The organism is Campylobacter concisus, from assembly GCF_902460675.1.
Classification (GTDB): Bacteria; Campylobacterota; Campylobacteria; order Campylobacterales; family Campylobacteraceae; genus Campylobacter_A; species Campylobacter_A concisus_AJ.
The window spans coordinates 1493918-1551081 of sequence record NZ_CABPUQ010000001.1; the positions used below are offsets into that span (position 1 = coordinate 1493918).

Below are 57164 nucleotides of genomic sequence, written 5' to 3' on the forward strand. Positions count from 1 at the left end.
AAAGATAACGATATTTTTAGGTAAAATTTCAGCCGCGACCTCATCCCAGTGATCAGGATGCGTGTGCGTAACGATGATCGCATCGACGCCCTTATACACCTCTTTTGCATCCATAGGAAGTTCTATCAAAGGATTTCTAAGGTGTGAGTTTAGCGTCCCCTCAAAGCCAGGATATTTACCCTTTGGTGCAAGATACGGGTCGAGCAAAAAGTTCACTCCCGCATAGTTTATCTTTGCGGTAGCGTTTCTGATATGCTGAAAGCTGTCTTGTGCGTTTGCCACGCCAAAGCCCAAAAATAGAGCGACTAAAAATAAAATTTTGTTTATTTTCATTATTTCTCCTTGTAAAATTTACTAACTCAAAATACCAAAAAAAGCTAAGAATATATTTAAAAGAGTTAAATTTAAAGAATAGATTTTGTTCTTTAAATTTAATGACCTTTTCGCATTTTAAAACTAAATTTTATAAAATAACAACAAAATTTATAAAGAAAATTTCTATGAAAAAGATAGTTTTACTAATATTTTTAACACTAAATTTAATAGCCTTAACAACAAATCCAAAGATCAAAATCCCTCAAGCAAATAGCTGCAATATCGAGGATAACTGCATTGATTTTAGCCGCAAATACAGCGATGATGAGTATAAAAGGCTATTTGGAGTTTATAAAAGTGAGTGCGAGGTTAAAAATTTAGACGCATGCATCTATCTGGCTGAGTTTTACAAAAGCGGACTTGGCGTAAAAAAAGACGTGACAAAATCACTAGAAATTCTTAACAAAGCTTGCGATGAAAATAATAAATTTGCCTGTCACAACCTTGGTGTTGAGTATCAAGAGATGAAAGATCACAAAATGGCTTTAGAAGCTTTTAAAAAAGGCTGCGATCTAGCTTTTATACAAAGCTGTTTTAACGTCGCAGTTTTATATAATAACGGTAGTGGCGTGAAAAGGGACTACAAAAAGGCTGCTAAAATTTACAAAGAAGTTTGCGAGCAAAATTTCTATGAAGGATGCTACAATCTAGCAGTTTTATACCACAACACGCCTGGCGTAAAGCGTGACTACAAAGAAGCGATAAAGCTTTACAAAAAGGCTTGTGATAGCGACTTTAGCATCTCTTGCTACAACCTAGCGAGCTTATATCAAGAGCAAAAAGAGTATGAAAAGGCTAGCAAGCTCTATTTTAAAGCTTGTAAGCTTGACTTTGCCGATGCTTGCAATAACCTAGCCAGCCTTTACGACGACGCACTTGGCGTAGAAAAAGACGATGAAGTGGCGTTTAGATATTACAACAAAGCGTGCAGGCTAGATAGCGCAAGTGGGTGCAAACATCTTGCATACTTTTACTATCATGGCATAGGGACAAAAAAGGATAAAAAGCTGTCAAAAAAAGAGCTTAACAAAGCTTGCAAACTAGGCCTTAAAGAGGCTTGTGAGATAGTTAGAGATTTTCACTAAAGAGCGTTTATGAAAAATTTGATTTTGTTTTTATCTCTCTTTTTGCTTCTAAATGCAGAAAATTTAGACGAGATGTGTCAAAGTGAGGACGATATAAGAGCAAATTTAACGAGCTGTTACAAGGCTGCTACAAAAATTTATAACTCTTCAAGCGATGATAAAGAGTTTAAAAAGCTACAAAAGATATTTTTAGTAGCTTGCGAAAATGATATGAAAGAGGGTTGCTATAGCGCTGCGCTCAACTACCAAAATAGCTACAATGACGTTAGTAACGAGCTTAATCAAACTATCATATTAAATAGATATGCTAGATTTCTTAACTACGCGCTTTTGGGTGGCGGTAAAAAAGAGGATAAAACGACTGCCAAAAGCTACTTTCAAAGATCATGCGAGCTAGGCTTTAAAAAGGGCTGCGATATGAGAAATTTATTAGAGAAGCTTGGGTATTAAATTTGATATTTACTATAAATTTAAAGCTTTTTATCTAAACTTATTTAAATTTTTAAAAAGGTAGGCAATGAAAAAGACTTTCTTATTTTTAACCTCTGCGGTGCTTTTGTGGGGCGCAAATTTAGACCAAAAAGCGCTTGAGACAAAGTGCGAAAAGGCTGATGCCACAAGCTGCTACGAGCTTGGTAATAAATTTCAAGAGAGCAAAAACTACCAAAAAGCGGGCGAGTTTTACAAAAAAGCTTGCGAGCTAAAACACGCAAGTGCTTGCAGTAGCGTGGGCGTACTCTACGACATGGACTACATAAAAGATGTAAATAACAAAAATGCAGCCAAATTTTACCAAAAGGGCTGCGAGCTAAACGACGGCTTTGGCTGCGCAAGGCTCGGCTTTGTCTATACGCTAGATAAAAACTATAAAAAGTCAAAAGAGCTCTTTTTAAGGGCATGCGAGCTAAAAGATGGCGACGGATACTACGGCCTTGGACTTTTATACTATGACGGAAATGGCGTAAAGCAAGACGCCAAAAAGGCAAAAGAGCTCTTTGAAAAGAGCTGCGATCTATACGCTCCAGCAGGCTGCAATAGCCTTGGCATGATGCTTCAAAGTGGAAAATATGTAGAAAAAGATCAAAAAAGAGCTAGCAAACTCTTTATAAAAGCTTGCGAAATGGGCTTTGGGGATGGTTGTCACAACCTTGGGGTTATTTATTATGAAACAGAAGGAGATAAAAATTTAGCTAAAAAGCACTTTGGCAAGTCCTGCGAGCTAGGCAACGACGAAGACTGCCAAATTTACAATGCATTATAAATTTAATGCACCTGACTTTTTGGACCCTTACCCTTTGGGGTCCTGTCCGAAAAGTAAAAAACATCAAGCGTAAAAGCAACGAGTATAAGTCCAACAATAGCCAAAGTCGCGTCCATACTACCTACCTTTTAAGTCCATTTACTATCTCTAACATCGAATCACTCGTAGTTATCGCCTTTGAGTTTGCCTCGTATGCGCGCTGACCTGTGATAAGGTCAGTCATCTCTTCAACAAGCTGCACGTTACTCATCTCAACAAAGCCTTGTCTAATGGTGCCAAGTCCGTCAAGGCCAGCCACACCTACCACCACGTCGCCGCTAGCGCTTGTTTGGAGGTAGTTATTATCACCCATCGAGTGAAGACCGGCTGGGTTTATAAAATTTGCTAGCTCGATCTGACCTATCTGAGCCATATCGGTTTCGCCAGCTTGCAAAACTGAGACGGTGCCATCTGTGCCTATTGAAATTTGCGTCGCATTTGCAGGAACAGTGATCTGCGGGATGAGCTGATAGCCGTCGCTATTTACGATCGTGCCGTTTGCGTCAAGCTTAAATGCGCCGTTTCTAGTATAAGCCGTCGTGCCATCAGGAAGTTGAATTTGAAAAAAGCCGTTGCCAGCTATGACCATATCTAGGTTGTTGCTAGTCTCTTTAAAATAGCCCTGAGAGAAAATTTTATTTATTGCTGTTGGGCGCACGCCAAGACCTACTTCGATGCCTGTCGGGCTTGTAGTAGTCTGGCTTGTCGCCGTGCCTGCGTACTCCATGACTTGATACATAAGATCGGCAAATTCAGCCCTATTTTTCTTATATCCATAGGTATTTACGTTTGCAATGTTGTGCGAGGTTACGTCTATCTGCGTCTGCTCGGCGATCATGCCAGTGGCCGCAGTGTAAAGTGATCTCATCATAGTTTTATCCTTTTATTAAGCTTTTAGGGCTAGTTTTTGAACAGCATCTTGGTTAAGGTCAGTCATGTGGCTTGTCATAACCTTTTGATACATATCAACTAAGCGTTGGGTTTCTATTAGACCCACCATTTCTAAGACTGGATTTACATTTGACATCTGAGCGTAGCCTTGCATTACGCTATCAGCCTCGTCAAGCTCGGTTATGTCGTCAAAATTTCTCGTTTCAAAGAGATTGTCTCCGACCTTTTTTAGATCTCTTATCTCTCTTGGCTGAGCGATGTAAAATTTAGAAAATTGATTGTTATTTGAGTATAAATTTCCATTTTTATCAGAGGTTAAGACCTCGCCTTGTGGCACTTGGATGCCTCTTTGACCAGGATTTTGCGCCTCATAGCCACTTGGTAACACCCTATAACCCTCTTTTGTGACGATATATCCGTCCGCGTCAAGACTAAAAGAGCCATTTTTGCTTAGTTTTACGCCATTTGAAGTATCAACTAAGAAAAATGCGTCCTCTCTTTTTATCGCAAAGTCAAGCGTGTTTGAGCTGTATTTAAAGCCACCAGCGCTAAAGTCGGTGTATTCTTCGCTCACTTGTGGCACGCGATCAAGCGTTCTGTTTAGAAATTTAGCTCCGTCTTTTGTGTGATTTTTAAGCGGAAGCTCATCTTGCGTCTCTTTAAAAATTCTCGCAAAGTCGCCGATGACTACGTCGTTTCGTTTGTAGCCGATCGTATTTACATTTGCAAGGTTGTTTGAGATGACATTTAGTCTGTTAAACTGCGTTACCATGCCAGCAGTGGCTTGATAATAACCATTTTGCATAAATTTTCCTAATCAAAATTTGATTTTTATAGCTACTAAGCAATCATCGTTCCAACTTTCTTTTTATAGACATTTAAAAAATTTTGGGTATAATCCACTTTCTTTTAACCAATACTTAAATCACAATCACACGATTTGAAAGGAATTTTATGAGCGCCGCAAAAGACTCTTTTTCTCAGATAGAAGAGCTTTTTGTTGAAAATGCAAAAGGCTTTTTGACATATGAAAAATTAGTAAAATTATTAGACAAAGCTCCGACGGCTACGATAGTAAAGAAGATAGAACAACTCGCAAAAACAAACAAAGTCCAGCTCATCACATCTGCTGAAGCTGCAAAACTTAGAAATTTAGCCGATGCTAAAAAACGTCAAGAAAATGCTCAAAAAAGTGACCAAGATATCGACGAGGACCTCGATCTTTCAGGTGAGAGCGACCTTTTAGAGTGGTCAAGATCAGATAGTCCAGTAAGGATGTATCTAAGAGAGATGGGTCAGATCGCGCTTCTTACAAAAGAAGAAGAGGTCGAGATCAGCAAGAGGATCGAGCTTGGCGAAGATATCATCATCGACGCATTTTGTTCGGTGCCGTTTTTGATCGATTTTATACTTGATTATAAAGAGCCGCTTATCAACAGAGAGCGCCGCGTAAAAGAGCTTTTTAAAAGCTTTGAAGACGAGAGCGAAAATGAAAATGAAGATGGCGAAGAGGATATAGACGAAGAGGATGAGGAGAACGAAGAGAACGAAACTCCTAAGAAATCAGCCAAAAACGACAAGCGTGCAGAAAAAGTTATAGAGAGCTTCAAAGCCCTTGAAAAGGCTAAAAAAGAGTGGCTAAAGACTGCAAATAAGCAAGATAAAGTTGAAAGCGATGACACAGCTTCAAAGATGACGCTTGCGTTTAAAAAGAAAATTTTAAAAGAGAAGCTGATGGATCTTGGCCCAACAAGCAAGCTAATCAGCGAGATCGTAAAATCAATGGAGACAGCGCTAAAAAGCGACGATGAATTTGATAGAGAGCTAAAACGCTTGGAGTATCGCTTGCCAATGTTTAGTGACGAGCTAAAGAAAAATCACAAAAGCATCTTAAAAGATATCATCAAACTTAGCAAAGAAGAGATCGCAGCTCGCGTGCCAGAGGCTACGATGGTCTCAACCTACGTCGAGATCAAAAAGCTTTTTACAACAAAAGAGGCGAGCAAACAAGGCTTTGACCTTGAGCCAGCAAGACTAAAAGAGATTTTAGAGCAGATCAAACGCGGAAAGAAAATTTCAGACGAAGCAAAAGCTAGAATGGCTAAGTCAAACCTCCGTCTAGTCGTAAGTATCGCAAAACGCTATACAAACAGGGGCTTGCCGTTTCTTGACCTCATCCAAGAGGGCAACATCGGCCTTATGAAGGCGGTTGATAAATTTGAATATAGAAAAGGCTATAAATTTTCAACCTACGCCACATGGTGGATCCGCCAGGCTATCTCGCGTGCGATCGCCGATCAGGCAAGGACGATCAGGATACCTATCCACATGATAGAGACGATCAATCGTATCAACAAAATCAACCGCAAATACCTCCAAGAAGAGGGAAAAGAGCCTGATGTAAGCGTCATCGCAAAAGAGGTCGGACTAAGCGTTGATAAGGTAAAACAGGTGATCAAGATAACAAAAGAGCCTATCAGCCTTGAAGCTCCTATCGCAAACGAAGAGGACGGTAAATTTGGAGATTTTGTTGAAGACAAAACTTCGCTATCACCGATAGATCAAATTTTAAAAAGTGACCTTAGAGAGCAGATCGACGATGTGCTTTCGCAGCTAAATGAGCGCGAAAAGGCGGTTATTTCGATGAGATTTGGCTTGCTTGAAGATGAGAGCGACCGCACGCTTGAAGAGATCGGCAAGGCACTAAACGTCACTCGTGAGCGCGTCCGCCAGATAGAAAGCTCGGCTATTAAAAAACTAAAACACCCAAAAGTTGGTAGAAAACTTAAAAACTACATCGAGGGCTAACAAGCCCTACCCTTTTGGGCATCTGCACCCAAATTCTTTAAATTTCTAAAATCAAATTTATATACTAGCCTATAATTATGTTATTTTTACATTCAAAGCACCAAAAAAGAAAAGCAAAAAATTTAATGCTTTTGTATGCTTTGCCCTGCCTTGGTGTATATACACTTGTTTAGACAGCTTTTATTTGGAAAATTTATTAGCATCTATACCAAAAATTATTTTAAACATTACATACAACTCTCATCTTAAAGCATAATTAACTCAACCTTCGCTTTGAGGGTACACTTGCTATAAAAGTTATTTCTTTAAAGGTACACTTGCTACAAAATTTCAATCAAATTCCAAAAACAATAACCAAAGAAGCATAAAATTTTAATTTACAAATATGTTTTATAAGTTAAAAAAGTAGAAATAAAAAAGAGTTTTACCGGCCAAAGACCGGTAAAAATTTATTCGCCTAGAAGTTTATCTAGTTTTGCAGCCAAGCTCGTAGTATCGTGAGCTTTAGCCAAAGAGGCAGCATGTAGCTTTAAATTTGCTTGTAAATTTTCTTCCAAGCTTTTTGCGATGTCGCTACTATCAAGGTTTTCTACGCTATTAGCGTTTGCTACGCTTCTAGCAGCTAAAGCGTTCATACCTTTAAATACAGCATTTTGTGTCGAGCCGATCTCTGAGCGAAGTGAATTTATATTTTTCAAAATTTCACCTGAATTTGAGCCGTCCTCTTTCACGTCTAAAAGAGCATTTGTGCTTAAATTTACATTTCTTGTGCCTTCGCCTGTGAAAAAGCCAAGCTCGGCGTCAAAAACGTTTTTACCGTTAAATTTGGCTTCTTTTACGCTGTCGCTCATCGCATTTTTAAGCGCATTTATCTCGCCTTTTATGCCATTTTGCTCGTTAGCTGAAAGAGCTGGGTTTGAAAGCTTGCTTGATAGCTCACCGATCTTATCAGCGCTCTCGCTTAAATTTAAAAGCGTTGAGTCGGCGATCTGAAGCATACCGATCATATCGTTTGCATTTGCCATGCCCTCGTTTAGGACATTTGTTTGCGAAAGTAAGCTCTCTGCGATTTGCAAATTTGCACCTGATGCTTTGATCTCGCTATTTGCAGAGATGGCGTTTAGCACCTTTTTCTCGCTATTTTTAGCTTGATCTAAATAATAGTTTCCTGAAGCCTGGTTTGCAGTATAAGTTCCTAACTTCATATCAACTCCTTTTTTAGTAGTTTCGTGATGGATTTTACTATAAATTTCATAAAAAGTTGCAAAAATATTTCTTAAAACAAAAAATATTATAAAAAGAATTTAGAAAAAAGCCATTTTTCCTAAATTCTTTGCCCTTTTTAGTCTTCTAATCTCACGGCAATTGATCTTTTATGAGCTGTTAGTCCTTCGGCTTCGGCTAGCTGCATGCATGGTTTGCCAAGGTGCATGATGCCTTTTCTGCTAACCGAGATGATAGAGCTTCGCTTCATGAAATTTTCAACTCCAAGCGGCGAGTAAAATCTCGCACTTCCGCCAGTTGGCAAGGTGTGGTTTGGTCCAGCTAAATAATCGCCCATCGCTTCAGGCGTGAAGTGCCCAAAAAATATCGCACCAGCGTGTTTCACCTCGTCCATATAGCTCAAAGCATCGTTTGTAGCGATCTCTAGGTGCTCCACAGCAAGCTCGTTCATCAGTTTAAAGCACTCCTGCAAATCTTTTGCGACGATGATAGCGGCTTTATTTCTCATGCTAGCACTTGCAATTGGTTCGCGTTTTAGAGTTTTTAGCTCGTCCTCTATGTGCCTTTGCACTGCCCTTGCAAAGGCCTCCACTGGTGTTATCAAAAAGGCACTTGCGATCTCGTCGTGCTCGGCTTGTGAGAGTAGATCGATCGCTATATGGCGAGGATCCGCGCTATCATCAGCGATCACGCCTATTTCGCTTGGACCTGCGATCATATCGATATTTACGTCGCCATAAACTAGCTTTTTAGCAGTCGCTACGTAGATGTTGCCAGGTCCTGTGATGACATCGACCTTTGGCACGGTTGCTGTGCCATACGCCATCGCTGCGATCGCGCTTGCACCGCCTATTTTAAAGGCTGTTTTGATGCCACATAGATGCATCGCAGCAAGAAGTAGAGGATTTACCTTGCCACCTGGTGCTGGGGTGCAAACTACGATCTCTTTTACGCCAGCAACGATTGCTGGGATAGCATTCATGAGAAGTGAGCTAGGATATGCCGCCTTGCCGCCTGGGATATAAAGGCCAGCGCGATCAACTGGGGTGTATTTTGCACCAAGTAAGATGTCGTGCTCGTCCTTATAGGTCCAGTCGCTTGGTTTTGTGCGCTCATGATAGCTTTTTATCCTGTCGTGAGCTAAATTTAGAGCCACTCTTAAGGCGTTATCTAGCGAGTTGTAGGCCGCTTCCATCTCTTTTACGTCGATTATTATGTCGTTTTTGCCTGTGACATTAAATTTATCAAATTTGCTTATCTGAGCAAAAAGCGCACTATCACCATCTTTTCTTATCTCGTCTATGATGCTTGTAACCACTGGCATCACGGCACTCATATCATTGTCGCTTCGCCTAACAAGCTGTGAAAATTTACTCTCAAAGTCAGCGTCACTGCTGTGTAAAAACTTCATTTGTGATCCTTTATTTTTAGTTTTCTCTCATATCTTTGCTTTTGTGTAATGTTACCTAAAATTCCGCCCTGGTGGATATATAAAATTTCGCTCCCAAGCTTATCTAAATTTGCAAAAAGTGTCATAAAGCCTACCGGGTCGTAAATAAGCTCAAATTCAACACCACTTTTGCAAACCTCAAGCCAAATTTCATAAAGCTCAGGGTATAAATTTCCAAAATGATACTTCTTTGGCGGATTTAAAATTTGCACTTTGCTGTTTTTATCTAGCTCGTAAATTTGCTTTTTTAGATAGTCGCTATCCCCTACGCAAGGGGCTGTAAAAACCCTAAGATCGGTGTGCTTTGCTAGGTAGCATGCGCTTGTGCCTGTGCCTGAGGGTAAAAAGATATCAGGCCTTATGCCACTTTTTTTGCTCCACTCATTTATCTCATTTGCTTGCGTTATAAAGCCAAGCTCGGCCTCGCTTTGTGCTACGCCCTCGTTTATAAAAAGTGCGTTTTGACTCTTTGCTAGCTCCTTAGCAAATTTCTCACGCTCCTCTTTTACAAAAATTTCCATGCCATTTTCAAGTGCAAATTTGAAATTTCCAACTGGATTTTGCTCTAAATTTGAGCTAAGATGAGAGACGACGTAGTAAAATTTAAGCCCTTTTAGCTTGGCAAAAAGACTTAGGCTATACATAGCGTTTGACTGGCTTGAGCCGTGAGATACGATGACTTTGACGCCACCAAGATCAGCCTTTAGAAAATACTCTAGTTTTCTTGCTTTGTTGCCGTTAAACTCGCCTAGTAGATCGTCTCTTAAAAGCCAAAATTCTCGCTCTCTTAAGCGAATTTTATCAATCACCCTTAAACTCCAAAAATTTCTCTATCTCGTTGATAGCCTCTTTGTTTGAGAGTGAAAATTTGATCTCTATGCGCCTTGAAGCGTCCTTATCCTCGGTTCCGTCTTTAAAAACTAGCTCGTTGTAGCTTCTGCCACTTGCAACAAGCAGCTTTCTAAGGCGTGCATCGTCACTAAATGAATTTATAAACTCCATCACCGCGTAGGCTCTTTTTTGCGAAAGCTCTAGGTTATAAATGTAGCTTCCGTCGCTATCCGTAAAGCCCTCTATAACGATCTGGTCGATGTTTGAGGCGATCTCTTTATCATTTAAAAGCACGTCAAAATACTTACTAAGTGTGGCCTTTAGCTCCTCTTTGACCTCTTCTTTTAAGACCGCACTGCCCTTATCAAAAAGCACTGATGAGCTAAGCTTTAGCGCGCCTGAGTTTGGGTCGATCTCGATGCTATTTCCCAGCCTATCTTTTAGGGCGGAGATCACTTTTACTCTTATGCCAGTTAGGTTTTTGACCCTATCACGAGTGACGTTTAGATCCCTTAAAAGCTCGTCATACCTAGCCTCTTTTTTGCTTACTTGCTCGAGCAAAAAGGCGATCTTGGCTAAATTTCTCTCGCTACTTGCATTTGCATCGCTAAGCGCTCTATCTTTTAATGAAATTTCATCATTTAGCACGATCATCTTTTGGTTTAGATCAAAAATGCTAGCATTTAGCTCTTTTATGCTCGCATTTGCGTCCTTGTTTTCTTCTATGAGCTGGGCTAGCTTTTCTTTTAGGGCGTCTATTTGGATGACAAAAATTTCATTTGATTTTTTTAAATTTATATTTTCATCGCTTATCTTTGAAAGCTCACTTTTTAGGGCGTCATTTAGCTCTTCGAGGGTGAAATTCTTGCCCTGAGCGTCTTTTAAATTTGCTAAAGCTGTGATGATGGCTTGCTCTTTATTTTCAAGGGTGTTTTGAGTTAGGACGTATTTTACGACGACAGCGCCTATTAGCAGCATAAAAACAAAGAGCAGACCTGCCATCAAGTCCGCGTACGAAACCCAAAAGCTCGATTGATCTTCGTTATTTTTGTCTATTTTCATTGCACTAGATTTTCGATTTTTTCTATTACAGAATTTGCTTCTTTATCGATCTCGTCTATGTTTTTCTTAAGCTCAGCAATGAGGCTCTCGCGCTCTTTTTCACGCTCCAAGCTCCTGCCCTCTTGCTCATAAGCCGCCTTAAATATCGTCGCACTCTCCACGAGCGAGGTTCTAAATGCCTTTAACGCCTCGTTTTGCTCTTTCATCAAAGAGAGAGAAAATTCTTTTAAAATGGCATCAAAACTCTTGATAGTCTGCTCAAATTTAAGCTGGCTCTCTTTTGTGGCATTTAAATTTCTACTAAAAATTTCGCCAAGTTTTGCATGCTCAGTTAAAATTTTAACCTCCATATCTTTAAAGGCGTTAGAAAACGCACCAACTGCCTTTAGTATATCGGAGTGGATCTTTACAAATTCATCTTGTTTTAGCCCAGATTCATTTAGCATTTTTAAATTTGCACTAAGCTCTGCCTTGCTTTGACTGATGATATTTTTTTCAACCTCACAAAGCTCTTTTAGGCTCTTAAATTTCTCATTTGTCTGCTCGCTTAACTCTTTTATAAATTTATCATCAAGCACCATTTTAAAGGCATCGTGACTATCTTTAAAGTAGCCTACACTTGCTTTCATAAAATTTGCATTTAGCTCATTTTCTTGCCAGAAAAACTCACGGCTTAGCTCTTTTTGCTCGCTATAAAATCTCTCAAATTTACTAATGCCGATCTTTTCAAAAAACATCCACCAAAGCGCTAAAAATATGCCATATATCGATACATAAAACGCCGTAGCCACGCCGTTTAGCAGTATAGCGATCTCTTTTTCAAGTCCGTTTGCAGTGCTTGAGCTAAAGCTTGGCATCGAGATAGCGATACTGATAAATGTGCCTAAAATTCCAAGCATAGGAAAGACTGCTTGGCCGATGTTTGCTAGGTTGTCATTTCTAAAATTTCTTGTATAGCTCTCGAAAAAGTCTTCAAATTTTGCGTTTGCCTTTTTGACGCCTGAGATTTCAAAGAGATGAGCGATGATAAATTCTTTTAGCCTTATCTTGTAGTCTTTGGCATTTGCTAAGAAATTTGAGTAGGCTACCAAGGCGCTGTGGCGTGAAAATATAAAAGCAACAAAGAGTATAACGCCCATCATCACGATGGTGTGAAGCTTCATCTGAAAATTTATAATGCCAAGATACGCTAGTATCGCCAAGATGTAGATGGCTAAAGGGATAAAGATAACTTTAAAAAAGACAAAAAAAGAGTGAGCTTGGCGCTCTTTTGGCACGCTTAGCTCACTAAAATCATTTTGATTTTGCATAGGATTAGTTCCTATTTAGGCAGTTTAAGTCGCTAAAAGCAGTCTGAAGACGCTTAACCATGCTCTCCTCGCCACTTCTTAGCCATTTCCTTGGATCGTAGTATTTTTTATTTGGCTTATCATCGCCTTCTGGGTTACCGATCTGCCCTTGTAAATATGCTCTATTTTTAGCCTCATACTCGCGCACGCCGTCCCAAAATGCCCACTGCGTATCGGTATCAATATTCATCTTAATAACGCCGTAGCTTACAGCATTTTTGATATCTTTTAGCTCACTACCGCTACCGCCGTGAAATACAAAATTTACTGGCTTGTCGCTTTTTGTGTTAAATTTCTTAGCGACATAGGCTTGTGAGTTTTTAAGAATTTCTGGTCTTAGCACGACATTGCCTGGTTTATAGACACCATGGACGTTACCAAAACTAGCTGCGATGCTAAATTTATCACTTATCTTGCTTAGTCTTTCATAAGCAAGCGCGACGTCCTCTGGCTGGGTGTAGAGAAGCGCGTTATCAACGCTTGTGTTATCTACGCCATCCTCTTCGCCACCAGTGACGCCAAGCTCAATTTCTAGGCTGATACCAAGCTCGCTAAGCTCTTTTAGATATTTCTCGCATGTGCTTAAATTTTCGTCGATATTCTCTTCACTAAGATCAAGCATATGAGAGCTAAAAAGTGGCACGCCGTGAGTTTTTTTATACTCATGACTTGCTTTTACTAGCTCATCTATCCAAGGCAAAAGCTTTCTAGCGGCATGGTCAGTGTGTAAAATGACTGGCACGCCGTAAGCCTTGGCAAGTAGATGAACGTGCTTTGCTCCAGCGATCGCACCAAGAACGGCTGCGTTTTCGCAGGCTTTACCAGCGTAAAAACCTGCACCGCCATTACTAAACTGAACGATAACAGGCGAGTTAGCAACCTTTGCTGCTTCTAAAACAGCATTTACTGAGTCGCTGCCTACGACATTTACAGCAGGTATTGCAAAACCTTGCTCTTTGGCATAAGCATAAAGTTTTGTTACATCATCTCCGCTTAAAACACCAGGTTTTACGATATCTAAAACGCCCATTTTATCCTCCAAATTTTATTTGTATTCTATCTTTGCTTTTTGGCGTAGAGCTTCACTTTTTTGTCTAACAGCAGCTTGGAATTTCTCCATTTTTACAGCTTGCTCGATCTCTGGTTTTGCTTGTTCAAAGCTTACAGTACCAGCAGCTTTGCCATCTTCTTTTAAGATAACATGGTAGCCAAACTGAGTTTTAACTGGCTTAGTTGAAACTGTGCCATTAGCCATTGAAAATGCTGCGTCTGCAAAAGGTTTTACCATTTGGCTTTGACCAAACCAGCCAAGCTCGCCACCGTGTGCTGCTGAGCCTTTGTCGATTGATTTTTGGCTTGCTAGCTCTGCAAATTTCTTAGTTAGAGCCTCACCTTTTAAATTTTTAAGTTGAGCGATGATGTCATTTGCTGTTTTTTCATCTTCAACTAAGATATGTCTTGCTCTTGCTTGAGCTGGTTGGTTCATGCTAGCTTTGTTTTTGTTGTAAAAATCTCTTAAATCACTATCGCTTACTTTTATACCGTCAAATAATTTTCTCATATAAAGCTCAACTGCTATGCCTTCTTGTGCAGCTTTTACAGCCTTGATGTAATCAACATCTTTTTCAATGCCTGTCGCTTTTGCGTCTTTTAAAAGAAGTTTTCTGTTGATTAGATCGTCGATTATACGTTTTTTCTCATTTGGTTGAAGCTTGCTTGCGTCAAAACCTGGCATAGCCGCTGATAAAAGTGCTGAGATATCGCTATCATTTATAGCATCGCCATCAACTGTTGCAACTACTGCTGCGTTTAGAGTGACAGCTGCAGCTAAACTTAAAACTGCTGGAAACAAAAATTTTTTCATATAAATCCTTTAAAAAATTGATTTTATGGGCAAGATTATATCAAATAATGCGGTAACTTTTCGTTTAACTTGCAATTTTAGGTAAAATAACCAAATGAGAACAAAAAAAGATATTTTAGAGATAAAAAAGAGGCTTTTAGAAGAGTTTAAAGACGCCAAAAGCGAGCTTAGATTTAGAAATTTATATGAACTTCTTGTCTGCGTCATGCTCTCAGCTCAGTGCACCGACAAAAGGGTAAATTTGATCACACCTGCCCTATTTGAGGCATATAAAGATGTTTTTGAGCTAGCTAGCGCAAATTTAGCCAGTCTAAAACTCATGATAAACTCATGCAGTTTTTTTAATAACAAGGCTATGAATTTGATCAAGATGGCAAACAGCGTGGTTGAGCTCTATAACGGAGAAATTCCACTTGATGAAGAGAAGCTAAAAGCCCTTGCTGGAGTTGGGCAAAAGACCGCTCACGTCGTGCTTTTAGAGGCGACAAATGCAAACGTAATGGCTGTTGATACGCATGTTTTTAGAGTATCACATAGACTTGGATTAAGCAGCGCAAAAACGCCAGAAGCGACAGAAGAGGATCTAACTCTTGCCTTTAAAACTGATCTTGGCAAGCTTCATCAAGCTATGGTTCTTTTTGGGCGCTACACTTGCAAGGCTAAAAAGCCGCTTTGTTTTGAGTGTATATTAAGTGATCTTTGCAAGAGTAAGGACAAGGTGATATAGATAAAATTTGCTAGAAATTTCTAGCAAATTTTACTTTTTTATGAGTTATATTTTTTAACGATACCACGAACTACTTTTTCTATAAAAAGCGCAGAAGCTACTTCGCAGTGCTCTCTTGTAGAGTGAGGTGAGTAGATATTTGGTCCAATAGAACATGCACTAAGACCTGCTTTTTTTTCTAAAAGCACTCCGCATTCAAGTCCAGCATGCACAGCTGTTATCCTTGCATTTGGCTTATAAATTTTAAGTTCATCTAAAATATCGTTTGCAAATTTATCATTTATAGGTTTCCAAGCTGGGTTTCTATCTTTTGAAATGACGTTAAAACCAACCGCTTTTGCAAGCTCTGAAATTTCAAATTCCATCCTATTTAGCCCGTCTTTACTCATTGACCTTGCGAAAAACTCCACTTCAAGTGTACCATCATCCTTGATATTTGCAAGTGAGAGATTGACGCTATCTTGCGGTATGCCTAGCTCGCAGTTGTAGGCTCTTACGCCTTGTGAAAATGAGTTGATAAGAGCTAAAATTTTCTCGCCGTTTTCTAAAATTTCATCCCCAGTGCCAAGCTTTTTCACGCTTAAATTCTCACACTCGCTCTTTAGCTCCTTATCGCTTAAAACTAGCGCAGTTGCGCCACTTGGGATAGAGTTGCTTCGCTCGCCACCTTCAAATTTAACAAGCTTGCAGCCATTTTTAGTCACAAATGCCGCCAAAACCTTGATCGCATTTGGGATATTTTTATGTATCTCATTGCCAGAGTGTCCGCCAGGTAGGCCGCTTACTTTTACTTCGTAAAGCGTGCTCTCTTTTGTCTTTTTGCTATTAAGCGAGATAGTAGCAAATAAATTTATACCGCCAGCGCAGCCGATAGTTACGCGGTCGTCCTCTTCGCTGTCTAAATTTAAAAGCTTATCGGCTTTTAGATCGCCGCTAAAGCCAGCAGCTCCGACCATGCCGACCTCTTCGTTGTTTGTAAAGAGGCACTCAATGTCGTCAAATTCGCTTATCATCTGCATCATGATAGCCACGCCTATGCCGTTATCGGCACCTAAAGATGAGTTTTTAGCCCTCATGTAGCCATCATCGCCATAAACTATCTCGATCTTTGGCGCGTCACCCATGCAGACCATATCGTAGTGGCTTTGCAAACAAATTTTTGGCTTGCCTTTAAATGCATGAACGTTGCCAAAGCTATCGACCACGACTTCACAGCCCTTATCTCTTGCAAAATCAGCTAAAAAATCACGCATCTTATCAGTATCGTAACTGCAGTGCGGTATCGACGCAAGTGTCTCAAATTTCGTTAAAACTTCGCTCTTTGACATATTTGCCTCCTTTAAATTTATTTTATCTCACCCTTATAGCCAGTCGCATCGACCGCCTTTAAAAGCTCTTTTTCATCGACCTTGTCATCTGCTATAACGACAGCTTTTCGCTCTTTTAGCGACACGTCTGCTTTTTTTACGCCCTCAACGCTAAGTGCGGCCTTTCTTACTATCGCTGTGCAAAGCGGACAGTGCATGCTAGGCACCAAAATCTCTATCGTTTTCTCAGCGTAGCAACTAAGTGCAACAAGGGCTAAAACTAAAATTTTACGCATAAATTTCTCCTAAAAGCTCCGGATATGTAAGGAGTAAAAGCAAAATCACTCCAAAAAGTATATATATAAGTATCCATTTTTTCTTTTTATAGCTTAGGTTACAGCTTTTTGGCTTGTAAAATAAAGCTACACCAGAGATCACAAAGCAAATGACTGCCACGACGCTTAAAGGGACGCGGTACTCGTATAAATTTTGTGTCCAAGATAGAAATGAAAAAGAAGTGCCAAAAAGCAAGAAAAGAAGTGCCGGCAAGCAGCACAAGGTAGCGCCGATAGCACTACCTATGGATGTTAGTATCAGCCAAAAGGCTCTCATTTTAGCTCTGTTGAGACGTAGTCGTAGCTAAATTCTTTTGGCGAATAGTAGTTTTGCGTGTTGCCATCAACCTCAGCGTATGGATAGCCAAAGTTGTTTAGCGGTGTTTGCTCTGGAGTTGGCTTTAAGATAAAGTCACGTCCGTAGTTAAAGCCTATCCAGCACATCTCCCAGTTGCCAAAGCAATAATCCCTAACAGCTACGATTTTAGCGTCGTCGTTTGTTAATTTCTCGCCTAGTCTTACCTTCGTAACGTCTGCTGGATCAACTGGTATCCAACCATAGCCTTTTAAGTAAAACTCAGCCCTGCAGTGCTGTCCGCCTGAAATTTTAGCTACGCTATCTTTTGCGCTACCCATCTGATCTGAAAATCTAGACTGACCAACTCTAATGCCAAAAATTTCTCTAGCAGGGATGCCAACTGATCTGCAAAGTCCCACAAAAACTGAGTTTATGTCGGTGCATTTGCCAACTAGCTTGCCACTTTCAAGTATGGCTTTAACATCGCCAGTACCACAACCAATGACGCTGTTATCACGCTGCATAGTGTTTGCAACCCACGTATATATCGCTTTTGCGCGCTCCAAATCGCCTTTAGTATTGCCGATAATCTCTAGCGCTTTTGCCCTTACGACGCCGTCAGTTGGGATGTGTGAAGTTGGTTTTAAAAACTCCAAAACAGCAGGATCGACCTTCTCATTTGGATCGAAATTTACCTTGCTAAAGTCGGTATTGCGCTCTGTTGTTTGAATTTTAAACTGGATATTTAAAATAGGTCTTTGCTCATTTTCTTCAAATTCGCCATACATTGTTGGTATTAGCGTGTCTGAGATATAGACGTTTTTAGCGGTTGTGTTTATGACGTAGTCTTGGGTTAGTTGCTGATAAGTGGTGCTTAGTGGGAGCGGTAGCCAAATTCTCGAGCTTTTGCCCTTTTCAAGAAGCTGGTGTTTGAAATTTACGTCAAAATTTCTAACTACTGGGTTTGCTGGCTCATCGCTAGCTAGAGTGACACTTGGAAGCAGACTTGCTGCACCTAAAAAACTACTGAATTTAAAAAAATCTCTTCTTTGCATAAAATGCCTTTTGCTTAATCTTAGCCAAACTTGGCTCTAAAACTGCCTGCTATTCTAGCATAAAATTTTTATTTATGATAAAATCCGCCACATGAAAAAGATTATATTTTTAGGCTTTATAGCGCTATTTTGCAACGGTTGTCTTTATATGAATGAACGTGGAGTTTCGACGCAATATTATAATGATTGTAAAGAGTATTATGACGCGACTGGCACCTACCAAAAAGAGTGTCCGCATAACATCGTCGACTGGAAATAGCGTGGATCTTAGCAAATTTAACGAGCAGCAAAAGCAAATTTTAAATAGGATAGAAAATTTAGCAAATTTTGACTGCGAATTTAGCCTCTCTGACAGCGTAAATGTCAAATTTAAAAATTTAGATCAAGCCAAAAAAGATGAAATTTATAACCTCGCTCTTAGCCTAAAGCCTTGGCGAAAAGGGCCATTTTTACTTGATGATATATATATAGATAGTGAGTGGCAAAGTTTTATTAAATTTAATATCCTTGCCCCACATCTAAATTTAGCTGGCAAGTGCGTGGCTGACGTGGGTTGCAACAATGGATATTATATGTTTAAGATGCTTGAGTACGGCCCAAAAAGCATAACTGGCTTTGACCCTAGCGTGCATACATATTTGCAGTTTGCTTTTTTAAATAAATTTATCCGCTCAAATATCACCTACGAGCTTCTTGGAGTAGAGAGCTTGCCAGAGTTTGGAGCGAAATTTGACACCATTTTTTGCCTTGGCGTGATATATCACAGAAGCGATCCTATAAAGATGTTAAAAGAGCTAAAAACCGCGCTAAATCCTGGTGGCGAACTATTTTTAGATACGATGTATATAGATATGGATGGCGACTTTGCACTTAGTCCAAAAGATAGGTACTCAAAAATTCCAAATATCTACTTTGTGCCAACGCTTAGCGCGCTTTGTAACTGGTGTGATAGGGCTAAATTTAAGGATTTTACCTTGCTTGATACAAAGGCGACTGATCTAAACGAACAGCGAAAAACACAGTGGATAGATGGAGAGAGTCTTGGAAATTTCCTAGACCCAGATGACAGCACAAAGACCATCGAGGGCTATCCAGCACCAAAAAGAGCCTATGTAAGAGTTAAAATTTAAGGATAAATATGGCAGATGAAAATATTTTTGAAGCAAAAGACGAATCGCAAATAATCCTCCCAGAGGACGAAAATCCGCTAAGAAACGAGATAAAAACAGCACCTTTGACGAAGTTAAATTTTAGTGGAACGGCATTTTTACTTGAGAAAAATCACGCAAAAACTAGATTTTTTACCACAGCTGACATGGTAAGTGACGCTGAGGGGCTCATACATAGCGGTTTTGTCTTTATGGGAGCTAACTACGCAGCACTTTTAGCTATAAATGAAGAATTTTGCGTTAGCATCGGAGCTAGGATAAATTTCTTTGGACCGCTCAAACTTGGCGATGTGGTCGAATTTGACGCACAAGCAAGGTTTGAAGAGAGCAGAAAAAGAGAGGTAAAAGTGATAGGCTATGTAAAAGAGATCAAGATCTTTGAAGGTGTCTTTCAGCTAGTCACGCTTGAAGAGCATATCTTTGTCACTCAGCAAAAAAATATCCAAAAAGAAGCCGCTATAAGACAAAAGAAAGAGCGTGAAGAGGCGCAGGCTAAAAACAACGGCTAAATTTAACTGATGAGATATAAATTTCTCATCTTTTAACTTCAAACAAACTCAAATTTTTAAAGACAAATCTTATCTCATTATCTTATTTTGGTAAACAATCGGTAATAATTTTTGAAATTTTTAACGAAATTTAAGCTATAAAATTAATTTTCTATGATAATATGCTTTCAAAACATTTTTATCAAAAGGAGATTTAGATGAAACTTACAAAAGTTAGCTTAGCTGCTTTGGTTGCTTTAGGTGCATTTTCAAGCGTTGCAAGTGCAACTCCACTTGAAGAAGCTATAAAAAATGTAGACCTTTCAGGATTTGCAAGATATCGTTATACAAATGATCATTTCAAAACTTCATATCCAAAAAGCATAGTTAAAGATAGTGATGCTGGTCATGTTTTTAGAATGCAAACAGCATTTAAAGCTGCAATAGACGATAACTTCTTTGGTGTTTTAAATTTAAGGTACCAAGCAAAAGATAACTCTGGTGATGGTGTTGCAGCTGGTACTGATAAAACAAACACAACTGGATCATTTGGTGTATATGAGATGTATCTAGGCTATAAAGTAGGTAACACTGCTATTACAGCCGGCAAACAACTCTTAGGTACTTTCTTTGATGACAAAGATGTAGCTGGCACAGGTCTAAAAGTAATAAATACTGACGTACCAGGTCTTACTTTAGCTGCAGCTGCATTTGATGCTGTACAAAGTGATGGCTATGAGATAGATGGTCCGCTACTAAAAACACTTGCAGGAAGTATCGGTGACGCTCCTGGCAATATATACTATTTAGGTGCAGCTGGCAGCTATGATCCAGTATCATTTAAAGCAGCTATTGCAAATGTTCAAGAAGTAGCTACACTTTACGGTGCCGATGCTGGTGTAAGCTTTAATGTAACTGATGATGTTAACCTAAACTTAAAAGGTCAATTTGTTCATAATGACTCAGATCACAAAGATGTAGCTGATGCAAATTTCTGGGCAATTCAAGCTGGCACAAAACTATTTGGTGCTAAACTTAATGCTGGTTATTTAGACTTTGACGCTAAAAACAAAGACAATAATAAAATTTCATTTGTAACGCTTGATGCAAATGGCGAACTTATCAACCCAGCAAAAATCCTAAATGGCGTAATGAGTGATGGTAGACAATACTATAATAACATCAAAGGAAACAACGACTACTGGTTTGTTACAACTGGATATGATATAGATAAATTTGGCTTTGGCGCTGGATATACTCAAGGTAAAGGCTATAGCTGGGCTCTTGGTAAAGAGAGAGCAAAAAGAAGCGAATGGTCTCTTGATGCTAGCTACAAATACAGCAAGAAACTTACATTCTTAACATGGTATGCAGCTGCTAAAGATAGAAAAGACGGTGTAAAATTCCAACAAGATCGTATCAGATTTGAAGCAAAATATAGCTTCTAAAAACATTTCTCCGAGCGAGCTTTCGCTCGGATCTTCTAAACTTCTCAATACTTAATCAAAATCAGCAAATATATCTAATAAAATTTATATAATGCCAAACAAAAAAAGGCAAAAAATGTATCTTTTCTCTCTCATTACGCATTTAGTTTGCGCTATTATCTTTATAGGATATGTATTTTTTGATGTTTGCATATATCCATTTGCCAAAAAAACGATAAATCCACAAACCCTTGAAGCTGTCAAAAAAGCCTATACAAAAGGTAGTGCAAAGGTTTTTGGCACGGCGTTTTTACTGCTTTTGATAAGTGGAGCTTTTATGGCAAAGGACTATCTTGGAGGCGAGCATGGCTGGTGGCAGAGTAACTTTCAAAAGCTTTTGCTAGCAAAGATCGCTATTTTACTTCTAATGTGTCTTATCACTTTCATCTCTGTTCTTAATGTCACTATCTTAAAAAAACCAGATCCATTTGGTAAATTTTCGCACCTCATAGCTCTTATTCTTTGTCTGATAATGGTCGTTTTGGCTAAATTTATGTGGTGGGTTTAGCAGTAAAATTTGGCTGTAAATTTAAACCCAAATTTGCAGCCAAGTCAAAAAAATTAAATTTTCAGTCGATACTTTTTAGCTTATCCTTATTAAGCCCCTCTTCTATGCGCTTGATCTCCTCGCTTCCGTCTCTTACGACGCTTTTGTCGTATTTTAGATACTCATCTATCTTTTTTGGATATTCGACGTGAGTTAGGATAAATTTAAAGACATTTAACCTTGCCTCTTTTTTATTGTCACTTGAGACGATCACCCACGGCGAGATGCTATTATGAGAGGCTAGCAGCATCGAGTATTTGGCGATGGAGTACTGATCCCAAAGTTCTTGCGCTTTTTGATCTACTGGAGAGATCTTAAACTGCTTTAGTGGGTCGTTTAGACGCTCTTTAAAGCGCTTTTTTTGCTCCTCTTTTGTGATCGAGAGGTAAATTTTAAAAAAAATGATGCCTGAGTTTATGATCATCTCTTCAAATTTTGGTACCTCACGCAAAAATTCCTTATGCTCAGCCTGCGTGCAAAAGCCCATCACTGGCTCAACCCCAGCTCTGTTGTACCAGCTTCTATCAAAGATGACGATCTCTCCAGCGCTTGGCAGGTGCGTCACATATCTTTGAAAGTACCACTGCGTCTTCTCGACGTCGCTTGGTTTTGTAAGCGCCACGATACGACATCCGCGTGGATTTAAATGCTCTGTTAGGCGCTTTATCGTGCCACCCTTGCCAGCCGCGTCTCGCCCCTCCATTAACATAAGCACTCTAAGTCCCTTGTCTTTGACATGATTTTGGAATTTTAAAAGTTCTATCTGAAGCAGCCTTAGCTCTTCTTCGTAGCCAAGTTTATCGCTCTTTTGGTGCTTTTTATCTTTTGACATCATCGCTCCTTTTAAAAATTTCACGCTTTTTCACGATTTTACTATAAAATAGAATAAATTTAAGAATTTAGACTAAAATCATCTCTTTTAATTTAGCAAGGATTAGTATGTTTTTTAAATTTATTTTTTCTCTCATTTTGTTTGCAAGCTCGCTTTTTGCCGAGGTTTTAGACGTTAGTAAGGCATTTGTTTTAAGCCCAAGTATCGATGAACAAGGTATTGAGATCAAGTTTAAATTTGGCGAAAATATCTACCTTTATAAAGATAGCTTTGAGGTTAAGCTTGGCGAAGAGAAGATAAATGGCCTCCTAAATATGCCAAAGAGCGAAAACACCGGCGAATATGAAATTTACCCAAAAGATTTTTCGCTGTTTATCCCATTAAATTTAGTAAAAGAGCATCTTAGAAATGGTATTGTTAGGCTAAATTTAAGCTATCAGGGTTGCGCTAAAAATGGCATCTGTTACCGCCCGCAAAACAAAATTTATGACATCTTTGAGAAATTTGGCAAATTTAGCATCATAGCCTTTGAAAAAGAGCAAAAAGACGAAACAAATCCTGAATTTACCGAGCTTTCAGAAGATCAAAGCATCGCAAACGAGCTAAGTAGCAAAAACTTTTTCATCTCGCTTGCGACATTTTTTGGCTACGGCCTCTTGCTCTCGCTCACGCCTTGCGTCTTCCCGATGATACCGATCTTATCAAGCATCATCGTCTCAAAGGGCGGCAGCCTAAATGCCAAAAAAGGCTTCTTGCTCTCGCTAGTCTATGTCGTTGCGATGAGCCTTGCTTACGCGCTTGCTGGCGTTGGGGCAAGCCTGCTTGGCTTTGGCATCGCAGGGGCTTTGCAAAACATCTACGTGCTTGGCGCATTTGCGGCCATTTTTGTCATCTTAAGCTTTAGTATGTTTGGCTTTTACGACATCAAACTGCCCTCTAAATTTGAAAACTTGATCAGCAAAAAGTCGCAAAACAGCTCAGGCCTCATCGGCGTTTTCATCATGGGTTTTGCCTCAGCGCTCATCGTCTCGCCATGCGTGGCAGCACCGCTAGCAGGCGCACTTCTTTATATCGCGCAAAGCGGCGACGCACTTTATGGCGGCATCATGCTCTTTGTCATGGGGCTAGGCATTGGCGCGCCGCTTCTTGTGATAGGGCTAAGCTCAGGCAAGCTCCTGCCAAGACCTGGCGGCTGGATGGATGAAATTAAAAAACTCTTTGGCTTTTTGATGCTAATCATGGCCGTTTGGATACTCGCACGCGTGCTTGGAGCGTTTTTTGAGCTGCTAGGTTATGGCATCATAGGCGTCTTTGCAGCCATTTATCTTGGGGCGTTTGAGGCAGCAAATAACGGCTGGGCTAAATTTAAAAAAGCACTTTGCATACTGGTCTTTATCTACTCACTCATGCTGATAATCGGCGCATTTTTGGGCTCAAAAGATGCGTTTTTGCCGCTTTCTGGGCTAAATTTAGCCAAAAACGAGAGCGAGCTAAATTTCAAACAAGCTAGAAATTTAAACGAGCTAAATGAGATGATAAAAAGCTCAAGTAAGCCAGTACTTGTGGATTTTTATGCCGACTGGTGCGCGAGCTGCAAAGAGATAGAGCATATCACTTTTAAAGACGCTGGCGTGAAAAATGCTTTGGCAAATTTTACGCTTATTCGCATCGACGTGACAAGTGGCGGGGCACAAAATGATGAGATGCTGAGAAATTTTGGGCTCATCGATCCGCCTGCACTTCTACTTTTTAAAAACGGCGAAGAGCAAAAAGCATTTAGGACGATCGGCTTTATAAATGCTAAAAATTTCATAGCAAAGCTTGAGAAAATTTAGATTACAAAGGCAAAATTTGGCTGGAATTTTAAATTTATCAGCCAAATTTCTCTAGGCTTTGCATATCTTTTAACTAACTAGAAATACTATCAAATTTATATCATGCGGTAACGTGAGTAAAATCACAAAAGCAAAAAACTATAAAAATTTTTAAATTTGGTTTGGTTACAGGATTGTAAAACAACCAAATTTTAATCAAATTTTGCTCAATCTCGCGTTGCAAACAAGACCGAAAGCCAAAGATAAAAACTTCGCTCAAGCAACCATATTAAATTTATCAAATTTTAAAACATGCCAACAAGTAGAAATAGAAGCTAAATTTAGTTTAGCGCCAAGGTAACCAACACAACTAAAATTTAATCAAAATCACGTGTAAGCGAGCTAGACCACAAAATCAAATACAAAAAATCAGCCAAACCATTACCCAAATTTATAAAATTTTAAAATTTGCTCCACCGCAGCAAAAACGCCAAAGCAGAGCAAATTTAGGTTCATTTACCAAATTTAGCTAGCGCTCTTTGGTAGTCCTCTTCGCTATCGATGCCGATACTTTGACTTTCAACCTCTAGCATCGCTATCTTTTTGCCATTTTCTAGGGCACGCAGCTGCTCGAGCTTCTCGGTATTTTCAAGGCTTGAAGGCAAGAGGCCGCAAAACTCTTTTAGGCTCTTTACGCTGTATCCGTAGATACCAAGGTGCGCCTTGTAGCTCTTACACTCGCTTCTGTTAAATGGTATCCTCGATCTTGAAAAGTAAAGCGCATAGCCCTCAAAATCAGTCACTACTTTGACTAAATTTTTATCATCCGCAAACTCATCATCCATCATTTTGTAGCAAGAAAACATGAATGCTTTCCCCTTGTTTTGCTCGCAAAATACCCTAAATTTAGCGATATTTTCAGGCTCGATAAATGGCTCATCAGCCTGAACATTTATTATGATCTCGCTCTCACTTAGCCCCAAAATTTGCGCCGCTTCGTTTATCCTGTCAGTGCCACTTTGATGATCTTTGCTAGTTAGCACAGCTTTTATGCCGTGAGCCTTGGCGATATCAAGCACGCTTGGCTCATCCACCGCAACCGCCACATCATCCACGCCGCTTACTCTAAGAGCCGTCGCCACAAACATCGGCACGCCGTTTATCTCTTTTAAAATTTTGTTGCTAAACCTTGTTGAGGCAAGGCGGGCTGGGATGATTATCATCGCTCGATCCATTCTAGGACGCACTTTTCGATCTCGTCCTCTTTTATGATATTTTTATGCAAAATTTTCGCGCTAAATAGCGAGTTTATCGAGCTTGGCACGCTGTCATTTAAGATTTTAGCAGTCTTTGCCAGCGCATCTTTTTCATCTTTCGTATCTTTGATCTGGCACGCTTTGATCATGCTTGGCGTAAATTTCACCCAGTGCGCGGTCGATGTGATGACATTTATGCGGCTAGCATCCACCATCTTAAAGCAAGTAGCCGTATGCGGATCGATCGCATAGCCGTCCTTTGCAAGCTTTGCGATATATGCCTCGCACTCTTTGTCGTCGCACCAGCTAGCCTCAAAGTCCTCTTTTAGCGCTTCAAGCTCTTGTTTGCTAAGCTTATAAAATTTGTTTTTGGCTAGGCTTTGCATGAGTTCATTAGTTCTAACTCTTCCAAATTTATCAAACAGCAAGCGCTCGACGTTTGAGCTTATCAAAATATCCATAGCTGGGCTTATCGTCTTAACCAGCTTTTTGTCCCTGAGATCGTAAACGCCGGTGGTGAAAAACTGCGTCAAGATGTTGTTTGCGTTTGAGGCGATCTTGATCTTGCCGATCTTTGCGCCCATTTTTTTAGCGTAATACGCCCCAAGTGCGTTGCCGAAATTTCCGCTTGGCACGATGATGTCAAAGCTCTCGTTTGCCTTAAGCGCCTTTTGTTTTAGCAAATTTGCATAGGCGTAGGCGTGGTAGATGATCTGAAAGAGAATTCTTCCAAAATTTACCGAGTTTGCCGCACTTAGTTTAAGGCACTTTTTCTTAAGCTCGGCCTTAAATTTATCATTTGCAAGCAACGTTTTTAGCGCCCTTTGAGCGTCGTCAAAGTCGCCTTTTATGCCAAAAACCTTTAAATTTTCACCCTGCATGGTCTGCATCTGAAGCTTTTGCACCTCGCTCGTACCGCCATCTGGATAGAGGCAAACGACCTTGATATTTTCATCGTTTGCAAAGGTTTGAAGTGTCGCAGGGCCTGTGTCGCCGCTAGTTGCGCACATGATAAGGTATCTTTCGCCCCTTTCCTTTGCTAGCTGGCTAAGCAGCGAGCCAAAAGGCTGAAGCGCCATATCCTTAAATGCCCTAGTTGGGCCATGATAGAGTTCATTTACGTATAAATTTTTATCTATTTTTTTAAAAATGACAGGGTGCTTTGGGTCATCAAAGCTTGCATATCTCTTGAGCGCTTTTTTAAAAAAAGCCTCAGATACATCAAATTTAAATAGCGAAATGATGTGAAGTGCGAGCTTTTCGTAGCTTAGGCTTGAGAGCTCTTGCCACTTTGCCTTTGTGATCTTTGGTAACTTCTTTGGCGCGTAAAGTCCGCCGTGAGCGGAGCTTGGGCTAAGCATGGCTGTGCTTAAATTTACATTTTTTACCTTTTCATCTTTTACGCTTCTTGTTGGTGTTAGTCTCATTTTTTGCCTTTTTTGGTTGATTTTTTTATCCAATTTTCATATTTTTTAAAAACCTCTTTTGGCTTAAGCGCCAAAATTTCTGGGGTTTCGTAGCTGTGGTGCTTTCTTATAAATTTTGCTACTTTTTTAAATTTCACGTCTGTTTTTATGAGTAAAATTTGCTCTTTTTCATCACAAAGCTTCTCTTGCCAAAGATAAATACTCTTTGCGCTAAAGCTACTCACGCAAGCTGCAAGTCCCTTTTTTACGAGCTTTTTGCTTAGTTTTTTTGCCTCTTTTTTCTTTGCGACTGAGGTGATTAAAATTCTCATTTTGATCTAAATTTTCCTTTTAAAAAGTGGCTCATTATAACAAAATGGGCTTAAATTTGCTGCGCTAAAACCTTTTTAAACTCCTCACTTAACGTAACTTCAAGCGTGATAAGCGATACTCTCAGCCCAAAGTCCTTTACCTTTACATAGTCCTTTTGCGTCATCAAAAGCGAGGTCGCGCCGTAGGTTTGTAAAATTTCACTTAGCTCTTCTTTTGAAAAGTCGTAGTGATCAGGGAAAAAGACCTGCCCCACGCACTCGCTAAAAAATGGCTCAAGGCGGGCTGGGTTTGCTATGGCTGTTACTAGCACCATTTTTTCGCTTTTGTTTAAAATTTCGCTCTTTCTAAAGTGAGTTTGCCCCTCACGTGCGATGAAATCACCAAATTTATAAAAGCTAAACGGATATCTATAAGCCCCGCTTGGCAGGCAAAGCTTTAGCTTTGGCTCAGGGTTTGGGCGCACCAAAATGTCAAATTTGGCTATATCAAATTTAGAAAATCCATCATCCAGCAAGATATACTTTGCGCCGTGAGTTTTGGCGTAGTCTATGGCTACTTTTCTATCTTCACTAACGATCACATTTGCGTTTTTAATGCTTGTAGCATATATCATCGCCTCATCGCCACTTACTGCTACGTCAAGTAAAATTTCTCCATCCCTTGCAACTACCTGCATGCCCTTGCTCTTTCTTTTATATCCTCTAAGGATGATAAATGCGCCCTCGTAATTTTTAGCAATAGCTACGCAAAGTGGGGTCTTGCCGCTTCCTCCAAGGGTTAAGTTGCCAACGCTTATTATCTTTATGCCTAGATCTTTTTTTCGCACGATAAATTTCTTGCAAATAACGACTAGAGCGTAGATAAGACTTAGTGGCGAAAGTAAAAATGCTAGTAAAATTTGAAAGAAATTTGGGCGAAAGAAGTAGTCATTCGCCCAGGCGTGCAAAAGGATGTTAAATTTCTTAAACACGAGATTTAGAAATTTCTTTTACTGTGCTGCAGATGTATTGCACCTCTTCGTCGCTCAAACTATGATATATAGGTAGCGACAGGACTTGTTGATATGTCTTTAGAGCATTTGGGAAGTCATTTACTTTAAGCGAATATTTATTTTTATAATAGCTTAGCAAATGTATCGGTATGTAGTGCAAAGAAGTGTGAATTCCACGCTCTAAAAGCTCTCTAGCAAAGCTGTCGCGGTTTTTATTTATCTTGATGATGTACTGGGTGTAGATGTGCTCGCGTTTTTTGACTGGGGTTGTGATGTTGTGACACTCTTTAAGCTCTTTATCGTAAATTTCAGCGATCTTTTTTCTACGTTTTATAAGCTCGTCTGTCTTTTCAAGCTGAGCGATAGAAAATGCCGCATTTATCGAGTTTATGTCATATTTTAAACCGATATCAACAACGTCGTAGATGTAGCTTAAACTACCAAATTTATCTATACCATTTACAAGGGCATAGTTACGAAGTAGTTTTGCTTTTTTATAGACCTCTTCGTCATTTGTCGTGAAAAATCCAACTGTTGAGATAGGATTTTGCACGCGTGAGTTTGTCTGAAAGCATGACAAAAACGAGTCTGAACCGACTTTTTTGCCATTATAAGTTAGTCCTATGCCTCGATTTGCATCATCTAAAACGACGATGCCATATTTTTCGCAGATAGCCTTTATCTCATCAAGCTTAGCACTTTGTCCAGCGATGTGTGAGATGAAAGCACACTTTAGTTTTTTGTGATTTTGCTCTTTTAGCACCTTTTCAAGGGCTTCTGGACTGATGTTAAAGTCCTCTTCATCGATATCGACAAAGATAGGCTCAGCATCAAAATGTCTAACGGCCTGAGCCACACTAGGAAAGGCATTTACTGAGCAGATGACCTTATCGCCACGCTTTGTGTCCATCGCACTTAATGCTAGATGATGCGCTGCTGCGATGTTGTTTGTAGTGATAACAAATTTAGCACCAAAGTACTCTTTTAGCTTTTCTTCAAATTTAGCAACTGTATCAGTGGCATTTTCAGAATGCAAAGCCTCTTCGATAAGCTCACTTTCGCGCTCAGTGATAGTTGGTTTGTAAAACGGAATTTCTCTCATCTTTAATCCTTTAAATTTTCACTATCAACGGCATTTGTCGTTTAAACCTGTTTAAAACAACTCTATTTTCTATATCCAAGACCGCTTTTGATCCAAACTTTTTGATGGCTTGCTCCTTGTTATTTTCTAAATTTTGTAAAATTTCATCAATGACAGCATAGCTGTAACCTATGTCGCCCTCGTCACTTTGCCCATCCCAAAGATCGGCTGAAGGTGCTTTTTTGATAAAATTTTCATCAACACCAAGATGTTTTGCAAATTCAAAAATTTCACTCTTATAAAGCTCTCCGATAGGATTTATCGCGCACGCCAAATCCCCAAATATCGTGCCATAGCCAAGCATAAGCTCACTTTTGTTGCTTGTACCGATGACTAGAGCGTTTATACTAGATGAATAATCATAAAGCAAGCTCATTCTAACTCTAGCTGCTAAATTCCCTTTTCTTAAATTGCTTAAATTTGCATCTATCGTTTCGTAAAAGGCATTTAAAATGCCCTCAATGGATAAAACCTTATATTTTATATTTAGTTTTTCACATAAATTTAAGGCGTCATCCATATTTTCTTTGTTTGACGATGCTGTTGGCATGATGAGTGCGTGAGTTTCATCTGGCTTTGCTCTCGCACAAAGTGTCGCAACCACAGCAGAATCAATACCGCCACTTACACCTAATAGTAGTTTTTTACCTTTAGTTTTATCTTTTAAGCTAAAAACTAAGGTTTCTTCTATTTTTTGATACCCCTTCATTGTCCCTTTGCCTAAATTTGCTTCCTTTTGCAAAAATTATACTAATTAAATTTAAAATTTTTCTTTAAGTTTAAGTAAAAAGATGTAAATATTTAAGAAATGATAAATTTAAGGTAAAAAATGAGAGTAATGCATAAAAGTTTTGGCGATTTTGAGACAAATTGCTACATCGTCACCAAAAATGGCTCAAGTTTAGTGATAGATCCAGGCGATGGGGCAAAAAAATGGGTTTTGCAAAATGCACAAAATTTAAAGGCGATACTTTGCACTCATGGGCATTTTGACCATATTTATGACGTGAGCGAGCTAAAAAATGAGCTAAAAATCCCAGTTTATATCAATAAATTTGACGCTTTTATGTGTGAGAGTGACATTTTTGGCTATATGAAAAACACCTTTGTGCCAGATGTTTTGGTTAAAGGCGATGAGAGCTTTGTAGTGGGTGACTTTTCTTTTAAATTTCATCACTTCCCAGGGCACACACCGGGTTGCTCGATGATAGAGATAGATGACGCGATCTTTAGTGGAGATTTTTTATTTAAAGGTAGTATCGGACGCTGGGACTTTCCATTTTCAGACAAAAACGAGATGCTAGAAAGCCTAGAAAAATGCAAAAGTCTAAAGGGTGACTTTGTACTTTACCCAGGACACGGCGAAAGCAGCACGCTAAAAGCCGAGCAACAAGAGCTTGATAGATGGGTAGAGATCGTTAAAAGGTCTTGATTTTTGGAGCGCGACTAAATTTTTGCATTTTAGAAATTTATACTTTTTATCTTACAAGATGATGTCGTGAATGTGTGTTAAAAAGTGTTTAGATGTTTAAATTTATAAGCTAAAAGAGCAAGGCAAGCGCCCTGCTCTAGGAGTTTTACTCGACTTCAGCGTCTATTACGTCGTCGTCTTTTTTATTGCCGCCGTTTGTGCCAGCGTTTTCATCTTTTTTATACATAGCTTCTGCAAGTTTGTGGCTAGCTTTGCTTAGAGCTTCTACTTTTGCATCGATTTGCTCTTTTGAAGAGTTTTCATCTTTTAAGACCTCTTTTAGATCATTTAGCGCAGCTTCGATGTTGCTTCTATCATCGGCTGGGACTTTCTCGCCAAGCTCGCTCATGCTCTTTTCAGTTTGATGAACAAGCGCGTCTGCTTGGTTTCTAGCTTCAACTGCATCTTTGCGTTTTTTATCCTCTTCTTTGTGAAGCTCAGCATCTTTTACCATGCTATTTATCTCATCTTCGCTAAGACCGCTTGATCCTGAGATAGTGATGTTTTGGGCTTTGCCAGTAGCTTTATCTTTTGCTGAAACGGTTAAAATTCCGTTTGCGTCAATGTCAAATTCAACTTCGATTTGAGGCACGCCTCTTGGAGCTGCTGGGATACCTTCGAGGTTAAAGTTACCAAGTGATTTATTATCCCTTGCAAACTCACGCTCACCTTGTAAAACCATGATAGTAACGGCACTTTGGTTATCTTCTGCAGTTGAGAAAACTTGGCTTTTCTTAGTTGGTATAGTTGTACCTTTTTCGATGATCTTAGTCATCACGCCGCCAAGTGTCTCGATACCAAGGCTAAGTGGAGTAACGTCAAGAAGTAGCACGTCTTTTACGTCGCCTTTTATAACCGCACCTTGGATCGCAGCACCGATAGCTACGACTTCATCTGGATTTACGCTCTTATTTAGCTCTTTTCCAAATGCTTTTTTAACCTCTTCTTGAACAAGTGGCACACGAGTTGAACCACCGACCATTACGACCTCTTTGATGTCACCTTTGCTTAGACCTGCATCTTTGATGACTTCATTTATCTTAGTGATAGTCTCGCCCACAAGTGAGTCGATCATGCCTTCAAATTTAGCACGAGTTAGCTTTTTGACAAGGTGTTTTGGGCCAGTCGCATCAGCTGTGATAAATGGTAAATTTATCTCAGTCTCTTGAGCTGAGCTTAGCTCTTTTTTAGCATTTTCAGCGGCTTCTTTTAAACGTTGAAGTGCCATGATATCGCCTTTTAGATCGATACCAGTTTCGTTTTTAAACTCACTTACTAACCAGTCAATGATCTTGTTATCAAAGTCATCGCCACCTAAGAATGCATTACCGCCAGTTGCCAAAACTTCAACGATATTATCGCCAGTTTCTAGCACTGTAACGTCAAATGTACCGCCACCTAGGTCATAAACTAAAATTTTCTCAGCCTCTTTTTTATCAAGACCATAAGCAAGTGCCGCAGCTGTTGGCTCGTTGATGATACGAAGTACGTTTAGACCTGCAATTGTTCCAGCTTCTTTTGTAGCCTTTCTTTGGCTATCGTTAAAGTATGCAGGCACTGTGATAACCGCGTCTGTCACGCTCTCGCCAAGATATGCTTCAGCGTCTTCTTTTAGTTTGATAAGAATTTTTGCTGAAATTTCTTGCGGAGTATAGACCTTGCCAGCGATCTCAACCGCGCAAGCGCCGTTTCTATCTACAACGTGATATGGCAAGCGAGCCTTTGCCTCTTCAGCATTTTTTTCATTGCTCATCAAACCCATGATACGTTTGATAGAATATATCGTTTTTTCAGGGTTTGTAACTGCTTGACGTTTTGCAACATCACCTACTAAAATTTCACCTTTGTCCGTAAAAGCAACAACAGATGGAGTTGTGTTTTTACCCTCTTTGTTTGGGATAACCTTGCTCTCGCCGCGCTCAAAAACGCTCACGCAAGAGTTTGTTGTACCTAAGTCTATACCTATAACTTTTGACATATTTTTCCTTTATTAGATTTATTTTTTAAATTTAGTTTGCTACACTGACCATAGCTGGGCGCAAAACCCTGCCATTTATCATATAGCCTTTTTGCAAAGCTTGCACGATCTGACCGCTTTGCTTCTCCTCGCTATCGACCCTTAAAACGGCATTATGCACATTTGGATCAAACTCGGCATCAGTTGCGATCTCGCTCACGCCATGCTTTTCAAAACATTTCTTAAACTGATTTATTGTTATCAAAATGCCCTCTTTGATCTTTTTAGCAAATTCATCATCCTCTGGGTCAAAATTTGCAGCGATCTCGAGCGCATCGATGACTGGTAGCAAGTCCCTTGCAAATTTCTCATTTGCATAGCTTGCAACGTCTGCTTTCTCTTTTTCATAACGCTTTTTAATATTTTCAAACTCAGCATTTGCTCTGTAATATTTATCAGTGATCTCGCCAAGCTCTTTTTCGAGCTTCTCCACTTTTGAGATATCGCCAAGTGCATCTAAATTTACGCTATCGCTAGCTGCCTCTTGCACAGGCTCGACCTCAGGTAGATTTTGCTCTTTTACCTCTTCGCTCACGCGGCCTCCTTTATTAGATTTATAAATTTCACATAATCAGTATAAACACTGCCAGCGCAGATCATCTGCGCCTCGCTACCAAGGTAGTTTGCTTTAAATTTAAGCCCCATGTAATTTTCATCAAACATAGGAGAAAATGTAAGTTCTTCATCCATCTGCAAGCTAAAACTTGGGTCAAAAACCATCTTAAAGCGTCTATCCTTAAACATATCAAAGGCTAAAATTTCATTTTCTTGGAAGTAAATTTTAGTCCTTTTAAGCTCTCTTATCTTGTTTTTTAGTTCGCTTAAGCCAACTTGAGAGCAGATAAGCTCAAGCTTGTCTAAACTAACTCCGATAAGGTTGTTTAAAAATTTATACATCCTAGCATCAAATTTGATGACGATCTCATCGCCACTAAAATTTAAAACCAAATATCTATCATTTAAATTTAAAATTTCTAGCAACTCCTTGTCGATCGTGCCAAAAATCATACAATAAAGCTCAAATTCATCACAGAGCATCTTTAAGCTTCTTGGATCATTTATCTCTAAATTTATGTCGCTTTCAGCAAAAATTTCGCTCCAATATCTCCTCATCGCAGCGATAGTTGGGATCCTGCCGCCACTGATGTGAAGCTTTGTGATCTCGCCCTCATCTGAAAGCTTTTTAAAATAAACACGTATCGTAGATGCCGGTATCGCCACGCTCATGCGAGATCCAAGCTCATTTGAGCCAATAGGCGCATTGTTCTGCAAATAGGCTTCAATGATAGAATTTAGTATCAAATCGCGTTTATTTGTTTTACTCACTTTTAGCACTCTTTCTTTTTAATTGCTAAGCGGATTATACAACTTTAGTTTATCAATGTCAAGTATATAAGTTAAAAAAATTTATTTATATATATTTAGCCTATATAACTAAACTTTTCTAATGCCTATATTATAAGATTTACGTAAAAAGAAATAAAATTTAAAACAAAATAAGAAATTTAACTTCAACATAAAAACCCGAAATTTCTAATTTTATTCAAAAATTTAAAAGCTTTTTATACGTTATAACGTATATTATAAATAATTTTTAGTATGTTTAATACTTTATTTTGATATTTATATACTATTATACATTATTTATATAATATTTTAGGTATATTTAATGATAAATAACGTATAATCCTTCAATGATTGAAACAAGTGATATATTTAATTTGCTTCATAATGCAGTTGAGGCAAAAAATATCGGGAAAAAAATTTCACAAGCAAAAATGGCAGAGGATCTTGGCGTGCCGATGAGGACATATCAGGACTGGAGGCTTGGAAACTCAAAGCCGCAAGCTGCTGCTGCTGTTTGCAAACTGCTATGTGAGCTTGACGATGATGAAATATTATTTGTTGTCAATAAGATGAGAAAATTGCTAGGAAAATAGATGGAAAATTTAACACAAAAAGAGAGAATCGACCTTGAGAGCGTTTTTGCAGCCATTTGCACTAAAAAAGAGCCAAAAATTCTAGCTACTTACAAAGATATATGCTCGGCTGCGGCTTCAAAATTTCATGTAGTTAAAAACAAGATCAAAAAAGTAAGAGAAAAGAGAGTTAAAATTTAGCCATTTTGGCTTTAAATTTAAGCGTTTTGATAAGGGCTATAAATTTAGGCTTTTATCAAAACAAATTTCATCCTACCTATTTATATATGGGCTTATATATCTTAGCTACCAAAAATCTATAAATAATAGTTCTAATAGCCTAAATTTAACAAATTTAATGTCACTATCATATTTTATATCACCTCTTTATTGCGTCATCTATGGTTACTAAAATTTACATTTTTATCTATGTATAAATTTTTCGCAAGATCTATGAGTAAAGACGGGCTAAATAGGATGGAATTTGAAATTTCAGAGCTTGCAAAAGCCGTTGGCTTTAACGTTATTTCAAAAGATAGAAACCCAGCTTGGAAACCTATAAATGATAAATTTGCAAACGATATCTTAGAAGAGCTTAAAATTTATAAGCCAGAAGCTAGGATAACAGCTGTGCATGCTGGACTTGAGTGTGGAGTGCTTTTAGAGAAAAAAGCAGGTCTTAGTGCATGTTCTATTGGACCAAACATCTACTCGCCTCACTCTACAAGAGAGCACTGCGAAGTGGCTTCTGCGCTTTTTATAGAAAAAGTAGTTCGCGGTATCGTTAAAAAATATAACTCATAAAAAAGTAAAATTTGCTAGAAATTTCTAGCAAATTTTATATCTCAAAGCATCTAAAGCAAATTTGCCCGCAAGTGCGAGCAAATTTGGATTATTTTCCAAACTCATAAACGATCTTGCCACTTTTTATCGTGGTAGTCGCTGCGCCTTTTAGTTTTTTGCCAAAGAGTGGAGAATTTACCGATTTTGAGCGGTTTATCTTTTCATCATAAACATACTCGATCTCAGGGTCTATTACCGCGATGTCAGCTAGCATGCCCTCAGCAAGTCTGCCCTTATCTTTTAAATTTAGCATCTTAGCTGCATTTGTAGAAGTTAGCTCTACCATGCGCTCTAAGCTTATAACGCCCTCATTTACGAGCTTAAGAGTGAGTGGCACAAGGGTTTGAAGTCCGATGATACCAAATGGCGCCTTGTCAAATTCCACTATTTTTTCATCTGTATGGTGTGGGGCATGATCGGTGGCGATAACGTCTATAAGACCGCTTTTTAGCGCCTCTCTTACCGCTTTTACGTCGCTTATCTCACGAAGTGGCGGCGACATTTTGAAATTTGTATCGTAGGCATTTTTCAAAATTTCATCATCGCTAAAGCTAAAGTGGTGAGGTGTGGCTTCGCAAGTGATGTTTATGCCCTCTTTTTTGCCCATTTCGATGATCTTTAGCGAGTACTCTGAGCTTACGTGAGCGATGTGGATGTGCGCTTTAGTGAGTTTTGCAAGCAGCATATCACGGCTCACTGCGATCTCCTCTTTCTCTCTTGCCATGCCGCGAAGTCCAAGTATGGCTGAGACCTTGCCCTCGTGCATGACGCCCTGCCTGCAAAGCGAGCAGTCCTCTGAGTGGCTTATACAAAAGCTACCAAACATGCTTGAGTACTCAAGTGCCGCTCTCATCACACTTGAGCTAGTCACTGGTAGGCCGTCGTCGCTAAATGCAACTGCGCCAGCTTCTATAAGATCGCCCATTTCAACGATCTCGTTGCCACCAAGCCCTTTGCTGATAGCAGCGATTGGCAAAAGATCGATCAGTCCGCAGTTTTTAGCCTTTTCTATCATCGCTCTTGTGATTGAAGCGTTGTCATTTACTGGGTTTGTATTTGCCATGCAAAGGCAGGTGGTCACTCCTCCGGCCACAGCCGCCTGCGAGCCTGAGATGATGTCGTCTTTATACTCTTGACCAGGATCGCGAAAATGCACGTGCATGTCGATAAGTCCTGGCATGACTAGCTTATTTGTAGCATCGATGACCTTATCAGCCTCAAATTTCTCACTTCCGATTTTGGCTATTTTGCCGTTTTCTATTAGGATATTTGCCTTAAATTTCTCGTCGCTATTTACGATAGTGCCGTTAATTATTGCTATTTTCATCGTTAGCCCCTATTTTTTGCAAGCGTATTTAGTATCGCCATTCTTATAGCAACGCCGTTTTCAACTTGATTTAGTATGACTGAGTGCATGCCATCAGCCACGTCTGAATTTAACTCCACGCCCCTATTTATCGGTCCTGGGTGCAGCACGATCGCGTCAGGCTTTGCTAGCTTTATCCTATTTTTATTTAGTCCAAAGAATTTCGAGTACTCTCTCGAGCTTGGAAATGCCACGTCCGCACCGCCACGCTCTAGCTGGATGCGAAGCATGATGATGACGTCGCTACCCTCGCAAGCCTCCTCCATATTTTTGCAAATTTGAGACTCAAAGACCTCAGCGTCTTTTGGCATCATCATCCTTGGCGCAAAGAGCTTTAAATTTATGCCAAATTTCTTCATCGCCCAGATGTCAGACCTTGCCACACGGCTTCTAGCGATGTCACCGATGATCGCCACGTTTAGGTTTTTATCCAAAATTTTACCATGCTCTCTTAGTGTGAAAAGATCAAGCAGAGCTTGACTTGGGTGCTCATTTGTGCCGTCCCCTGCATTTACGACGCTAGCCTCTGTCCTATCAGCTGCAAATTTCGCCGCCCCAGAGCTTGGGTGACGAAGCACGATGATGTCGGTTCTCATAGCAGCCATATTATTCATCGTGTCATTTAGGCTCTCGCCCTTTGTCACGCTAGAGCTTGATGAGCTAAAATTTATCGTATCAGCCCCAAGCCTCTTTGCTGCGATCTCAAAGGATGTTCTAGTTCTAGTCGAGTTTTCATAAAATGCGTTTATCGTGGTCTTTCCACGAAGATAGTCATTTTTTTTCACTTGGCTTAAATTTAGCTCCTTAAACTCTTTCGCCGCCTCTAGAAAATATAAAATTTCTTCCTTGCTAAGCTCTCTAGTTCCTATCAAATCTTTATGTTTGTAGCCCATTTTAAGCCCTTTTTGATCTATTTTGTTACAAAGTCACAAGCTGGTTTGTAGCCGTTGTCGCAAGCTTTTTTAAACAAAGCTTTTGCCTTCTCTTCACTTTTTGCTTCATTGTCGTCTTTGTCTTTTATAAGGCCATAAGCTGTCATTTCGCCTAGTTTTTCGCAGGCCATGCCCTCATTTTCGTCACACATTTTTGTAAAAATTTTCTCAGCCTGAGCTCTATCTTTTGCCACGCCATCGCCGTTAAATAGCATGATCGCATTCATCGTGCAAGCTTTTTTCTCGCCCTCACCGCAAGCTTTGTTAAACGCAAGATAGGCCTCTTCAAAATTTCTCTTTGCATAAAGCTCATTTGCCTTATCGTAATTTTCACTTGCAAAAGCGTTTAACGCAAAAAGTGCCGCTGCAAAAACTAAAATTTTCTTCATATTTTCTCCTTATTTAAATAACTTTGGATGGTGTTTTTTCATATATTCAACTATCTCTATGACCTCGTCGCTACCGCTAGCGTCAGAGTTTTCTAACGCATCATCGATGCACTCGACATAGAGATTTGCCGCCTCTTCAAGCTTGTCTTTTTTCACTCCAGCATAGTAAAACATCACTTCAAGCACCATGCTAAGCTCGTAGCTAAGCTCCTCTACGCTTACCTCTTCTTCTTTCATATCTCCTCCTGTGTTTTTTTAGTTATTAGATCAACTATCTGCGCTTTGATCGGCTCATAGCTAAAGCCGTCTTTGAAATTTGCGAATAACCCACCGCTAGCATTGACGTGGCCGCCGCCGCCAACCAGGTGTTTTGCCATGGCGCTAACGTCAAGCTTGCCATTTGCACGAAAGCTTAGCGTTTTTTTATTTGTCACGTCGATAAAGAAGTCAAATTCAGGATTTGCCACCAAAAAGTCGTTGCCGATAACAGAAACATTGCCGACATTGTAGGTTAAAATTCCTTTATGGTCTTTATACTTTATGCTAAATTTCTCTTTATTTTCACTAAGTTTTTTTACGACGTAGTTTGAGATCAGGTTGCTTAGCGTGTCGTCCTTGTCCTCTTTGAAAAATGACTTTTTAATGGCATGCACCTGCATATCAAGGCCGATATAGTCGTTTTTCTCGTTAAAAAATTTGCTAGCTTCTTTTAAGACGTGATCCATATAGAGGTTGTTTTCAGCCTCAAACATCACCTTATTTATCTCTTTGGCGTTTGCCACAAGCCCCAAACAGACCTTGCCCATCTCGAAATTTTTATCATCTTTTAGCCAGATATCCACAGCATTTACGACGTCACTAAAAATTTCAAGCTCTTTGTTTTGACCATAAATGCCTGCAAAAAAGTCGTAAGTGATCTTTGTAGCGCACCTTGAACTATCTAAAAAATACCACAAGTAAGCGCTCGCGCACTCGGCACCACTTTGGTGATGATCTAGCAAAAATAGCTTGATATTTTTACCCTCTATCATCTCCTCAAAGCTCTCGCACTGAGCTAGACTTAAATTTAGATCGGTAATTAAAATGACGTTTTTATCATCGTTTGAGGCATCTATCTCAGATAGAATTTGAGTAAATTTATCATCTATCTCTCTGCCGTAGTTTGAGTTTAGAAATTTCACATCTTTGAAGTAAAAATTTGTTATGTATTGTGCGCCGTATCCGTCAAGATCGGTGTGCGAGAGGTGATAAATTTTCATCTTTTTCCTTTATAAATTTTCTATTTCTATGACGCCAACTGTTTCAAATGGCGTATTTGCCGAGATCTCAGCAAAGCTTAGCACCACTATATCGATGGCGAAATTTGCGCAGATATTTGCTATAAATTTGCGCAAGCTTGGCTCCACGCAAAGCACCATCTCTCCGTGCTGGCTCATCGGCTGCTTCTCTTTTTCACGCCTTAGTGCCTGCACGATTGAGGATGTCTGCGCCACGTTTATCATAAGGTGGTATGCGCCGTCTTTATACTGCACCGCATCCATCAGCTTTTGCTGTGCGGCGGTGTCTAGGATATAAAAATTTAGCTGTCCCTTTTCATCTACATAAAGCGAGGTGATGACACGCGAAAGCGCTGCACGCACGTGTTCGATGATCATGTCTAAATTTTTACTAACCTCGGCGATGTCGCTGATAGCTTCAAGTATGCTAAGTAGGTCTTTGATCGGGATATTGTCTTTAAGCAGCGTTTTTAAGACCTTTTGGATCAAATTTATAGGTGCGATCCTTAGCGTATCCTCGACCACGACTGGGTAGTCGATCTTTAGTTTATCTAGTAAATTTTGTGTCTCTTGGCGAGTTAAAAGCTCGGCTGCGTTTTGCTTGATAAGCTCGCTCATGTGCGTTGAGATGACACTTGCAGGATCAACTATCGTGTAGCCGCTAAGTATGGCGTCCTCTTTGACGCTAGCATCGATCCAAAGAGCGTCTAGCCCAAAAGCTGGCTCCTTTGTCGGAATACCCTCGATATCCTCGCTAACTAGGCCGCTATCCATCGCTAGAAATTTATCCGCATAAATTTCGCCCTGACCGATCACGATGCCTTTTAGCTTGAAGCGGTACTCGTTTGGTGGTAGTTGGAGGTTGTCGCGGATCCTTATCTTTGGCATCAAAAAGCCAAGACTTGAAGCGATATTTCGCCTCATAGCGCGAATTCTCTCTATTAGATCCACATCAGCTAGCTTTAGTAGTCCATATCCTAGGTCAAGCTCTAAAATTTCAAGCTTTAAGATGTCATTTATCTTTGTCTCTTCTTCTCTTGCGATCTCTTCGTCGCTCTTCTTTGGTGCCTTAGCAGCCCCACCACTCGCAGCTGCCGCCCCTGCCCCACTTGGCGTAGCGGCTCCAGCTTTTTTAGAAGCAGTTTTCTCTTTTGGTGCAAGGTTTAAATTTAGCCCGCCATCTTTTGTCTGCTTGATGATGTAGCCAAGCCCCAAAAATAGCAGCGCGATAAAGCCAAGAGATAGGGTTGGAAGTCCTGGCACAAGGGCAAACATAAATAGTATGAAGCCCACTATCAGCAAGGTTTTATAGTCGCCTAATAGCTGATTTAGCGTGCCTTCTGCAAAGTCCTCGTCGTCTTTGCTAGCCCTTGTGATGATGATAGCGGTCGCTGTTGAAGTGATAAGTCCAGGTATCTGGCTAACTAGGCCATCACCGATAGTTAAGATCGTATAGTACTGAGCCGATGTCGCCATATCAAGGCCGTGTTGAAACGAGCCGATAGCAAAGCCGCCGATGATGTTAATGATAGTGATGATGATGCCGGCTACGGCGTCACCTTTTATAAATTTAGACGAACCATCCATCGCGCCGTAGAAATTTGCCTCGCCGATGATGGCTTGACGTCTTTCACGCGCTGTTTTTTCGTCTATTAGACCTGCGTTTAGGTCCGCATCTATCGCCATTTGCTTACCAGGCATCGCATCAAGTGTAAAACGAGCTTGCACCTCGCTCACACGGGTTGAACCCTTTGTTACGACCATGAAATTTATGAGCACCAAGATACAAAAGACGATGGTGCCGATGACGAAGTTGCCACCAACGACGAAATTTCCAAAGCTTGAGATGATCTCACTGACCGCTTCTGGGCCGTTGTGACCCTCACTTAAGATCATACGCGTGGTTGCGATGTTTAGCGAGAGGCGAAAAAGCGTGATGATGAGAATAAGCGTCGGAAACGTGCTAAGGTCAGTTGGTTTTGGCACGTAGATAGAGATCAAAATAATAAGCACAGAAATCGAGATCGAAAGTGCCAAGAAAAAGTCAAGCACCGCGCTTGGAAGCGGCACGATGATGATAGCAAGGATGGCAACGATGATGCCAACGATGCTAAGACTTTTAAATTTGACAATCGGCGCAAGAAACGGTGCGACAAGAGTCAAAATATTATTTTTTTGCTTTGCCAACTTTACTTCTTAACGATGTCACTTAGTTTGATCGCGTCAAGCATCTCGTCGATCTTGCCTTGAAGGCCGCTAAACATTGACCAAATTTGACAGCTTGAAGCTTTGTTTGACGGGCAACCAAGGGCTGAAGATGAGCACTCAAAGACGCTTAGCTCGCGCTTTTCAGCGCATTCTATTATCTTTTTTATACTTAAATTTTCAGGTTCGACGTTTAGTGCAAAACCGCCATTTGCTCCTTTAAATGACTTTAAAACTCCATCTTTTGCTAAATTTTGTAAAATTTTTGCCAGAAAGCTTTTTGAAATTTTAAGCTCATTTGAGATCGTATCAACATCAACTGGCGATGATTTTTGAGATATTAAAATAAGCGAAAGTAGAGCGTATTCGCTTGCCTTTGTAAAAAGCATTTATCTTCCTTAACTCTTTAAATAGCCCTAATTTTATTAAATTTTTACTGCATTTTTCATTAATTTTTAAAAAGCGTAGTTTTATCTAATTTTATGTTTTAAATGCTATAATCGCTCTTCCAAAATTCACCAATCAGGAGGTCATCATGGCTTTGGATTCGGCTAAAAAAGCTCAAATAGTTGCGAAATTCGCTAGAAAAGAGGGAGATACAGGCTCTCCAGAAGTTCAAATAGCTCTTTTAACAGCTAGGATAACTGAACTTACAGAACACCTTAAAATTTTCAAAAAAGACTTTTCATCACGTTTAGGTCTTTTGAAACTAGTTGGTCAAAGAAAAAGACTTTTAAAGTATCTTAAAAACAAAGACTACACTACATATTCAAAACTAATCTCTGAGCTTGGCTTAAGAGATAAATAATCCCACGGAGAGCGACCTGCTCTCCTTTTAAATTTCACTTTTTACTTTCAAAATTTCTCTTTATTTTTATAGTTTAAACATCTTGCCTCAAACTAAATTTAAATTTAATTTTTCATCTTTCAGCTTATGTGTCAAATTTACACAATTTATTTCTTATTTGATAAATTTTAGAAATTTCTGCAAATTTAGCATATTTTTTAAATTCCTATATATTCGGCTTTTTAATTTTTATATAAAATATAACTTAAAATTAAAATTTATTTTTTAAATAAAGAATTTTTCATAAAAGATTAAGTTTCGCGCTAGTAATATTACTCAAAATAAATATGCAAAAAATGCATAATTAGAAGGAGAAAGTGATGAAAGAAGGCAAAGTCATCTGTCCTTATTGCGGGACAGGCTGTCAAGTAACCTTGCACGTGGAAAACAACGTCGTTCGTGCCGCTACTGGCGTCGAAGACAATCCGGTCAATCAAGGAAATTTATGTTTAAAAGGCTTTTATGGCTGGGACTACGTTGCAAGTCCAGATAGACTTACAAAGCCGCTTATTAGAAAGAAAAACGGCGTTTTTTCAAAGGATGGTGAATTTGAAGAGGCAAGCTGGGACGAGGCACTTGACCTTGTCGTAAAAAAGATGAAAGAAGCCAAAGAAAAATATGGCCCTGACTCGTTAGCAGGAAACTTTTCAGCACGCTGTACATTAGAGGACAACTACGTCGCTCAAAAGCTAATGCGTGCAGTTATAGGTACAAACAACGTCGATCACTGCGCTAGAATTTGACACGCTCCGACAGTAGCAGGACTTGCTAAAACAATCGGAAACGGAGCTGCCACAAATAGCTTTACGGAGATCGGAGTTTATAGTAACTGTATATTAATGATAGGCTCAAACCCAGAAAATGGCCACCCAATAGCAGCTATGCACATCCAAAGAGCGCTAAACCGCGGCGCAAAACTGATCGTTATCGACCCTATCAAGACTGAGTTTGCAAGTAGAGCCGACATCCACTTGCAGCTAGAGCCCGAACACAACATACCAGTTATCAACGCACTTCTTTACACTATCATCAAAGAAGGCCTTGTAAATGAGGAATTTGTAAGAGATCACACAATAGGCATCGAGTACGTCAAAGAAGCTGTAAAAGACTATGCCCCAGAGGTCGTGGCTAAATACACAAGGCTAAATCCAGAGGATATCAGAGCAGCTGCTAGAATGTACGCTACCACAAAACCAGCTGTCATCACTCACGGCATGGGTGTAACTCACTTTAACCACGGCGTTGGCGGAGTTTGCGACGTATCAAATTTATTCTTGATCACTGGCAACATCTGCGAGCTTGGCACTGGCGACTTGCCACTAAGAGGTCAAGAGAATGTTCAAGGCTGCTGCGACATGGGCGTTTTGCCAAATATCTTTCCAAATCTTGGCTCAGTCACCGACTCTGAGCAAAGAGCTTGGTTTGAGAAAATGTGGCACCTTGAGCCTGGATTTTTAAACTCAAAGATAGGTATCCATAAAACTGAAGTACCTGATGCGATACTTGATGGCAGAGTGCATTTTTTCTGGACTATCGGCGAAAACCCAGTCATCTCTGAGCCAAATACAAACCACTTCTTAAAAGGCATCGCAAATGTCGATTTCTACGTGGTTCAAGACCTGTTTTTAACTGAGACATCGCTAAAAGCTGACGTCGTACTCCCTGGCGTGGCAAGCAGCGAAAAAGAAGGTCTTTACACAAATGCAGAGCGCCGTGTCCAGCATAACGAAGCGGTTATCACACCTCCAGGAGATGCCAGACAAGACTGGTGGATCGTTTGCGAGATCGCACGCCGTTTAGGTGCAACAGAGGGTTTTAATTTTAACTCACCAGAAGAAATTTGGGAAGAAGTTAGAAAATGCGACCCTAGACGCTACGGCGGCATGAGCTATTATAGACTTAAAAAATATCACGGACTTCACTGGCCATGCCCAACTGAAGATGATATGGGCGGTCAGAGCCTCTATCTTGATAAGAAATTCTTTACACCTGATGGTAAAGGCCGCTTCGTGCCATGCCTATTTGTCGATAAAGCTGATGAGATCGAGAGCGCAAAACTTGAGTTTGCTAAGAAGATGAATATGTCACCAGAGTATCCTATCATGGCTGGTTCAGTCGATGAGAAGACTGACGCTGAGTATCCGATACAACTTTTAACAACAAGAAAAGTTTATCAATACACAGTTGGTACCATGACAAGACGCTCACGTGCCATCGAAGAAGGAGGAGATAGCATCGGACCTATCGCTGAGATGAGCCCAGCGCTTGCAGAGAGATACGGGCTAAAACAAGGCGACTTTATCAAAGCTTGGAGTAGATACGGCTACATCGTCGTAAAAGCTGAAGTGACTGACATCGTGCCTGATGGCATCATCCAGATGACCTTCCACTACTGGGAGAGCTCTTGCAACGAGCTAACAAGCAGCGGTTGGGACTACATCAGCAAGACTCCGACATTTAAAGCAGCTATCCAGATCAAAAAGATCGATGAAGAGGAATTTTTACGAGTTCGCGAGCTAAAACGCGAGAAATTCCAAACTTCAAAGATCATCTACGATGACTTCCACCACCACGGAAACGCAGCGATAAATGAGTAAATTTAGCGGGCAACTCCCGCTAAAATTCTTCAAACAAAATTTCTAATAGATAAAATAATAGTACTACGCCGCTAACTATAGGTATGATTTTAAAATGAAAAAATTAACTATAAACACCTTAAAAATTTTTATAATTAAATAATCATAAAAATTGGTATAATCATGGTTTTCAAAAAGGTTTTATAATGAACAAAAAAATCACAGTAGGGACGACATTTAGCGGAATTGGCGCCTTTGAGCAAGCACTTAAAAAACTTAAAATTCCACACAAAATAGTATTTGCTGGCGATATCGACAACTTTGTAAAACAAAGCTATTTTGCAAACTATGACATCAAAGAAAGTTGTTGGCATAATGATATATCAAAATTTGATGCAAAAAAATTTAAAAACAAAATTGATATTTTGGCTGGTGGAAGTCCGTGTCAAAGCTTCTCAATAGTTGGCAAAAGAAAAGGACTTGAAGATACTAGAGGAACTCTTTTTTATGATTATGCAAGAATTATAAGCGAATGTAAACCTCGTGTATTTATATACGAAAATGTAAAAGGACTTACGAATCATGATAACGGACAAACATGGGATATAGTTCAGGATACTTTTCGAAGCTTAGGATATAAAATTTATTCACAAATTTTAAATTCAAAAGATTATGGAATTCCTCAAAATAGAGAAAGAATTTTCGTGGTTGGTTTTAGAGATAATGTTAGTTTTACTTTTCCCAAAAAAATAAAACTAAAGAGCGTTATGCAAGATTTTTTACAAGATTATACTGATAGCAAATACTACCTTAAAGAAAAAGGAGTTAAATTTGTCACAAGTTCAAAGAATAGATTAAAAAAATATACACAAATAAACGGACAAATTGCACTTTGCCAAAAAGCGAATCAGCAATATAATTGGCACGGTGATTTTATTTTTGAAAGCTCATTAGAACCAGATGAATTCTTGTTTGATGTTAGAGAAGTAGAAGAAAAGTATTACTTGAGCAATAAAGTCAAAAATTATGTTTTAGCTGGAGGGACAAAAAATTTTAGAACAAGCACAAAAACAGATTTAAAAATTGCGAGACCACTTTTAAATACAATGCACAAAATGCATCGTGCCGGAGTAGATAATTATGTAACCCATACGGGCAGGATTAGAAAATTAACACCTAGAGAATGCTTAAGACTCATGGGATTTGATGACAGCTTTAAAATAGTTGTAAGTGATACTCAAATGTATAAACAAGCAGGTAATTCAATAGTTGTTAATGTTTTGTCGGAAATTTTAAAAGAAATTTTTCAGGCTTTAAAAATAGATTCTCTATGATATCTTATATACTCTAGTCTTTGCGCATCAAATGGTAATGCATTATAAATACGATTTGGAATTAAATTCAAACAATTAAAAGTATGTCTTGATATCCATGGACTAAGTAAAATTTTTTTATCATCACTAAAGCTTATAAAACCTTTGTCAAAAAGTTTGTCAATAGTTGGAGTAAGCATTAAACCATTTTTAGGATCATATTTTTCAATATCGTTACAACAAGCATAGGGTTTTATATGACTTGCAATTAATAATCTATCATAATTTACCATTGTTATAGGACAAAAAGGACATTCTTTTAATAAAGATGCTCTGTACCTAGCTTGACCGAGTCTAACTCTTGCAATAGCTGTTGAATCTTGCATAACAGCATCTACTTCATTGATATTTTGTAAATAATCTAAATTTGCGAAAATCTTAAAATAGAAAAAAATAAGGCCATCGCTTGTTCGTCTAAGTTTCAAACAAGACATATAACTTAAATTTGGCAAAGAAATTTCTCTAATTAAAGAATAATATTTATCTCCATTATTAACACAATTTAGATAAATTCTAGGCGGTTGAAGTTCGTTTAAATACCTTAAACTAAAATGCAATATATTATTTGATAAAGCAAATATTGCATTTAATCTCTCTTGCCATAAACTAGGCAGTTGCACTGAATTTAGATAATTTTGTGTTGGATGCTTATATTCATCTTGTATATCATATAAATATCTAATCAAATCTTGTTTTAAAATAAAGCTATTTATTATGTTTGTTGGATTGTCTAAATTAAAAAACGGTATAGTAAAGTTATCGCTAATTTGTCCCACATAAAGTTTGGCTTCCCCATGCCCTATTCCTATTTTATTGCCGCCCTTTATAAAGCTATCAGCAATCGTGATATTTTCTATAACATCTAATACTTCATACTCCATGCCATCAATAAACATATTTTAGCCTTTACCTTTTATTTTAAAAAAGTAATAATAGTAATTCGAGAATTAAAATCAAATAAAATATCAGAAGCATATTTTTTAATTCGTCTTTAAAAAAGCATCGCTAATTTATAAAAAATTTATTATAAATCCATAAAAATAAAAAATAACCTCATTTTAAGTTATTTTTGTATATTAAATTTATCAAGAGATTTTTTACTTAAACGCCAAAAAGCTCATAAAATTTCCCCATTTAAACGTGCTCTCGACACGCTTAAAGCCAGCATTTAGGGCTAAGTTTCTATTTTCTTCTTCGGTGTATGGCACCAGCACATTTTCAAGCGCCTCTCTTTTTTGAGCGATCTCGTAGCGTGAGTAGCCTTGTGCTTGTTTGTAGTCCTCGTAAATTTCTATGACGCTTTTAGTAAGCTTTTTATCTTCAAAGATGATCTTTTCACTAAATAAAAAGACGCCATTTTCATTTAGTCCGTTATAAATTTTTTGCACAAGATCAGCCCTTTTTGGCGGTCTGATAAACTGCAAAGTGTAGTTTGCCAAAACCGCGTCAAAGCCCTCTAGCTCGCACTCTAAAATGTCATCTAAAATAAATTCAATATCAGCCCCATAAGCTTTTGCCTTGTTTTTTGCATTTGCAAGCATCGCCTCAGAGTTATCCACGCCACTTAGCACGAGGTCGTTTCTAAGGTTGTTTAGCAAAAGCAGGCTATTTGCTGTAGAGCAGCCAAGGTCGCACACTTTTGCTGATTTTGGCAAAATTTTAGCCAGCAACTTTGCATTTAAATTTGAACTAACGTCATAAAACGGCACCGAACGCGAGATCATATCATCAAAAACGCTCGCCACAAAGTCATCAAATTCAAACTGCTTGCTTATAGGTTCTTTAAAAATTTCATCTCTCATATACCAGCTCCATATCCGTCAAAGTATCTCATCGTCTCTCCAAAAAAGAGATCGCACACGCCCACACACTGCCTAGCCTCGTTTATATCGCGTTTTATCTGCTCTTTTAGCTCGCTAAGATTATTAAATTTTTTATTATCTCGCAAACGTTTTATGAAGCAAACAGCAACGTGCTTTGTCACTTTTGGTGCGACCTCGTCTAAGATGTGCGTCTCAACGCTAAAATTTCCATCCGTGCTAAGTCTGTTGCCTATAAAAGTGACCGAGCCATAGGTGTATGAGCCCATCCTCGTTCTTGTCGCATAGACGCCCTCGCGCGGCAAAAGATAGCTTTTTATATCTAAATTTAGCGTAGCAACCAGCTCTTTTGCGCCGATGCCCTGCCCTTTTATCACGTTGCCCTCGATCGAGTACTCCCTGCCTATTAGCCTATTTGCCTCATCGATGTTGCCTTGGCGTATCAGCTCTCTGATGGAGGAGCTATGCACGCCCATGCCGTCATAGCAAACCTCATCAACTACGACCACTTCTCCATCAAAAATCCTTTTCAAATCATGTTTGTCCCACGCTCTGTTTCTGCCAAATCTAAAATCAAATCCAACAACGATCTTTTTTAAATTTTTAAAATCACGCTTTAAAAGTGCGATAAATTCCTCGCCGCTAAGCCCTTTTATACTCTCAAAATCATACAAGAAGCAAGGATAGTTTGAGTACTCGGCTCGCTTTAGCTTTGGCGTTATGTTTGCCTTATTTTTGTCAATTACGACAAGTCCGCCAAACTCGCCAAGCTGTTTTAAAAGCTGCTTGTGCCCCCTGTGCACGCCGTCAAAGTGCCCGATCGCAACGGCAGTGATGTTATCTTTTGTTAAAAGCGTAGAAAAACTCGGCATTTCCTTCCTTTCCCTTGACTTCGCACTCTTTGCAAGCTATCAGTTCAAATTTCAAGCTGCTTGCTAGCACTTCAAAGCGCTTCCTAGCTAAATTTACAGCCTTAGCGTCGGCGACAACGCCTTTTTTACTGCGTTTTACGCCAACGCCCACTTCAAACTGCGGCTTAAAAAGCGTTATGATGAGCGAATTTGAGCTTGCTAGCTCGCTGATGGCTGGTAAAATTTCAGCCAAAGAGATAAAGCTCACGTCGCAGGTTATGAGATCAAATTTATTTAAATTCTCTTTTGCAAACTCCCTGACGTCAGTTTTTTCATAAATTTTCACCCGCTCATCGCTTCTTAGACTGGCATCTAGCTGATCAGTGCCCACATCGACGCCAGTCACACTCTTTACGCCACGCTCAAGCAAAATTTGCATAAAGCCGCCAGTCGAGCTGCCGATATCAAGTGCGTTTTTGCCAGCTAGGTCAAATTTCATCGCCTCTAAAAAGCTCTTTAGCTTAAGCGCGCCTCGCCCAACGTAAATTTCATCAAGCAGTGAAATTTTAGCCTCGCTAACCTCGCTTGAAACCTTGGTGCAAATTTCGCCGTTTGTTAGCACCTTGCCAGATTTTATAAGCTCGCTCGCCTTGTTTCTACTGATGTTTAAAACGCTTGCGACGTAGTTATCAAACCTCAAGTTTTAGCCTCTCATATTCGCTCTCATCGATCACTCGCACGCCTAGCTCATTTGCTTTTTCTAGCTTACTGCCAGCCTCCTCGCCAGCTAAGACGAAGTCCGTTTTTTTAGAAACTGAGCCAGAAACCTTTGCGCCAAAGCTCTCAAGCTCCGCCTTTATCTCATCTCTTGGGCGACTTAGCGTGCCAGTTATAACGACCGTCTTGCCGCTTAGTGCGTTTGAGATGCTCTGCACCTGCGTCACGCTTGGCTGCACGATCTGGCTAAGTGCTAAAATTTCATCTCTATTTACCTCGGCAAAATCGATTAAACTATTTGCCATCTCCACGCCAAAGCCCTCAAGTGCGGTTAGTTCTTCAAAGCTAGCATCAAGCCAGCCTAGTCCAAAGCTACTTGCTAGCTTCTTTGCCGCCACTTCTCCGATATGCTCGCAGCCAAGACCCGTGATAAAGCGCGATAGCTCCGCTCCTTTGCTAGCTTCGATCGCATTTAAAAGGTTATTTACCTTTTTCTCTTTAAAGCCCTCAAGCGCCATGAGATCATCAAATTTAAGGCTGTAGATGTCCTTAATGCAAGCAATCAACCCCTTGTCAAATAGTAAATTTACGATCGCATCGCCAAGGCCGTCGATATTTAGGCATTTTTTCGATGCGTAGTGGATTATTGAGCCCACCACTCTTGCCCTGCAGCTTAAATTTTGGCACTTTACAAAGACCCCTTCATCAAGCAGGTGCGAGCCGCAAACCGGGCAAAATTTAGGCCTCTCTATCGCTTGCTCGCTGCCATCTCGCCTATCTTTAAAAACCTTTGTGATCTTTGGTATCACATCTCCTGAGCGGATGATGCCGATGTAGTCGTTTTTCATGACGCCAAGGCGCTCTATCTCGTCAAAGTTATGAAGGGTGGCTGATTTTACATTTGCGCCATCTATATTTACCTCATCAAGCACGCCAACAGGCGTTACTACGCCGCTTCTGCCAACCTGAAGCGCTACGTCTTTTAGTCTAGTCACCTTTTCAATGGCTGGAAATTTAAACGCCACCATAAATTTTGGAAATTTGACCGTGTAGCCCAGCTCTTCACAGCGCGCAAGGTCATTTACTCGTATCACCATGCCATCCATCATCACGCTCTTTGCCTCGCGGCTGGCTAGTAGCTCGTTATAGGCAGCCTCAAGCTCATCTTTTTTTAAAATTTTGAAAAATTCATCCCTCTCAAAGCCAAGATCTCGCACAAATTTCATCACCTCGCTGTGATCTTTTAGCCCAAGGCTCTGCTCGCCCACGCCCCAAGGTATGAAAAGTAGCTTTCTTTTTGCAGTGACTGAGCTATCAAGCTGTCTAAGGCTACCTGCAGCTGCATTTCTAGGGTTTGAAAGTGGCGCCTCGCCCTCTTTTGCGCGCTCTGCGTTTAGTAGCTCAAAGTCATCTTTTCTTATGACGACTTCGCCTCTGATTTCGATTAATCCTCTGTAATCAATGCTCTTTAAAACAGAATTTATCGTCCTTGCATTTTGCGTCACATCCTCGCCTGTAACGCCGTCGCCTCTGGTTATCGCCCTAACTAAAACGCCATTTTCATAGAGTAAATTTAGGCTCGCTCCGTCAAATTTTGGCTCAGCGACAAAGGTTAAGTTCTCTTTATCGCCACGCTTTAGCCACGCATCAAGCTCGCCAAGACTAAAGATATCCTCCATGCTCCACATGCGCTTTATGTGGCTTGCCTTGCTAAAGCCCTCTTTTACGCTCCCACCCACTCGCTTAGTCGGCGAAAATAGCGAAATTTCACTTGGATTTGCCCTCTCATATTCAAGCACCGCGTGATATAGCGCATCATACTCCTCGTCGCTTGCAAGTGGCTCGTCCTCGTCGTAGTAGGCCTTTGCCCACGCATTTAGCGTATCTACCGCTTTTTCATACTCTTGTTTTGTCATTTTTGCTCCAAATTTACACCGCATTTTATCTTAAACATACTTTATAAATGATCCAAATTTAGCTCTCTGGCGTCACATAAATGGACATTTTTATAGACCTTTGCTATCTCGTCTCTAGCCCTCATCAGCGCAAAGCCAAGTAAATTTTGCCCTCGCCACCTCATAGGATTTTGCGCATTTTCATCGCTTGCACCCAAGCCTATGCCCCAAATTTTATCAACTGGGCTTGCCTCGACTAAAATTTTGCTCCCAGTTTGTAGTAAAAAATCTCGCAAAGGGGCATTTTGGCTAAATTTTAGATAGCTCGCATTTAGCACGACGCCAAATTTGACCTCGTCCCAGACCTTAGCGTCAAAGCCTCGCACCTGCCTGCCAAGCGCCTTCATCTGCGCTGGATCTTTGGCGGATAAAATTTGCTTCAAAGCCTCTTTATCGCCAAAACACTGAGCCTTTTTCGCCATCATATATTGCTCAGCGCAAATGTATTTAGCTTCGTCTTGCCAAAAGCTAGAGGCGTACCACTGACTAAGGCAGCTTGCGCTTAAATTTGCGCTCTTTTGATGACCCCAAAATAATATAAATTTATCCGACTTGCCAGCGTTGTAGCGTTTTTTAAGCCATTTTAGATCATATCTAGGCTCGCGCTCCCAAAGGTCTATGACAAAGCCACCCTTGATAAAAAGCGTGCTTTCATCCTTGCCTAGCCTCTCATCCCAGTATCCACGCCACGTCGCAGGCTCAGCAAAGAGCTGCTGGTATTCGCGCTGCTCGTCTTGACTTAGCGTTTTTAGCCAGCCATTAAATTTAAACTTATAATCCTCGCCGCAGCCCATCCTCCAGCCGATAGAAAAGGGGCTAATATGAGGACATTTGATCCAAGGTGGCGGTAATAAATTTCTCATCTAGCCTCTTTTTAGCCCTGCGTCCTACCAAAGCGTGGCTTGGCTCATCGCCTCGTGCATATTAAAAAGCTGCTTGTGCTCGGCCACATCGTGCGTCCTAATGATCTGCGCGCCGTTTTCGAAGGCTTTTAGATGCAGATAAAGTGAGCCTGGCAAGCGCTCCTTAACCTCGCTTTTATAGTAGTGATTTATGACTGATTTGCGGCTAGCGCCGACTAGCAGCGGGCAGCCAAATTTTAAAAAATGCTCCAAATGCTTAATAAGCAGTAAATTTTGCTCAGCCGTCTTGCCAAAGCCGATGCCCACATCAAGCACTATCTTTTTAGCGCCAAGCTCCCTAGCAAGGACAATCTTTTGCTCAAAAAAGTCTGAAATTTCGCCAATTAAGTCGTTATACTTTGGCGCAATCTGCATGGTGGCAGGGTCTCCTTGCATGTGCATCATGCAAAACTGGGCATCGTATTTTGCAGCAAGCGGGGCTAAATTTGCATTTGCTGTGATGTCATTTATCATCTTAAAGCCGTGGTTTAGCGCAAATTCTAAGCAATACTCATCAAAGCTATCAAGGCTAAATTTTGCCTTTTCGTGTAAATTTAGCCTATAAATTTCTTCAATGATATCTTTTATGCGCCTAAACTCCTCCTCACGGCCGCAATACTCGCTCCCTGGCCTTGAGCTAACGCCGCCAAGGTCGATGTAGTCTGCGCCTGCTTCTATCATGGCTTCGATTTTAGCTATGCCATTTTGCGTATTTATGCGGCTTTGCTCGTTAAAACTATCTGAATTTATATTTGCAACGCCCATTATAAGAGGCTTTGCTGGCTTTGTAAATTTTGTCTCTAAAAAAACTGCAAGCTTTTTAAGCCCAAAGTCTTGTAGCTTCTCTTTTTTAGCCAGCTCTTTAAGCTGCGCATCTGTCGCCATTAGCAAGGCTTTGTTTAGGCTCTCTCGCCCTAAAATAGTATCTTTGTGCGTCACAAGCTCAGCGCCGACACTTAGGGCGTCTTGCTTTAGGATATTTGCCGCTGGGGTCTTTATCTCATCGATAAAAATAAAATTTATCTCGCTCTTTTCACGCATGAGCTTCGCACCAGCCGGACTTGGCGAGACGGCCTTGCAAATTTCATTAAAGTCGCTTTTGTTATTTATCTTATAAAATTTCAACGTCGTCCTTTCTCAAAGATAGTAAGTAAAAGTGGTGTCAAAACGGCGTGAGACTTGGCGTTTAGATCGGCAAGCTTTATGAGCGAGAAAAAATACTCCATCTCCTCGCCGCTAAATTTATACCCACTATCAACCGCCTTTGTCACGATGGCTCCGACAAGCTCTTTTAGCTCGTTTTTGCCAAATTTTTGCGCCTGCTCCTCTACTATCTTTTGATCGATAAAGCTTGTTAGCTCTTTTAGGCTGAGCGATTTTAAATTTAGCTCCACACTCATTTTTGGCTTTTTGGTGAGCTTGTTTTCTATGAGCATCCTCGATCTTATCGTTGGTAGAAGTAAATTTTTACTCTGCGTTACTATTATAAATTTGATGTTTCTTGGGGGCTCTTCGATGATTTTTAAAAGTGCGTTTTGAGCCTCGGTGCGAAAAGACTTCGCCTCTATGACTAAAATTTTCTCATCTTTTTCAGCGATGTAGGCTTCTGCGATGACCTCTTTTGCATTTTCTAGCAAAAAATCATCGCTTATAAAAAATCTTAGATTATTTACGCCAAACTCGGCTTCAAGCTTGGCTTTTAAATTTTCAAAATCGCTTGTTATGACGATTTTATTAAGCATTTAGAGCATCACCTTTGCAAAGAGCACGGCGTCTATGCTCTTGTCAAAAAGTTTATATAAATTTAGAAGTTTGATATCTAAGTTTTCATCGCTCGAGCTTAGGGTGAAGCTGTTTTGCGCCTGCTCGTCAAAGAGCCACATATAGCTGTTTTCGTCAGTCTTGGCTAAATTTGCACGCTTATCTATACTCTTGCCGATGTAAAAAAATATGTAGCCATTTGGAAAGGCAAGACTTAGCATATCTTTTAAAAGCTGTTTTTGCTCGTTTGTCTCGATGCTGTCAAAGGCTGGATAGAGCGATCTTAGGCTAAAAAATGGCAAAAACGGACGCTCGCTTTTTGTGCGGTTGATGTTTCTTAAAAGATAGTTTTCAAACCACTCTCGCTCATCGTCGCAGATGACTATAAAAGCCTTGCTATCAAGCAAAAATTTAAGCCTAGATGCGAGTAGAGGCGTCCATTCGACGCGCTTCTCCTCCATCCAGCTCATATATCTTTCGCCTCTTATAGTCTCAAGCGTCCATTGGATAAAATCTTGCATTATTTATCTAACTTATACGCATCGTGAAGCACGCGAACTGCGAGCTCGCCATATTTTTGATCGACGATCATTGAAATTTTTATCTCACTTGTTGAGATCATCTGGATATTTATCCCCTCTTTTGCAAGCGTCTCAAATGCTAGACATGCTACGCCGCTGTGGCTCTTCATGCCTACGCCGATAACCGAGACTTTCACGATCGCATCGTCATACTCGACATGTTTTGCAGCTGAGAGCTTTTGCATAGTCTCTTTTGCTAGGTCAAGCTCGTTTTGTGGCACTGTAAAGCCTAAATTTGTCGTGCCGTCATGTCCTACGTTTTGGATGATCATATCTACATTTATATTTTGATGAGCTAGAGCTGTGAAAATTTCAGCTGCGATGCCAGGCTTATCGACTACGCCTCTTAAAGTTACTCTTGCTTGATTTTTATCTAGTGCTATACCGCTTACTAAAACCGCTTCCATATTATCTTCCTTTGCTATTAATGTACCTTCGTTGTGGTTAAAACTGCTTCTTGTGATTAGTTTGACATTTAGTTTTTTTGCTAGCTCGACTGAGCGATTTTGAAGCACTTTCGCCCCAGCAGAGGCAAGCTCAAGCATCTCGTCATAGCTTATCTTTTCTAGCTTTTTTGCCTTTTTTTCTATCCTTGGATCAGTCGTATAAACGCCATCAACGTCGGTAAAAATTTCACACAGATCAGCTTCAAGCGCACCAGCTAATGCAACCGCGCTAAGGTCGCTTCCACCTCTGCCAAGTGTCGTGATATCGCCTTTGTCGTCTATGCCTTGAAAACCGGCCACAACGACGATCCTGCCAGCTTTTAGCTCAGCTTTTAGCCTAGTGGTGTCTATCGTTTCTATCCTAGCTTTTGTATGCACATCATCAGTCATTATCCCAGCCATTGCTCCAGTTAGTCCTACGCACGCATAGCCTTTTGCATTAAGTGCAATCGTCAAAAGCGCGGTGGTTACTTGCTCCCCAGAGCTTAAAAGCATATCAGTAGCAACGCCGTCTGGGTGCTTTGAGAAATACTCACTATATTCAACCAATTGATTTGTAACTCCACTCATCGCAGAAACTACCACAACCACGTCAGCGCCGCTGTTTTTAGTCTCGATGACCCTGTTTGCCACAGCTTCGATGCGCTCAAGCGTGCCTACGCTAGTTCCGCCAAATTTTTGAACGATTAACATCAAAAATATCCTTTCTCTTTAAAATAACTCAAAACTTTGTCATAAATAGGCTTTTTGAAGTGATTTATCCCCTCTAAAGCCTTGTTGATATCTACAAATTTATACTCGCTAAACTCTGGATGCTCGGTCTTTAAATTTATGCTAGCACCATTTTTTAGCCTAACCAAAAAGTACTTTTGCGTCTGCCCATCAAATGGATAAAATCTCTTTGACGCATTTGCTGGAAAGTCGTAGCTAAGCCAATCAGGATACTCTTCTAAGAAGTCAAATTTATCAGTTCCGATCTCCTCTTTAAGCTCCCTTTTTAGTGCCTGCTTTGGGCTTTCGCCTTCGTCTATGCCGCCTTGAGGAAACTGCCAGATATCGTCCATATCAACCCTTTTTGCGACTAAAATTTCGCATTTAAAAGGGTAAGAGCTAGACAAAATGACAGCTGCTACATTTGGTCTATATTTTTTTTGCATGTCTTTTCCAAAAAATTTATTTGAGATGATAACGAAAAAGAGTTAAGAGATAGATAAATAAAAGTTAGTTTTTGCGCCGTTTGTAATAAATCGCACCTCCACTAAAAAGCAGTAAAACCACACCGCATGATGCTAGACAAAATATAAATTTACCAAGCTCACCAAAGATATATCCAGCGTGTAAGTCAAGCATAAATTTATAAATTTCAAACGACTTTGGCATAGCATTTTTTGAAATTTGCTCGCTTTTTGTATCGACTAAAAGCCTAGCACCATCTCTCTCGCTAGCACCTTTTGGCAGGTAAAAGAGCATAAATTTGACGCCGCCGCTATT

The 57164-nt window shown here is 39.9% G+C and carries 61 protein-coding genes (2 of these 61 running past the window's edge); 18 read left to right on the forward strand and 43 right to left on the reverse strand.

Annotated elements, in window-relative coordinates; translation table 11 throughout:
* Positions 1–333, reverse strand: the 5' end (the start) of a protein-coding gene (locus F3G88_RS07310; RefSeq protein WP_149715767.1) for an MBL fold metallo-hydrolase. 519 nt of this gene lie to the left of the window's left edge; only the first 333 of its 852 coding nucleotides appear in the window; the start codon lies at positions 331–333; its stop codon lies beyond the left edge, outside the window.
* A gap of 167 nt (positions 334–500) precedes the next feature.
* On the opposite strand from F3G88_RS07310, the gene F3G88_RS07315 reads away from it, so the two are divergent.
* From F3G88_RS07315 to F3G88_RS07325, 3 genes are all read left to right on the forward strand, one after another.
* On the forward strand, positions 501–1460 hold the full coding sequence (locus F3G88_RS07315; protein ID WP_149715768.1) for a tetratricopeptide repeat protein: 960 nt from the start codon (positions 501–503) through the stop codon (positions 1458–1460).
* 9 nt (positions 1461–1469) lie between these two features.
* Positions 1470–1910, forward strand: coding sequence for a sel1 repeat family protein (locus F3G88_RS07320; RefSeq protein ID WP_149715769.1), 441 nt, complete (start codon positions 1470–1472; stop codon positions 1908–1910).
* Positions 1911–1977: 67 nt separating this feature from the next.
* Positions 1978–2721, forward strand: coding sequence for a tetratricopeptide repeat protein (locus F3G88_RS07325; protein ID WP_149715770.1), 744 nt, complete (start codon positions 1978–1980; stop codon positions 2719–2721).
* 121 nt (positions 2722–2842) lie between these two features.
* Here F3G88_RS07325 and flgG read toward each other — a convergent pair whose 3' ends face one another.
* Complete coding sequence (gene flgG, locus F3G88_RS07335) at positions 2843–3631, reverse strand: flagellar basal-body rod protein FlgG (protein ID WP_002942100.1); 789 nt, start codon at positions 3629–3631, stop codon at positions 2843–2845.
* Positions 3632–3646: 15 nt separating this feature from the next.
* Complete coding sequence (locus F3G88_RS07340; RefSeq protein ID WP_149715771.1) at positions 3647–4456, reverse strand: flagellar hook-basal body protein; 810 nt, start codon at positions 4454–4456, stop codon at positions 3647–3649.
* Positions 4457–4605: 149 nt separating this feature from the next.
* Here F3G88_RS07340 and rpoD point away from each other — a divergent pair, with 149 nt between their 5' ends.
* Positions 4606–6459 (forward strand): RNA polymerase sigma factor RpoD, encoded by a 1854-nt coding sequence (gene rpoD / locus F3G88_RS07345; RefSeq protein WP_021092252.1) that lies wholly within the window; start codon positions 4606–4608, stop codon positions 6457–6459.
* Between the two features lie 449 nt (positions 6460–6908).
* On the opposite strand, the gene F3G88_RS07350 is transcribed toward rpoD, so the two are convergent.
* The 7 genes from F3G88_RS07350 to F3G88_RS07380 all read right to left on the reverse strand — a co-directional run bounded on the left by F3G88_RS07350 (position 6909) and on the right by F3G88_RS07380 (position 14239).
* Positions 6909–7664, reverse strand: coding sequence for a flagellin (locus F3G88_RS07350; RefSeq protein ID WP_180999920.1), 756 nt, complete (start codon positions 7662–7664; stop codon positions 6909–6911).
* 137 nt (positions 7665–7801) lie between these two features.
* Entirely contained in the window at positions 7802–9094 is a 1293-nt protein-coding gene (hisD, locus tag F3G88_RS07355; protein WP_103573000.1) for a histidinol dehydrogenase, read from the reverse strand.
* Positions 9091–9942 carry a pyridoxal-phosphate dependent enzyme gene (locus F3G88_RS07360; protein ID WP_149715772.1) on the reverse strand — a complete coding sequence of 284 codons (852 nt, stop codon included), beginning with the start codon at positions 9940–9942 and terminating at the stop codon, positions 9091–9093. The genes hisD and F3G88_RS07360 overlap by 4 nt, the downstream gene beginning before the upstream one ends.
* Positions 9935–11026, reverse strand: a complete 1092-nt coding sequence (locus tag F3G88_RS07365) for an OmpA family protein (protein WP_103572998.1) — start codon at positions 11024–11026, stop codon at positions 9935–9937. Before F3G88_RS07365 ends, F3G88_RS07360 begins: the two co-directional genes overlap by 8 nt.
* Positions 11023–12336 (reverse strand): MotA/TolQ/ExbB proton channel family protein, encoded by a 1314-nt coding sequence (locus F3G88_RS07370; RefSeq protein WP_103572997.1) that lies wholly within the window; start codon positions 12334–12336, stop codon positions 11023–11025. Before F3G88_RS07370 ends, F3G88_RS07365 begins: the two co-directional genes overlap by 4 nt.
* A gap of 4 nt (positions 12337–12340) precedes the next feature.
* Complete coding sequence (gene fbaA, locus F3G88_RS07375; RefSeq protein ID WP_103572996.1) at positions 12341–13405, reverse strand: class II fructose-bisphosphate aldolase; 1065 nt, start codon at positions 13403–13405, stop codon at positions 12341–12343.
* A gap of 15 nt (positions 13406–13420) precedes the next feature.
* On the reverse strand, positions 13421–14239 hold the full coding sequence (locus F3G88_RS07380) for a peptidylprolyl isomerase (protein WP_009294116.1): 819 nt from the start codon (positions 14237–14239) through the stop codon (positions 13421–13423).
* Positions 14240–14333: 94 nt separating this feature from the next.
* On the opposite strand from F3G88_RS07380, the gene nth reads away from it, so the two are divergent.
* Positions 14334–14966, forward strand: coding sequence for an endonuclease III (nth, locus tag F3G88_RS07385; protein ID WP_021092227.1), 633 nt, complete (start codon positions 14334–14336; stop codon positions 14964–14966).
* A 38-nt stretch (positions 14967–15004) separates the two neighbouring features.
* Here nth and F3G88_RS07390 read toward each other — a convergent pair whose 3' ends face one another.
* Genes F3G88_RS07390 through F3G88_RS07405 form a run of 4 tightly spaced genes read right to left on the reverse strand, consistent with a single transcriptional unit; the run spans position 15005 to position 17961 of the window.
* Positions 15005–16294 (reverse strand): M28 family peptidase, encoded by a 1290-nt coding sequence (locus F3G88_RS07390; protein ID WP_149715773.1) that lies wholly within the window; start codon positions 16292–16294, stop codon positions 15005–15007.
* 17 nt (positions 16295–16311) lie between these two features.
* Positions 16312–16569: a heavy-metal-associated domain-containing protein gene (locus F3G88_RS07395; protein ID WP_107790912.1), complete on the reverse strand. Its 258-nt coding sequence runs from the start codon at positions 16567–16569 to the stop codon at positions 16312–16314.
* Complete coding sequence (locus F3G88_RS07400; protein WP_009294140.1) at positions 16562–16885, reverse strand: hypothetical protein; 324 nt, start codon at positions 16883–16885, stop codon at positions 16562–16564. Before F3G88_RS07400 ends, F3G88_RS07395 begins: the two co-directional genes overlap by 8 nt.
* Entirely contained in the window at positions 16882–17961 is a 1080-nt protein-coding gene (locus F3G88_RS07405) for a transglutaminase-like domain-containing protein (RefSeq protein ID WP_149715774.1), read from the reverse strand. Before F3G88_RS07405 ends, F3G88_RS07400 begins: the two co-directional genes overlap by 4 nt.
* A gap of 91 nt (positions 17962–18052) precedes the next feature.
* Here F3G88_RS07405 and F3G88_RS10275 point away from each other — a divergent pair, with 91 nt between their 5' ends.
* From F3G88_RS10275 to F3G88_RS07425, 5 genes are all read left to right on the forward strand, one after another.
* Positions 18053–18220 (forward strand): hypothetical protein, encoded by a 168-nt coding sequence (locus tag F3G88_RS10275; protein WP_002942642.1) that lies wholly within the window; start codon positions 18053–18055, stop codon positions 18218–18220.
* A 1-nt stretch (position 18221) separates the two neighbouring features.
* Entirely contained in the window at positions 18222–19091 is an 870-nt protein-coding gene (gene cmoB, locus F3G88_RS07410) for a tRNA 5-methoxyuridine(34)/uridine 5-oxyacetic acid(34) synthase CmoB (RefSeq protein ID WP_149715945.1), read from the forward strand.
* Positions 19092–19099: 8 nt separating this feature from the next.
* Positions 19100–19639 (forward strand): thioesterase, encoded by a 540-nt coding sequence (locus tag F3G88_RS07415; RefSeq protein ID WP_087580924.1) that lies wholly within the window; start codon positions 19100–19102, stop codon positions 19637–19639.
* A 197-nt stretch (positions 19640–19836) separates the two neighbouring features.
* A complete protein-coding gene (locus F3G88_RS07420) occupies positions 19837–21066 on the forward strand; it encodes a major outer membrane protein (protein ID WP_109146428.1) in 1230 nt (409 codons plus the stop codon).
* 115 nt (positions 21067–21181) lie between these two features.
* Entirely contained in the window at positions 21182–21613 is a 432-nt protein-coding gene (locus F3G88_RS07425) for a trehalose-6-phosphate synthase (RefSeq protein ID WP_149715775.1), read from the forward strand.
* A gap of 61 nt (positions 21614–21674) precedes the next feature.
* On the opposite strand, the gene ppk2 is transcribed toward F3G88_RS07425, so the two are convergent.
* Positions 21675–22484: a polyphosphate kinase 2 gene (gene ppk2, locus F3G88_RS07430; RefSeq protein ID WP_002942696.1), complete on the reverse strand. Its 810-nt coding sequence runs from the start codon at positions 22482–22484 to the stop codon at positions 21675–21677.
* Positions 22485–22591: 107 nt separating this feature from the next.
* On the opposite strand from ppk2, the gene dsbD reads away from it, so the two are divergent.
* Positions 22592–24319, forward strand: coding sequence for a protein-disulfide reductase DsbD (gene dsbD, locus F3G88_RS07435; RefSeq protein WP_149715776.1), 1728 nt, complete (start codon positions 22592–22594; stop codon positions 24317–24319).
* Between the two features lie 491 nt (positions 24320–24810).
* Here the strand turns inward: dsbD and kdsB are convergent, their stop codons facing one another.
* From kdsB to F3G88_RS07465, 6 genes are read right to left on the reverse strand one after another with little or no spacing between them, the layout of a single operon-like run.
* Entirely contained in the window at positions 24811–25521 is a 711-nt protein-coding gene (gene kdsB / locus F3G88_RS07440) for a 3-deoxy-manno-octulosonate cytidylyltransferase (RefSeq protein ID WP_149715777.1), read from the reverse strand.
* Positions 25518–26981 (reverse strand): threonine synthase, encoded by a 1464-nt coding sequence (gene thrC, locus F3G88_RS07445; protein ID WP_149715778.1) that lies wholly within the window; start codon positions 26979–26981, stop codon positions 25518–25520. The genes kdsB and thrC overlap by 4 nt, the downstream gene beginning before the upstream one ends.
* Positions 26978–27292: a divalent-cation tolerance protein CutA gene (cutA, locus tag F3G88_RS10780; protein ID WP_002942674.1), complete on the reverse strand. Its 315-nt coding sequence runs from the start codon at positions 27290–27292 to the stop codon at positions 26978–26980. The genes thrC and cutA overlap by 4 nt, the downstream gene beginning before the upstream one ends.
* Before the next feature lie 50 nt (positions 27293–27342).
* Positions 27343–28263: a tetraacyldisaccharide 4'-kinase gene (locus F3G88_RS07455; protein ID WP_149715779.1), complete on the reverse strand. Its 921-nt coding sequence runs from the start codon at positions 28261–28263 to the stop codon at positions 27343–27345.
* Positions 28256–29386 (reverse strand): DegT/DnrJ/EryC1/StrS family aminotransferase, encoded by a 1131-nt coding sequence (locus F3G88_RS07460; RefSeq protein WP_103620621.1) that lies wholly within the window; start codon positions 29384–29386, stop codon positions 28256–28258. Before F3G88_RS07460 ends, F3G88_RS07455 begins: the two co-directional genes overlap by 8 nt.
* 10 nt (positions 29387–29396) lie before the next feature.
* Positions 29397–30134, reverse strand: a complete 738-nt coding sequence (locus F3G88_RS07465) for an NAD+ synthase (RefSeq protein ID WP_149715780.1) — start codon at positions 30132–30134, stop codon at positions 29397–29399.
* 120 nt (positions 30135–30254) lie between these two features.
* Between F3G88_RS07465 and F3G88_RS07470 the strand changes: the two genes are divergently transcribed.
* Positions 30255–30857 (forward strand): MBL fold metallo-hydrolase, encoded by a 603-nt coding sequence (locus F3G88_RS07470; protein ID WP_149715781.1) that lies wholly within the window; start codon positions 30255–30257, stop codon positions 30855–30857.
* 145 nt (positions 30858–31002) lie between these two features.
* On the opposite strand, the gene dnaK is transcribed toward F3G88_RS07470, so the two are convergent.
* Genes dnaK through F3G88_RS07485 form a run of 3 tightly spaced genes read right to left on the reverse strand, consistent with a single transcriptional unit; the run spans position 31003 to position 34239 of the window.
* Positions 31003–32874, reverse strand: coding sequence for a molecular chaperone DnaK (gene dnaK, locus F3G88_RS07475; protein WP_149715782.1), 1872 nt, complete (start codon positions 32872–32874; stop codon positions 31003–31005).
* A 31-nt stretch (positions 32875–32905) separates the two neighbouring features.
* Positions 32906–33448 (reverse strand): nucleotide exchange factor GrpE, encoded by a 543-nt coding sequence (gene grpE / locus F3G88_RS07480; RefSeq protein ID WP_009294121.1) that lies wholly within the window; start codon positions 33446–33448, stop codon positions 32906–32908.
* Complete coding sequence (locus F3G88_RS07485) at positions 33445–34239, reverse strand: HrcA family transcriptional regulator (protein ID WP_149715783.1); 795 nt, start codon at positions 34237–34239, stop codon at positions 33445–33447. The genes grpE and F3G88_RS07485 overlap by 4 nt, the downstream gene beginning before the upstream one ends.
* Before the next feature lie 368 nt (positions 34240–34607).
* Between F3G88_RS07485 and F3G88_RS07490 the strand changes: the two genes are divergently transcribed.
* The 3 genes from F3G88_RS07490 (at position 34608) to F3G88_RS07500 (ending at position 35636) form a co-directional block, all read left to right on the forward strand.
* Positions 34608–34853, forward strand: coding sequence for a helix-turn-helix domain-containing protein (locus tag F3G88_RS07490; protein WP_009294123.1), 246 nt, complete (start codon positions 34608–34610; stop codon positions 34851–34853).
* Positions 34854–35033 (forward strand): hypothetical protein, encoded by a 180-nt coding sequence (locus F3G88_RS07495; protein ID WP_149715784.1) that lies wholly within the window; start codon positions 34854–34856, stop codon positions 35031–35033.
* 228 nt (positions 35034–35261) lie between these two features.
* Positions 35262–35636 (forward strand): zinc-binding metallopeptidase family protein, encoded by a 375-nt coding sequence (locus tag F3G88_RS07500; RefSeq protein ID WP_223228746.1) that lies wholly within the window; start codon positions 35262–35264, stop codon positions 35634–35636.
* Between the two features lie 88 nt (positions 35637–35724).
* Here the strand turns inward: F3G88_RS07500 and F3G88_RS07505 are convergent, their stop codons facing one another.
* The 7 genes from F3G88_RS07505 to F3G88_RS07535 are packed head-to-tail and all read right to left on the reverse strand — an operon-like array spanning position 35725 to position 42233.
* Positions 35725–37002, reverse strand: coding sequence for a dihydroorotase (locus tag F3G88_RS07505; RefSeq protein ID WP_107914908.1), 1278 nt, complete (start codon positions 37000–37002; stop codon positions 35725–35727).
* Between the two features lie 2 nt (positions 37003–37004).
* Entirely contained in the window at positions 37005–37934 is a 930-nt protein-coding gene (locus tag F3G88_RS07510; protein WP_149715785.1) for an aspartate carbamoyltransferase catalytic subunit, read from the reverse strand.
* A gap of 17 nt (positions 37935–37951) precedes the next feature.
* Positions 37952–38362 (reverse strand): tetratricopeptide repeat protein, encoded by a 411-nt coding sequence (locus F3G88_RS07515; protein WP_103566981.1) that lies wholly within the window; start codon positions 38360–38362, stop codon positions 37952–37954.
* A gap of 9 nt (positions 38363–38371) precedes the next feature.
* Positions 38372–38599 (reverse strand): hypothetical protein, encoded by a 228-nt coding sequence (locus F3G88_RS07520; protein WP_149715786.1) that lies wholly within the window; start codon positions 38597–38599, stop codon positions 38372–38374.
* The gene (locus F3G88_RS07525) at positions 38596–39621 is read right to left on the reverse strand and encodes a DHH family phosphoesterase (protein ID WP_149715787.1); all 1026 of its coding nucleotides are present in this window, start codon (positions 39619–39621) and stop codon (positions 38596–38598) included. The genes F3G88_RS07520 and F3G88_RS07525 overlap by 4 nt, the downstream gene beginning before the upstream one ends.
* Before the next feature lie 9 nt (positions 39622–39630).
* Positions 39631–41826 (reverse strand): flagellar biosynthesis protein FlhA, encoded by a 2196-nt coding sequence (flhA, locus tag F3G88_RS07530; RefSeq protein WP_149715788.1) that lies wholly within the window; start codon positions 41824–41826, stop codon positions 39631–39633.
* 2 nt (positions 41827–41828) lie between these two features.
* On the reverse strand, positions 41829–42233 hold the full coding sequence (locus F3G88_RS07535) for an RrF2 family transcriptional regulator (RefSeq protein WP_103601766.1): 405 nt from the start codon (positions 42231–42233) through the stop codon (positions 41829–41831).
* Positions 42234–42379: 146 nt separating this feature from the next.
* Here F3G88_RS07535 and rpsO point away from each other — a divergent pair, with 146 nt between their 5' ends.
* The 3 genes from rpsO (at position 42380) to F3G88_RS07555 (ending at position 46601) form a co-directional block, all read left to right on the forward strand.
* Positions 42380–42652 carry a 30S ribosomal protein S15 gene (gene rpsO, locus F3G88_RS07540; protein ID WP_004317763.1) on the forward strand — a complete coding sequence of 91 codons (273 nt, stop codon included), beginning with the start codon at positions 42380–42382 and terminating at the stop codon, positions 42650–42652.
* A gap of 359 nt (positions 42653–43011) precedes the next feature.
* Complete coding sequence (fdhF, locus tag F3G88_RS10785; protein WP_411160867.1) at positions 43012–45288, forward strand: formate dehydrogenase subunit alpha; 2277 nt, start codon at positions 43012–43014, stop codon at positions 45286–45288.
* A 185-nt stretch (positions 45289–45473) separates the two neighbouring features.
* A complete protein-coding gene (locus F3G88_RS07555) occupies positions 45474–46601 on the forward strand; it encodes a DNA cytosine methyltransferase (protein WP_149715790.1) in 1128 nt (375 codons plus the stop codon).
* Here F3G88_RS07555 and F3G88_RS07560 read toward each other — a convergent pair.
* From F3G88_RS07560 to F3G88_RS07615, 12 genes are all read right to left on the reverse strand, one after another.
* Positions 46574–47536: an HNH endonuclease gene (locus F3G88_RS07560; protein WP_149715791.1), complete on the reverse strand. Its 963-nt coding sequence runs from the start codon at positions 47534–47536 to the stop codon at positions 46574–46576. The genes F3G88_RS07555 and F3G88_RS07560 overlap by 28 nt on opposite strands.
* Before the next feature lie 201 nt (positions 47537–47737).
* Positions 47738–48442: a carboxy-S-adenosyl-L-methionine synthase CmoA gene (gene cmoA, locus F3G88_RS07565; RefSeq protein WP_021085945.1), complete on the reverse strand. Its 705-nt coding sequence runs from the start codon at positions 48440–48442 to the stop codon at positions 47738–47740.
* Positions 48439–49332, reverse strand: a complete 894-nt coding sequence (locus tag F3G88_RS07570; protein ID WP_149715792.1) for a bifunctional riboflavin kinase/FAD synthetase — start codon at positions 49330–49332, stop codon at positions 48439–48441. The genes cmoA and F3G88_RS07570 overlap by 4 nt, the downstream gene beginning before the upstream one ends.
* A complete protein-coding gene (tlyA, locus tag F3G88_RS07575) occupies positions 49298–50011 on the reverse strand; it encodes a 23S rRNA (cytidine-2'-O)-methyltransferase TlyA (protein ID WP_149715793.1) in 714 nt (237 codons plus the stop codon). The genes F3G88_RS07570 and tlyA overlap by 35 nt, the downstream gene beginning before the upstream one ends.
* Positions 50001–51944 (reverse strand): NAD-dependent DNA ligase LigA, encoded by a 1944-nt coding sequence (gene ligA, locus F3G88_RS07580; RefSeq protein ID WP_149715794.1) that lies wholly within the window; start codon positions 51942–51944, stop codon positions 50001–50003. Before ligA ends, tlyA begins: the two co-directional genes overlap by 11 nt.
* 41 nt (positions 51945–51985) lie before the next feature.
* Entirely contained in the window at positions 51986–52846 is an 861-nt protein-coding gene (gene ybiA / locus F3G88_RS07585; protein WP_149715795.1) for a riboflavin biosynthesis intermediates N-glycosidase, read from the reverse strand.
* A gap of 24 nt (positions 52847–52870) precedes the next feature.
* Positions 52871–54010, reverse strand: coding sequence for a dihydropteroate synthase (gene folP, locus F3G88_RS07590; RefSeq protein ID WP_149715796.1), 1140 nt, complete (start codon positions 54008–54010; stop codon positions 52871–52873).
* Positions 54007–54627 (reverse strand): DNA polymerase III subunit delta', encoded by a 621-nt coding sequence (locus tag F3G88_RS07595; protein WP_149715797.1) that lies wholly within the window; start codon positions 54625–54627, stop codon positions 54007–54009. The genes folP and F3G88_RS07595 overlap by 4 nt, the downstream gene beginning before the upstream one ends.
* Positions 54628–55167, reverse strand: coding sequence for a HobA family DNA replication regulator (locus F3G88_RS07600; RefSeq protein WP_149715798.1), 540 nt, complete (start codon positions 55165–55167; stop codon positions 54628–54630). It abuts the gene before it with no gap.
* Positions 55167–56366, reverse strand: a complete 1200-nt coding sequence (locus F3G88_RS07605; protein WP_103559136.1) for an aspartate kinase — start codon at positions 56364–56366, stop codon at positions 55167–55169. The genes F3G88_RS07600 and F3G88_RS07605 overlap by 1 nt, the downstream gene beginning before the upstream one ends.
* The gene (locus F3G88_RS07610; protein ID WP_021087786.1) at positions 56366–56830 is read right to left on the reverse strand and encodes an RNA pyrophosphohydrolase; all 465 of its coding nucleotides are present in this window, start codon (positions 56828–56830) and stop codon (positions 56366–56368) included. Before F3G88_RS07610 ends, F3G88_RS07605 begins: the two co-directional genes overlap by 1 nt.
* Positions 56831–56894: 64 nt before the next feature.
* Positions 56895–57164 carry the final stretch of a PepSY-associated TM helix domain-containing protein gene (locus tag F3G88_RS07615; protein ID WP_149715799.1) on the reverse strand. The gene runs 822 nt beyond the window's last position, so 270 of the gene's 1092 nt are visible here — the last part of the coding sequence; the start codon falls outside the window, past its right edge; it ends in the stop codon at positions 56895–56897.

Coding starts and splice junctions, on each gene's coding strand:
- F3G88_RS07315 (WP_149715768.1), top strand. CDS start 501: ATGAAAAAGATAGTTTTACTAATATTTTTAACACTAAATTTAATAGCC.
- F3G88_RS07320 (WP_149715769.1), top strand. CDS start 1,470: ATGAAAAATTTGATTTTGTTTTTATCTCTCTTTTTGCTTCTAAATGCA.
- F3G88_RS07325 (WP_149715770.1), top strand. CDS start 1,978: ATGAAAAAGACTTTCTTATTTTTAACCTCTGCGGTGCTTTTGTGGGGC.
- flgG (WP_002942100.1), bottom strand. CDS start 3,631: ATGATGAGATCACTTTACACTGCGGCCACTGGCATGATCGCCGAGCAG.
- F3G88_RS07340 (WP_149715771.1), bottom strand. CDS start 4,456: ATGCAAAATGGTTATTATCAAGCCACTGCTGGCATGGTAACGCAGTTT.
- rpoD (WP_021092252.1), top strand. CDS start 4,606: ATGAGCGCCGCAAAAGACTCTTTTTCTCAGATAGAAGAGCTTTTTGTT.
- F3G88_RS07350 (WP_180999920.1), bottom strand. CDS start 7,664: ATGAAGTTAGGAACTTATACTGCAAACCAGGCTTCAGGAAACTATTAT.
- hisD (WP_103573000.1), bottom strand. CDS start 9,094: ATGAAGTTTTTACACAGCAGTGACGCTGACTTTGAGAGTAAATTTTCA.
- F3G88_RS07365 (WP_103572998.1), bottom strand. CDS start 11,026: ATGAAAATAGACAAAAATAACGAAGATCAATCGAGCTTTTGGGTTTCG.
- F3G88_RS07370 (WP_103572997.1), bottom strand. CDS start 12,336: ATGCAAAATCAAAATGATTTTAGTGAGCTAAGCGTGCCAAAAGAGCGC.
- fbaA (WP_103572996.1), bottom strand. CDS start 13,405: ATGGGCGTTTTAGATATCGTAAAACCTGGTGTTTTAAGCGGAGATGAT.
- F3G88_RS07380 (WP_009294116.1), bottom strand. CDS start 14,239: ATGAAAAAATTTTTGTTTCCAGCAGTTTTAAGTTTAGCTGCAGCTGTC.
- nth (WP_021092227.1), top strand. CDS start 14,334: ATGAGAACAAAAAAAGATATTTTAGAGATAAAAAAGAGGCTTTTAGAA.
- F3G88_RS07390 (WP_149715773.1), bottom strand. CDS start 16,294: ATGTCAAAGAGCGAAGTTTTAACGAAATTTGAGACACTTGCGTCGATA.
- F3G88_RS07395 (WP_107790912.1), bottom strand. CDS start 16,569: ATGCGTAAAATTTTAGTTTTAGCCCTTGTTGCACTTAGTTGCTACGCT.
- F3G88_RS07400 (WP_009294140.1), bottom strand. CDS start 16,885: ATGAGAGCCTTTTGGCTGATACTAACATCCATAGGTAGTGCTATCGGC.
- F3G88_RS07405 (WP_149715774.1), bottom strand. CDS start 17,961: ATGCAAAGAAGAGATTTTTTTAAATTCAGTAGTTTTTTAGGTGCAGCA.
- F3G88_RS10275 (WP_002942642.1), top strand. CDS start 18,053: ATGAAAAAGATTATATTTTTAGGCTTTATAGCGCTATTTTGCAACGGT.
- F3G88_RS07415 (WP_087580924.1), top strand. CDS start 19,100: ATGGCAGATGAAAATATTTTTGAAGCAAAAGACGAATCGCAAATAATC.
- F3G88_RS07420 (WP_109146428.1), top strand. CDS start 19,837: ATGAAACTTACAAAAGTTAGCTTAGCTGCTTTGGTTGCTTTAGGTGCA.
- F3G88_RS07425 (WP_149715775.1), top strand. CDS start 21,182: ATGTATCTTTTCTCTCTCATTACGCATTTAGTTTGCGCTATTATCTTT.
- ppk2 (WP_002942696.1), bottom strand. CDS start 22,484: ATGTCAAAAGATAAAAAGCACCAAAAGAGCGATAAACTTGGCTACGAA.
- dsbD (WP_149715776.1), top strand. CDS start 22,592: ATGTTTTTTAAATTTATTTTTTCTCTCATTTTGTTTGCAAGCTCGCTT.
- kdsB (WP_149715777.1), bottom strand. CDS start 25,521: ATGATAATCATCCCAGCCCGCCTTGCCTCAACAAGGTTTAGCAACAAA.
- thrC (WP_149715778.1), bottom strand. CDS start 26,981: ATGAGACTAACACCAACAAGAAGCGTAAAAGATGAAAAGGTAAAAAAT.
- cutA (WP_002942674.1), bottom strand. CDS start 27,292: ATGAGAATTTTAATCACCTCAGTCGCAAAGAAAAAAGAGGCAAAAAAA.
- F3G88_RS07460 (WP_103620621.1), bottom strand. CDS start 29,386: ATGAGAGAAATTCCGTTTTACAAACCAACTATCACTGAGCGCGAAAGT.
- F3G88_RS07465 (WP_149715780.1), bottom strand. CDS start 30,134: ATGAAGGGGTATCAAAAAATAGAAGAAACCTTAGTTTTTAGCTTAAAA.
- F3G88_RS07470 (WP_149715781.1), top strand. CDS start 30,255: ATGAGAGTAATGCATAAAAGTTTTGGCGATTTTGAGACAAATTGCTAC.
- dnaK (WP_149715782.1), bottom strand. CDS start 32,874: ATGTCAAAAGTTATAGGTATAGACTTAGGTACAACAAACTCTTGCGTG.
- F3G88_RS07490 (WP_009294123.1), top strand. CDS start 34,608: ATGATTGAAACAAGTGATATATTTAATTTGCTTCATAATGCAGTTGAG.
- F3G88_RS07495 (WP_149715784.1), top strand. CDS start 34,854: ATGGAAAATTTAACACAAAAAGAGAGAATCGACCTTGAGAGCGTTTTT.
- F3G88_RS07500 (WP_223228746.1), top strand. CDS start 35,262: ATGTATAAATTTTTCGCAAGATCTATGAGTAAAGACGGGCTAAATAGG.
- F3G88_RS07505 (WP_107914908.1), bottom strand. CDS start 37,002: ATGAAAATAGCAATAATTAACGGCACTATCGTAAATAGCGACGAGAAA.
- F3G88_RS07510 (WP_149715785.1), bottom strand. CDS start 37,934: ATGGGCTACAAACATAAAGATTTGATAGGAACTAGAGAGCTTAGCAAG.
- F3G88_RS07515 (WP_103566981.1), bottom strand. CDS start 38,362: ATGAAGAAAATTTTAGTTTTTGCAGCGGCACTTTTTGCGTTAAACGCT.
- F3G88_RS07520 (WP_149715786.1), bottom strand. CDS start 38,599: ATGAAAGAAGAAGAGGTAAGCGTAGAGGAGCTTAGCTACGAGCTTAGC.
- F3G88_RS07525 (WP_149715787.1), bottom strand. CDS start 39,621: ATGAAAATTTATCACCTCTCGCACACCGATCTTGACGGATACGGCGCA.
- F3G88_RS07535 (WP_103601766.1), bottom strand. CDS start 42,233: ATGCTTTTTACAAAGGCAAGCGAATACGCTCTACTTTCGCTTATTTTA.
- rpsO (WP_004317763.1), top strand. CDS start 42,380: ATGGCTTTGGATTCGGCTAAAAAAGCTCAAATAGTTGCGAAATTCGCT.
- F3G88_RS07555 (WP_149715790.1), top strand. CDS start 45,474: ATGAACAAAAAAATCACAGTAGGGACGACATTTAGCGGAATTGGCGCC.
- F3G88_RS07560 (WP_149715791.1), bottom strand. CDS start 47,536: ATGTTTATTGATGGCATGGAGTATGAAGTATTAGATGTTATAGAAAAT.
- cmoA (WP_021085945.1), bottom strand. CDS start 48,442: ATGAGAGATGAAATTTTTAAAGAACCTATAAGCAAGCAGTTTGAATTT.
- F3G88_RS07570 (WP_149715792.1), bottom strand. CDS start 49,332: ATGCCGAGTTTTTCTACGCTTTTAACAAAAGATAACATCACTGCCGTT.
- ligA (WP_149715794.1), bottom strand. CDS start 51,944: ATGACAAAACAAGAGTATGAAAAAGCGGTAGATACGCTAAATGCGTGG.
- ybiA (WP_149715795.1), bottom strand. CDS start 52,846: ATGAGAAATTTATTACCGCCACCTTGGATCAAATGTCCTCATATTAGC.
- F3G88_RS07595 (WP_149715797.1), bottom strand. CDS start 54,627: ATGCTTAATAAAATCGTCATAACAAGCGATTTTGAAAATTTAAAAGCC.
- F3G88_RS07600 (WP_149715798.1), bottom strand. CDS start 55,167: ATGCAAGATTTTATCCAATGGACGCTTGAGACTATAAGAGGCGAAAGA.
- F3G88_RS07605 (WP_103559136.1), bottom strand. CDS start 56,366: ATGTTAATCGTTCAAAAATTTGGCGGAACTAGCGTAGGCACGCTTGAG.
- F3G88_RS07610 (WP_021087786.1), bottom strand. CDS start 56,830: ATGCAAAAAAAATATAGACCAAATGTAGCAGCTGTCATTTTGTCTAGC.